This is a genomic window from Pseudomonas sp. PWP3-1b2, assembly GCF_049896045.1.
Classification (GTDB): Bacteria; Pseudomonadota; Gammaproteobacteria; order Pseudomonadales; family Pseudomonadaceae; genus Aquipseudomonas; species Aquipseudomonas antarctica_B.
The window spans coordinates 99,790-156,564 of record NZ_JAFCTN010000008.1 but is presented as its reverse complement, the minus strand read 5'-3'; the positions used below and the strand labels follow the sequence as shown (position 1 = coordinate 156,564).

The following is a 56,775-nucleotide window of genomic DNA, read 5'->3' as shown; positions in this document are numbered from 1 at the left end:
TTCGGCGATCAGTTCGGAATCGTAAGGTGTGCCGCTTTTGAACGGGACCATGCGTTGCAGCAGGTCTTCATCGAACGGCGTGTCGCCGGTGAAGCTGACGTTGCCCATGGTGTAGCGCGGGCCGCTGTCATAGATGAGTTCGATATCGGCCACACCGGCTTTCGGGTCGACCGACAGCTTTTGGCGGGTAAAGCGCCCGCTGAAAAAGCCATAGCGCGAGGCCTGGTTCTGGATCAGACGCTTGGCGTCTTCGTAATGGCCGTGGTTAAGCACGGCGCCGGACTTGAGGTCGTCGCCGGAGGGCACGCGAAAGGCTTTGAGGCTGGCGGCCTGGCCGTCGACCCGAATGGTCACGTCGCGCAAATGCACCGGTTCGCCGGGGTCGATGGTGAGGATCAGGCGCGGGTTCTTGCCGCCCTTCACATCGCTTTCGATCAGTGGCTGATAGAAACCCAAGGCCTGGGCCGCTTTACGCGCCTGCTCCTCGGCGCCACGGCTGAACCGCAGCAAGGCTTCTTCGTCACGATCGCCTACCCCGCCGATGTAGCCTTCGATGTTGGCTTTCAACGCGTCGTTTGAGGGTTTGATGCGCACGTCCAATTCGCTTTGCGCCAAGGCGCCACAGCTTGTGAACAGCAGCATCAAGCCGCTGGTAAATCTTCCTGGAAACTTCATAGGCGCGGATGCTACACGAGCAAGGGAGGCTCTTTGAACCCGGAAATGTCTGAATAATTCTGTCTCAAGCCGTTGCAGCGTGTAACGACTGGGGGTTGGGATGAAAAAACACGTGCTCCAGGATAGGTCCTACAGCAACTTCACCGATTTCCTCATAGCCCTGACGCTTATAGAACTCCAGGTAACGCGAGTTTCCGGTGTCGAGCACCACGCCGGACGAATGCGGGTCTTCGGCGCACCAGTTATGCACCGCCTCCAACAGTTGTTCGCCGTAGTGTTTGCCCTGAAATTGCGGGTGAATACCCAACAGTGGCAGCACATGCACCGACTCGGTCGGCAGGCACGCCAGCACGGCGTGATGGTAGTCCAGATAACGCCGCGTACCGCGCACGCCGGTGCTCAGAAACATGCGAATCTGCCAGGCCCAGCTCTCGGTGATTCCCAGGCGCCGCTGCGGCGGCGCGATCAGGGCGATGCCGATCAAGCGGTCGTTAACGAACAGGCCGATGGCGGGAAGCTTCTGAAAAAAGTGCTGCTTGACCAATTCGCGCACGGTGGCGCGCACCCGTTGCTCATAGCCGGGGCGCTCCGCTTCGAAGATGTAGGCGAACGTCGGCTCATGGCGGTAAGCCTGGTAGAGCAGCGAGCGGGCTTCGCGTGAATAGCCGCTGTTGAGCAGGCGGATTTCGGCAGGGGCAGTCGGCGTGTCAAGCATGCGGTGAATCTCCTTGGACGCCACTCAAAGAGGGCGTTCTTTATATACGAGCTTATAGCTACGAACCCACGCGGCCCCCGTCGTTCCCAGACATTAGCAGCGCATCTCGTCTACCGCCACGCTGGCCCCCGCCTGACATGTCGGCTAGCATCGCCCTTTTGCCAAACTGGACTGCCGACCATGAAAATCGTCTCCTTCAATATCAACGGGCTGCGCGCCCGCCCTCATCAGCTGGCGGCGCTGATCGAAAAACACCAGCCGGATGTGATCGGCCTGCAGGAAACCAAGGTCCACGACGACCAGTTCCCGCTGGCCGACGTAGAGGCCTTGGGCTACCACGTTTACTACCACGGCCAAAAAGGTCACTACGGTGTGGCCCTGCTCTCGCGCAAGCCGGCGCTGAGCCTGCACAAAGGTTTTGCCAGCGACGAAGAAGACGCCCAGCGCCGCTTTATCTGGGGCGCCTTCGCGGATGAAAACGGCAACCCCGTCACCATCATGAACGGCTACTTCCCTCAGGGTGAAAGCCGCGACCACCCGACCAAATTCCCGGCCAAGAAACGTTTTTACGAAGATTTGCAGCACCTGCTCGAAAGCCAGTTCAGCAACGATCAGGCGCTGGTGGTGATGGGCGACATCAACATTTCGCCGGAAGACATCGACATTGGCATTGGCGCCGACAATGCCAAGCGTTGGTTGAAGACCGGCAAGTGCAGCTTCCTGCCGGAGGAGCGCGAGTGGATGGCGCGGTTGAAGAACTGGGGGTTGGTGGACAGCTTCCGGCACTTGAACCCGGCAGTGGCCGACCGCTTCAGTTGGTTCGACTACCGCAGCCGCGGGTTTGAAGATGAGCCCAAGCGTGGGTTGCGCATTGATGTGATTCTGACGTCCAACGGGTTGGTGTCGCGGGTCAAGGATGCCGGTGTGGATTACGAATTGCGTGGGCTGGAAAAGCCTTCGGACCATGCGCCGATCTGGCTGGAGCTGAGCTGATCTCACAGCTGATGAGGAAAAAATGTGGGGCAGTCACACTACTGACATGCAACTGACTTAATCTCCCGGCACTCCCTTTGGCTTGAGAAGGTGCCGGCATGAGGCTGCGCGTTCTGTTCCTGCTGACCCTGATTCCCTTCTACGCTGTTTGCGCTCCCCTACCCATTCCCGAGCAAGGCCCGGCATTGCGCATCCAGGGCTCAAACACCATTGGCGCGGCGTTAGGGCCAGCCTTGGTCAAAGGCTTGATGGAGCACCAGGGCCTGCAAGGTGTGTACAGCGAACCGGCTCACGGCACGAACGAGCAACGGGTGGTTGGCAAAACCCGCCAGGGCAAGACCGTGACCATCGAAGTGGCGGCCCACGGTTCGAGCACAGGGTTTGCCGCGCTGAAAAAATCCACGGCTGACCTGGCGGCTTCATCACGGCTGATCAAGGACAGCGAACTGGTCGATCTTGAAGCGCTGGGCGACCTGAAAAGCCCCGAAGCCGAACAGGTGATCGCCATCGACGGCCTGGCGATCATTCTTAACCCACTCAACCCGCTGGACACGCTGAACACCGAGCAATTGGCGCAGATTTTCAACGGCGAAGTCAGCACCTGGGAGCAATTGGGCGGCGTCGGCGGCACCATTCATCTGTATGCGCGGGATGATCAGTCCGGCACCTACGACACCTTCAAGGAATTGGTGCTGCGCCTGCGGGGCAAGCCTCTCACTGCCTCCGCCAAGCGATTCGAATCCAGCGAGGCATTGTCCGATGCCGTCAGCCACGACCCCCAAGGCATCGGCTTTATCGGACTGCCCTATGTACGCCAGGCCAAGGCCGTGGCGATTGTCGACGGCGACTCGCAACCGATGTTGCCGTTGAACAGCCTGATTGCCACCGAGGACTACCCGCTGTCGCGCCGGCTGTTCTTTTACCTGCCACCGTCGAGCCGCGATCCATGGGCCAAGGCGCTGGTTGACTTTACCCAAAGCAGCAAGGGCCAGGCGATTGTGGCGGCGAACGGCTTCATTGCGCAGCAGGTGCAAGCGATAGGCGTGGAGCCGCGTGCGTCAATGCCGGAGGACTATCAAGCCATCGCTCGTGACGCGCAGCGCTTGACGGTGAATTTTCGTTTCGAAGAAGGCAGCGCCAGCCTGGACAACAAGGCACGCCTGGATTTACAGCGGGTGGTGGCGTACTTGAGAAGCCATGACAAGCTCGATAAGCAGGTGACGCTGGTGGGGTTTGGCGATGCCAAGAATGACCCGCAGCGGGCGGCGTTGCTCTCGAAGTTGCGGGCGATGGCGGTGCGTCGGGAGCTGGTCAAGAGCGGCGTGGTGCTGAGGGACATTCGCGGGTTCGGCGCGCAGATGCCGGTGGCGGCAAATACGGCAGATGAGGGGCGGATCAAGAATCGGCGGGTGGAGGTTTGGGTGTACTGAGTTCAAGGATGTGTGTTGTTCATACTGGCCTTATCGCGGGCAAGCCCGCTCCCACATTTGAGCGCATTTTCATGCTGGAACTCGGTCGAGTGTGGGAGCCGGGCTTGCCCGCGATGCGATTTTACTGCCCGCTGCGCAGCAGCTCTTTAGGCACATACTTGCCGATCTCAAACTTGCCGATCGCCGCGCGGTGCACTTCGTCCGGGCCGTCGGCCAGGCGCAGGGTGCGTTGCATGGCGTACATGTAGGCCAGCGGGAAATCGTTGGAAACCCCCGCGCCGCCGTGCATCTGGATTGCGCGGTCAATCACCTTCAATGCCACGTTTGGCGCCACGACCTTGATCTGGGCGATTTCGCTTTTTGCGACTTTGTTACCCACGGTGTCCATCATGTACGCCGCTTTCAGGGTCAGCAGGCGCGCCATGTCGATTTCCATCCGCGAGTCGGCGATCTTGTCGATATTGCCGCCCAAGCGGGCCAACGGTTTGCCGAACGCGGTACGGCTGACGGCGCGTTTGCACATCAGTTCCAATGCCCGTTCGGCCATGCCGACCGAGCGCATGCAGTGGTGAATCCGGCCTGGGCCGAGGCGCCCTTGAGCGATTTCAAAGCCACGGCCTTCGCCGAGCAGGACGTTTTCGTAGGGTACGCGTACGTTGTCGAACAGCACTTCGGCGTGGCCGTGAGGCGCGTCGTCGTAGCCGAACACCGGCAACGGGCGCACGATTTTTACGCCGAGGGTGTCCACCGGCACCAGAATCATCGAGTGTTGCTGGTGGCGCGGTGCGTCCGGGTTGCTCAGGCCCATGAAGATCAGGATCTTGCAGCGCGGGTCGCAGGCGCCGGAGGTCCACCACTTTTTACCGTTGATCACCCACTCGTCGCCCTGGCGCTCGGCGCGGGCGGCCATGTTGGTGGCGTCTGATGACGCCACGTCCGGCTCGGTCATGGCGAACGCCGAGCGGATCTCGCCGCGCAGCAGCGGTTCGAGCCAGCGTTGTTTCTGTTCTTCGTTGGCGTAGCGCACCAGCACTTCCATATTGCCGGTGTCGGGGGCGGAGCAGTTGAACGGTTCAGGGCCGAGCAAGGAGCGCCCCATGATTTCGGCCAGCGGCGCGTATTCGAGGTTGGTCAGGCCGGCGCCCAGCTCGGATTCCGGCAGGAACAGGTTCCACAGGCCCTCGGCTTTGGCGCGGGCTTTAAGCTCCTCCATGATAGCGGTGGGCTGCCAGCGATCACCTTCGTTGACCTGGCGTTCAAACACCGGCTCGGCCGGGTAAACGTAAGCGTCCATGAACGCGGTGACGCGTTCACGCAGTTGCTGAACCTTGGGCGAGTAGGCGAAATCCATGAGCAGCTCCCTTCTTTGAGAGGTTGTTTAGGTCATGCAATCGATGCTAGAACAGCGTTAACCATTTACCTAGCCTATTCTCGGCGTGTATTAACATTCATCACCGATATATGATCGGCGCATGGGCACCTAACAATAAGAGCGCAACGAAATGAATCTGAGCAAGGTCGACCTCAACCTCTTCATCGTCTTTGACGCGATCTATACCGAAGCCAACTTGACCCGCGCCGGGCAGATCGTCGGCATCACCCAGCCCGCCGTGTCGAATGCCCTGGCGCGCCTGCGCGAAACCTTCAACGACCCGCTGTTCGTGCGTACCGCCCAGGGCATGGTGCCCACGCCCATGGCGCAGAACATCATTGGCCCGGTGCGCAACGCCTTGTCGCTGCTGCGCGTGTCGGTGCAGGAAAGCCGGATTTTCAACCCGCAACAGGCCGCCAAGACCTACCGCATCAGCATGACCGACCTCACCGAGGCGGTGATTTTGCCGCTGCTGTTCCAGCGCCTGCGCCGCCTGGCGCCGACGGTGGTGATCGAGAGTTTCCTGTCCAAACGCCGTGAAACCACCAAGGAACTCGCCGCCGGGCGCCTGGATTTTGCCGTGGACGCGCCGCTCAACACCGACCCGCAGGTGCGCCACGTCAAGCTGATGGAAGACCGCTACGTGTGCGCCATGCGCAAGGGCCACCCGATGGCGGGCAAGGACAAGTTCACCCTGGATGACTACCTGTCGCTGACCCATATCCATATCTCCAGCCGCCGCAATGGCCTGGGCCATGTCGACCTGGCGCTGGGCAAGATGGGCATTCAGCGCAAGATCGCCCTGCGTTCCCAGCATTACCTGATGGCGTCGCAAGTGTTGCAACAGACCGACATGGTGATGACCGTGCCCGAGCGCTTCGCCCGCCGTCATGAACTGCACTGGTTCAACCTGCCGGTCAACGACGTGCCGCCGGTGGAAACCCATTTGTACTGGCACGAAAGCACCGATCAAGACCCCGCGAACCGCTGGATGCGTGAGCAGATGATTGAGTTATGCCAACAGGTAACGGCGCACGAGAAGAAGCTGGACGGCAAACAGGCCTGAGCTGTGGTGAGCGGGCCCTCTGTGGCGAGACGGATTTGCGTGGCGAGCGGGCTTGTTGTGGCGAGCGGGCTTGCCCCGCGTTGGGCTGCGTAGCGGCCCCAAAACCAGGCTCCGCGTTTTTGTCTGGAAAAATGGGTTGTGTTTATTGGGGCTGCTGCGCAGCCCAACGCGGGGCAAGCCCGCTCGCCACGACAAGCCTTCTCACACAACAAGCCTGCTCGCCAGCCGTCTTGCGACAACAAGCCATCTACCCTCAAATCCGGCCGTGAGCTTGACGTTCACGTCAACCTGCCATTAGCTTAGCGCCAAGACCTTCTTGAGCGCCCCCATGAGCACGACCTACAGCATTTCCGACCTCGCCCGCGAGCTCGATATCACCACCCGCGCCATACGCTTTTATGAAGAACAAGGCCTGCTGGCCCCGGAGCGTCGGGGCCAGGAGCGCATCTACTCGGCGCGGGACAAGGTCAGCCTCAAGCTGATATTGCGCGGCAAGCGCATCGGTTTTTCCCTGGCCGAGTGCCGCGAGCTGATCGAACTCTACGACCCCACCAGTGGCAACCACATCCAGCTCAACAGCATGCTGGCGAAAATCACCGAGCGCCGTGCGCAGCTTGAGCAGCAGTTGCTGGACATCGAACAGATGAAACTCGAACTGGACACCGCCGAAGAGCGATGCGCCCAGGCCCTCGCCCACACCATGAGCCAGGTTGGCGATTAATCAGAAGGTAACTGCCATGTCCCTCCCCTCACACGTACGCCTGGTGGAAGTCGGCCCGCGCGACGGTTTGCAAAACGAAGCCCAACCTATCAGCGTGGCTGACAAGGTGCAGTTGGTGGACGCCTTGAGCGCTGCGGGCTTGAGTTATATCGAAGTGGGCAGCTTTGTCTCGCCCAAATGGGTGCCGCAAATGGCCGGTTCCGCTGAGGTGTTTGCGCAGATTCAGCGCAAGCCCGGCGTGACCTACGGCGCACTGGCCCCCAACCTGCGCGGTTTTGAAGATGCGCTGGCGGCCGGGGTGAAGGAAGTGGCGGTGTTCGCGGCGGCGTCCGAGGCGTTTTCCCGGCGCAATATCAACTGCTCCATCAGCGAAAGCCTGGAGCGTTTTGCGCCGATCATGGCGGCGGCCAAGCAACACGGCATCAGCGTGCGCGGCTATGTGTCGTGTGTGTTGGGTTGCCCTTACGAAGGTGAGATTGCGCCGGAACAAGTCGCCGCCGTCGCGCGCGAACTGTATGGCATGGGCTGCTACGAGGTTTCCCTGGGCGACACCATTGGCACCGGCACGCCGGGCGCCACGCGACGGTTGTTTGAGGTGGTTGGGGCGCAGGTACCACGGGCAAAGTTGGCCGGTCATTTCCATGACACGTATGGGCAAGCGATCGCCAATATCTACGCCAGCCTGCTCGAAGGTATCAACGTGTTCGACAGCTCTATTGCGGGCCTCGGCGGCTGCCCTTACGCCAAGGGCGCCAGCGGTAACGTCGCCACCGAAGATGTGCTGTACCTGTTGAACGGCCTGGGGATCGACACGGGTATCGACCTGGACGCCTTGATTCGCGCGGGCCAGCAAATCAGCCAGGTGCTCGGCCGCCCGACCGGATCACGTGTTGCCAAAGCGCGTAACGCGGTGTGAGTAGCGCGGCTGTGACAATGTGTTACCGCACGCTTACGTTTCGAGTAACACGGGAACATATTTTGTCGAATTTGCTGAAGGCCGTGACGCGCTAAAAATACAAATCATTGATTTTAAAGGTATTTAAAAAGTTGGCACGGCTTCTGCTATCTCTATTGCATAACAAGAATAAAAAGCACCAAGCCTAATAAAAATAAGACGAAACGACTCTGACATAACAAAAACAACACGGCAGAGACGCAGCTAACAGATTTTTTTGAAGAAGATGTGCTTCGCAGGGTACGGCGTGCCGAAACCCGCAACCGGTTAGAGAAAAATAAAACTACCTCAGGTAGCTACCACGGGTTGGATCGTTAACGAAGTTGCAGATCAGCGTTCAAAAAAATACGTTTGCTCTTGACCCCGCATGGGGGTCGCCAAAAACAGCGGTAAAGGGTAACGGTTGCCAAAAACAACAATAGACCGCCCCTCAATAATAAAAAAAGAGCACGCAACGACACATTAAAGGGGACCCTCGGGTCCCCTTTGTGCTTTCTGCCTGACACTCAGCTGTTCAAACTTCGGGGGCCTGGTGTTGTCGGTCGGATTGGGTTCGCAGCTCTTCGATCGAAATCTCGCGCATGCGAAATTTCTGAATCTTGCCCGTCACCGTCATCGGAAACTCTTCCACAAATTTGAAATGCTTGGGCGTCTTGAAGTGCGCAATGCGGCCCTTGCACCAGGTTTGCAGGTCCAGCTCATTCGCCACATGCCCCGGGTGAAATTTGACCCAGGCGACGATCTCTTCGCCATAACGCGCGTCCGGAATGCCAATGATCTGCACATCCGCCACCGCCGGGTGAGTGAAGAAAAACTCCTCGAGTTCACGCGGGTACACGTTCTCGCCGCCACGAATAATCATGTCCTTGTTGCGCCCGGCAATGCACACGTAGCCGTGCGCATCCATGGTCGCCAAGTCGCCGGTGTGCATCCAGCCAGCGTCGTCGATGGCGTCGCGGGTGCCTTCGGGGTTGTTCCAGTAGCCGAGCATTACGCTGTAGCCACGTGTGCACAACTCGCCGATTTCACCTCGCGCCACGGTATTGCCGTCGGTATCGACGATCTTGTTTTCCAGCTGCGGCTGGGTGCGCCCGACGGTGGTGACGCGGCGGTCAAGGTCGTCATCCGCGCCGGTCTGCAGTGACACCGGGCTGGTTTCGGTCATGCCATAGGCGATCTGCACTTCGCCCATGTGCAACTCGCTGATGACCCGGCGCATCACTTCGATGGGGCACGTGGCACCGGCCATGATGCCGGTGCGCAGGGTGGCGAGGTCGAACTCGCCGCGACGCGGGTGATCAAGCATCGCGATAAACATGGTCGGTACGCCGTACAGGCCGGTGGCGCGCTCTTCGGCGACGGCGGTGAGGGTCAGCAGCGGGTCGAAACCGTCATTCGGATAAATCATGGTGGTGCCGTGGGTAATGCACCCCAGATTGCCCATCACCATGCCAAAACAGTGGTAGAGCGGCACTGGAATCACTAGCCGATCCTGCGCGGTGAGGCCCAGGCTTTCGCCGACCATGTAACCGTTGTTGAGGATGTTGTGGTGACTGAGAGTGGCGCCCTTGGGGAAGCCGGTGGTGCCGGAGGTGTACTGAATATTGACGGCTTGATCGAAATGCAGGCTGGTTTCGCGGCGGTGCAATTGCTCGGGCGGGACGCCTGCACCGAGAGCCGCGAGTTCCGACCAGGGCAAGAATCCGGCTGGCGGGCTGGGGTCGAGGCTGATGATGGCACGCAGGTCGGGCTTCAGCTCCTGCAACATGGCGTGGTAGTCCGAGGTCTTGAATGACCCGGCACACACCAGCCATTGGCAACCCGATTGCTTGAGCACGTATTCCAGCTCGCTGCTGCGATAGGCCGGGTTGATGTTGACCAGAATCACCCCGAGCTTGGCGCTGGCGATCTGGCTGATACACCATTCGGCGCAGTTGGGTGCCCAGATACCCAGGCGGTCACCGGTTTGCATCCCAAGGGCCATAAACGCACGGGCGTGCAGGTCAACGGCCTCGGCCAGTTGCCGCCAGGTGTAGCGAAGGTGCTGATGGCGCACCACCAGGGCCTCGCCATCCGGGACTTGCGCGACGGTTTTATCGAAGGCTTGGCCAATGGTCATGGCCAGCAAGGTCTTGTCCTGAGAGCCACGGCTGTAGCTCTGATTCGGTTGATCCATAACGACCCCTTTTGTCTTTTTTGTAAGGTGGACGGCGGTTGCTTGACGTAAACGTAAACTACGATTGACAGCTTCGCAACGCAAGCTTACGTTAACGTAAAGGTGAGCGCCCTCCTCCGGCGCCGTCCACACAAAAACAAAAGCTCACATTAAGGTGCCTGTCCATGAGTTACCCGTCCCTGAACTTCGCCCTCGGCGAAACCATCGACATGCTGCGCGACCAGGTGCAGCACTTCGTGGCCAAGGAAATTGCCCCGCGCGCGGCACAAATCGACATCGACAACCTGTTCCCCGCCGACCTGTGGCGCAAGTTCGGTGACATGGGCCTGCTCGGCATCACCGTGCCGGAAGAATACGGCGGCGCGGGTCTGGGCTATCTGGCCCATGTGGTGGCGATGGAAGAAATCAGCCGCGGTTCGGCGTCAGTGGCGTTGTCCTACGGCGCTCACTCCAACCTTTGTGTGAACCAGATCAACCGCAACGGCAGCCACGAACAGAAACTCAAGTACCTGCCGAAGCTGATCAGCGGTGAGCATGTCGGCGCCCTGGCCATGAGCGAACCGAATGCCGGTTCCGACGTGGTGTCGATGAAACTGCGCGCCGACAAGCGCGGCGATTGCTACGTGCTCAACGGCAGCAAAACCTGGATCACCAACGGTCCTGACGCCAGCACCTATGTGATTTACGCCAAGACTGACCTGGAAAAAGGCGCCCACGGCATCACCGCGTTTATCGTCGAGCGCGACTGGAAAGGCTTCAGCCGCAGCAACAAGTTCGACAAGCTGGGCATGCGCGGCTCCAACACCTGCGAGCTGTTTTTCGATGACGTTGAAGTGCCCGAAGAAAACATCCTCGGCCTGCTCAACGGCGGCGTGAAAGTGCTGATGAGCGGCCTCGATTACGAGCGCGTGGTGCTCTCCGGCGGCCCGACCGGCATCATGCAGGCCTGTATGGACCTCATCGTGCCCTACATCCACGACCGTAAACAGTTCGGCCAGAGCATCGGCGAATTTCAGCTGATCCAGGGCAAAGTCGCCGACATGTACACCCAACTCAATGCCAGCCGCGCCTACCTGTATGCGGTGGCCCAGGCCTGCGAGCGTGGCGAAACCACGCGCAAGGACGCGGCCGGGGTGATTCTTTACAGCGCCGAACGCGCCACACAAATGGCCCTCGACGCCATCCAGATTCTCGGCGGCAACGGCTACATCAACGAATTCCCCGCCGGGCGCCTGCTGCGTGATGCCAAGCTGTATGAAATTGGCGCCGGTACCAGTGAGATTCGCCGGATGCTGATCGGTCGCGAACTCTTCAACGAAACCCGCTGAAGGAGCGCGCCATGGCCACCTTGCACACCCAACTCAACCCGCGCTCGGCGGAGTTTGCCGCCAACAGCGCGGCCATGCGCCAGCAGGTCGACGCCCTGCACACGCTGCTCGCCCATGTGGCCCAAGGCGGCGGCACGAAAGCCCAGGAGCGCCACACCTCGCGCGGCAAACTGCTGCCCCGCGAGCGCATCAACCGCCTGCTCGACCCGGGCTCGGCGTTTCTTGAACTCAGCCAATTGGCGGCTTATCAGGTGTACGGCGAAGACGTGCCCGCTGCCGGTGTGATTGCCGGGATCGGCCGTGTGGAGGGCGTCGAATGCATGATCGTCGCCAACGACGCTACGGTGAAAGGCGGTTCCTATTACCCGCTCACGGTGAAAAAACACCTGCGCGCCCAGACCATCGCCGAGCAGAACCGCCTGCCGTGCATCTACCTGGTGGACTCCGGCGGCGCCAACCTGCCGCGTCAGGATGAGGTGTTCCCGGACCGCGAGCACTTTGGGCGGATCTTCTTCAACCAGGCCAACATGAGCGCCCAGGGCATTCCTCAGATTGCCGTGGTGATGGGCTCGTGCACCGCCGGTGGCGCCTATGTGCCGGCCATGGCGGACGAGGCGATCATGGTGCGCGAGCAAGCGACCATCTTTCTCGCCGGGCCGCCTCTGGTGAAAGCCGCGACCGGCGAAGTGGTCAGCGCCGAAGACCTCGGCGGTGCCGACGTGCACTGCAAGATCTCCGGCGTGGCCGACCACTATGCCGACAGCGACGAACACGCCCTGGCCCTGGCCCGGCGCAGTGTGGCCAACCTCAATTGGCGCAAACGCGGTGAGTTGCTGCAACGCACGCCCGTGGCGCCGCTGTACGGCAGTGAGGAGCTTTACGGGGTGATCCCGGCCGATGCCAAGCAGCCGTTTGATGTGCGCGAAGTGATCGCGCGACTGGTGGACGGTTCGGTGTTCGATGAGTTCAAGGCGCTGTTTGGCACCACGCTGGTGTGTGGGTTTGCGCACTTGCACGGCTACCCGATTGCGATCCTGGGCAACAACGGCATTTTGTTCGCCGAGGCCGCGCAGAAAGGCGCGCACTTTATCGAGCTGGCCTGCCAGCGCGGGATTCCCCTGCTGTTCCTGCAGAACATCACCGGCTTTATGGTCGGCCAGAAGTACGAAGCCGGCGGCATCGCCAAGCACGGCGCCAAACTGGTGACCGCAGTAGCCTGCGCCAAGGTGCCGAAATTCACCGTGATCATCGGCGGCAGCTTTGGTGCCGGTAATTACGGCATGTGCGGGCGCGCCTATGACCCGCGTTTTTTGTGGATGTGGCCGAACGCGCGCATCGGTGTGATGGGCGCCGAACAGGCCGCAGGCGTGCTGGTGCAGGTCAAGCGCGAGCAGGCTGAGCGCGCGGGCGTCGGCTTCAGCGACGAGGAAGAAACCGCGATCAAGCAACCGATCCTCGATCAGTACGAAACCCAGGGCCACCCCTACTATTCCAGCGCGCGCTTGTGGGACGACGGTGTGATTGACCCACAACAGACCCGCGACGTGCTGGCCCTGGCCTTGTCCGCTTCGCTGAATGCCCCCATCGAGCCGAGCCGCTTCGGCGTGTTCCGCATGTAAATGGAGCCCTACCCATGAGCGATTTCAACACCCTCGAACTGATCACCGACAGCCGTGGTTTTGCCACCCTGTGGCTCAGTCGTGAAGCCAAGAACAACGCGTTCAACGCCCAGATGATCCGTGAACTGATCATCGCCCTCGACCACGTACAGGGCGATGCCTCGCTGCGTTTTCTGGTACTGCGCGGGCGCGGCAAACACTTCAGCGCCGGGGCCGATCTGGCCTGGATGCAGCAGTCAGCCGAACTCGACTATCACACCAACCTGGACGACGCCCGCGAGCTGGCCGAGCTGATGTACAACCTGGCCAAACTGAAGATTCCGACCCTGGCCGTGGTGCAAGGCGCAGCCTACGGCGGCGCGTTGGGCTTGATCAGTTGCTGCGACATGGCGATTGGCGCCGATGACGCGCAGTTCTGCTTGTCGGAAGTGCGCATTGGCCTGGCGCCGGCGGTAATCAGCCCGTTTGTGGTCAAGGCCATCGGCGAACGTGCGGCTCGCCGTTATGCCCTGACCGCCGAACGTTTTGGCGGCCAGCGTGCGCGGGAAATCGGTTTGCTGGCAGAGAGTTATCCGGCTACCGAACTGGATCTACAGGTGGAACTGTGGGTCGCCAACCTGCTGCAAAACAGCCCGGCGGCGATGCGTTCAAGCAAAGACTTGCTGCGCGAAGTCGGCAACGGCGCCCTCACCCCGGCCCTGCGCCGCTATTGCGAAAATGCCATCGCCCGAATTCGCGTGAGCCCCGAGGGCCAGGAAGGTTTGCGCGCTTTCCTGCAAAAACGCCCGTCCAGCTGGCAAGCCCAGGAGCCACGTTCATGAGCACACATTTGACCACCGTGCTGGTGGCCAACCGCGGCGAAATCGCCTGTCGGGTGATGCGCACGGCCAAGGCCATGGGCCTGACCACTGTGGCCGTGCACAGCGCTACCGACCGCGATGCACGGCATAGCCGCGAGGCGGATATTCGGGTGGATTTGGGTGGCAGCAAAGCCACTGAGAGTTACCTGCAAATCGACAAAATCATCGCAGCCGCCCAGGCCAGCGGCGCCCAGGCGATCCACCCGGGGTATGGTTTCCTGTCGGAAAACGCAGGCTTTGCCCGTGCCATTGAAGCCGCAGGGTTGATCTTCCTCGGCCCGCCCGCCTCGGCGATCGACGCCATGGGCAGCAAATCGGCCGCCAAGTCGTTGATGGAAATCGCCGGCGTACCGCTGGTGCCGGGCTATCACGGCGAAGCTCAGGACCTGGAAACCTTCCGCGCCGCCTGCGAGCGTATTGGCTACCCGGTGTTACTGAAAGCCACGGCCGGTGGCGGCGGCAAGGGCATGAAGGTGGTCGAAGACGTCAGCCAACTGGCCGAAGCCCTGGCCTCGGCCCAGCGTGAGGCGCTGTCGTCGTTCGGCAATGGGCAGATGCTGGTGGAGAAATACCTGCTCAAGCCGCGCCATGTGGAGATCCAGGTATTTGCCGATCAGCATGGCCATTGCCTCTACCTGAATGAGCGCGATTGCTCGATTCAGCGGCGTCATCAGAAAGTCGTGGAAGAAGCACCCGCGCCCGGTTTGAGCGTTGAGCAGCGCAAGGCCATGGGCGAAGCTGCCGTGCGAGCGGCCCAGGCCATCGGGTATGTAGGCGCGGGGACGGTGGAGTTTTTGCTGGACGCGCGTGGCGAATTTTTCTTTATGGAAATGAACACACGGCTACAGGTGGAGCATCCGGTGACCGAGGCGATTACCGGCCTCGACCTGGTGGCCTGGCAGATTCGTGTCGCGCAAGGTGAGGCGCTGCCGATCACTCAGGAACAAGTGCCGCTGATTGGGCATGCGATTGAAGTGCGTCTGTATGCCGAAGACCCCGCGAATGATTTCCTGCCCGCCACCGGGCACTTGGCGCTGTACCGGCAATCGGCACCCGGCCCAGGCCGTCGCGTGGACAGTGGTGTGGAGCAAGGCGACGTGGTTTCGCCGTTCTATGACCCCATGCTCGGCAAGTTGATTGCGTGGGGCGAGGACCGTGAACAGGCGCGCCTGCGCTTGCTGAGCATGCTGGATGAATTTGCGGTGGGCGGGCTCAAGACCAACCTGGGCTTTTTGCGCAGGATCATCGGGCACCCGGCGTTTGCGGCGGCTGAATTGGATACCGGTTTTATTCCGCGCTATCAGGATGAGCTGTTGCCAGTCGCCGGGGAGTTGAGCGATGAATTCTGGCAGGCGGCGGGCTCGGCATTTATGCAGAGTTTGCCGGCCGGTGAAGGGCCATGGGCGGATACGCGAGGTTTTCGCGCGGGGTTGCCTGCCCAGGTTTCGCTGCACCTGAGCTGCGCCGGGCAGCACCGATTGGTGACGCTGGACGGCGGCGCTGCACACTGGCAGGGCGAACAGTTGGTGATCGAAACACACGGCGTACGGCGTGCCCATCTCGCCGTGCGCAGCGAAGGCGCGGTGTATCTGCGCTGGGACGGCGAAGTGCACGCCGTCAGCCTGTTTGACCCGATTGCGGCGGTCGAAGCCAACGGCTCCCATCAAGGCGGCCTCACGGCGCCCATGAACGGCAGCATCGTCAGGGTGTTGGTGGAGGTGGGTCAAGCGGTCGAAGCCGGCACGCAATTGGTGGTGCTGGAGGCGATGAAGATGGAGCACAGCATCCGCGCGCCGCACGCCGGGGTCGTTAAAGCGCTGTTTTGCCAGGAAGGCGAAATGGTTGCCGAAGGCAGTGCGCTGGTCGAGCTTGAAGCGGCGGACTAAAACTTCGCCGTGGCTTGCACCACGACGCCGAGGATTCGGCAGTCGTCGGTGAACAACAGTTTGGGAAACGTTGGATTGAGCGGCACCAGGTAGCGCTGGCCGCTCTCTTCCATCAATTGGCGAAAGGTCGCGTGAGGACTGTCGGCCCATTGAGCGATCACCAGTTTGCCGGGTTCGGCGTCGATGGCCGGGTCTACCAGAATCATCATGCCTGCGCCGATGCTAAGGCCGCTGGGCGCGGTCATGGCGTCCCCCGTCACGGGCAGCCAGAAGGCTTCGCCCCGGGCGTGGTAATCGGTTAACTCAAACCGCGCAGCACCGTAGGCGGGGCGTTCTTCGCGTATTTCGCACACGCCTTTCCAGTCGCTGACCGGGTAGCGGAAATACGGGTTGTAGTGTTGTTGCGGCGCAGGTGCCTCCTCAGCCCGCTCGCGGATCTGCAGGGTGACTTCCAGGTAACCCAGACCCAACTCAGCGAGTACCCGGTTCATGTCGGCCAGGCTCGGCACACGGCGCTTGTTCAGCCAATGGCCCACCCCGCCCTGGGACATGCCCAGGCGCTCGGCCAGTTTGTCTTGCGTGACCTTGCGGTCTTTCATGTTGGCTCTCACCAACGCTATCCAGTTATCCATGGGGCCTGACAATACGTTGCGTACTTTTCAGGGCAATAAACAGTTTGTAGTAATCCATAAAAGGACATAAATACGATACGTACTATCATCGGTTCTATGGTTTTCGACACCCCACCAGAGTACCGACCCTTATGACGATGAGCCCGTGTCTCCTTAACGAAACAGCTGATAACGATGAACTCCACGGCATGCGCAGCAGCGGTGCTGCCAGACGCGCGCTGGATTATTACTTGAAAGAAGATGTGTCAGCGCCAGTGCCGGACGACTGTTTTTTCGATATCAAGCCCGGCATCAGCCATGAAGACGCCTTGATCCACGCCTCGGACCTGTTGCGCAGTGCAGCCGCCACCGCGTACGAGTCGGCGAGCAACCATAAAGGCAATCAGCGTGACCTGGCGTTCTCAGTGGTGTATTTGATTGATATGGCGAAAGCGATGGTGGAGCGTTCGTTGCAGGCGCCAGCCACACATCAGGCAAACGCATAGCAGGCACAACGAAAAATATTTCTATCTCACAGATAAAAACATTTGACTTGCAAATGATAATGATTATTATTGGACTCAGCTGATCGCGAGATCAGTCGATAGACCAAGAGACCTTAGGTCGGACTCTTGGAATATCTCCTCATCAGGCTAATCACGGTTTTTGACCCGGCTCTTTGGCCGGGTCTTTTTTTTGCCAGTGTTCCTGGCTTGGCTTCAGGCTAATGAAGACTGTGTGTTGCTCGATGGCGCGCATGGTAGCAAATGACCATCTCCAAAAGAAAGCCGAACCAACGCTCTAGCCCGGATCTTTGCGAATTAGCGCTTGAGAATCAATCGCATAGATTCTAAGCTGCCGTCGCGTCAAGGACGACGCCCCCTTCCCCGTGCAACATTTTTGCATCAAGATTTTGCCTGACTCCTGTGTAAGATAACCGCCACAACACTCATATTCAGGCAACCAGACTATGACCGTGGCCTTGACCTCCATCAAGATCAGCACCGACTTCGACAGCGGCAACATCCAGGTCCTGGATGCCAGTGATGCCTACCAATTGCTGCTGGCAATCAAACCCGATACCCGCAGCCCACACTTCCAATGGTTTCACTTCAAGGCCGAAGGCATGCACGTGGGCCACACCCACAGCTTCCGCCTGAGCAACGCGAGCCAGTCGTCCTATAAAAACGCCTGGAGCGGCTATAACGCCGTGGCATCCTACGACCATATCAACTGGTTCCGCGTGCCCACGCGCTTTGATGGCGAGACACTGCACATCAGCCTGCAAACCCGCGAAAAACACGCCTGGTTCGCCTACTTCGAACCTTACAGCCGTGAGCGTCACGACTGGCTGATCGAGCAAGCCATTCACCGCGCCGGCGCCGAATTGCTCGCCATCGGCAAAAGCGCCGAGGGCCGTGATATCCAATTGCTGCGTCGCGGCAAAGGCGCCGAAGGCCAGCGCAAGGTGTGGATCATCGCCCAGCAACACCCCGGCGAGCACATGGCCGAATGGTTTATGGAGGGCATCATCGAGCGCCTGCAACAGGACGGTGACGCGCAGCTGAAAAAACTGTTGTCCGTTGCTGACCTCTACCTGATACCCAACATGAACCCCGACGGTGCTTTCCACGGCCACCTGCGCACCAACGCCATGGGCCAGGACCTTAACCGTGCCTGGCAGAGCGCCAGCGAGGAAATCAGCCCTGAAGTGCTGTTCGCTCAACAGCAGATGGACACGTATGGCGTCGACCTGTTTCTCGATATCCACGGTGACGAAGAAATCCCCTACGTGTTCACCGCAGGCCGTGAAGGCAACCCGGGCTACACCCCCCGTATCGAGGCGCTGGAAAAACACTTCCGCGGCCATTTGAGCGCCCTGACCCGCGACTTCCAGACCACCTACGGCTACCCCCGCGATTTGCCGGGTGAGGCAATCATGACCAAAGCCTGCAACGCCGTTGGAGAAAAGTATGACTGCCTGTCGTTGACACTGGAGATGCCTTTTAAAGACAACGACGACGCGCCCAACCCTCACACCGGATGGTCAGGCAAACGTTCGATGCAGTTGGGCAAGGACGTATTGAGCAGCGTGGCGGATATCGTCACATTCCTGCGCTGACTCCACCTCCAGCCAGGCGCAGCCCCTGTGGTGAGCGAGCTTGCTCGCTCACCACAAAACCGGGCTCAGTCCTTGGTGCCAGCCATGCTCTGCAGCACACCGTCCCGCCGAATCAGCCCATGGAACAACGCCGCCGCCAGGTGCATCAGCACTGTCAGGAACAGCAGATAGGCGAGATAACCATGGGCCTTGCGTAACACCGCAAACAACGGCGCATTCGCCCCCACCAGCGCCGGCAATTGCACCGTACTGCTGAGCATCACCGGATCACCGGCCGCTGAGATCATCGCCCAGCCCAGCAGTGGCAGCACCAGCATCAGCGCGTAGAGCAGCACATGCGAAGCCTTGGCCGCCAACGCTTGCCAAAGTGGCAAATCGGCGGGTAACGGCGGTTGCCGCGTGGAAAAGCGCACGATCAGCCGCACGATCACCAACGCCAGAATCGCGATGCCCAGTGGCTTGTGCAGGTGAATCAACCATTCATGCCGCTCCGAAACCGATGCCGCCATGCCCGCACCGATAAACAGCATGGCGATGATCATCAGCGCCATCAGCCAGTGCAGCAGCCGCGCCAAAGGAGCGAAAAACCGAGGTTGAGCATTCATGGCTTCGACTCCTGAGGGGCACTGTGCAGTGGGCTGACTTCACCCGCGCGACGCACGTACGAACTGGCATAGGCGGCCGAGCGCGCGGCCAGCAACGGGTCGTTTGAAGCTTCGATGCCACCCGGCAGAATCAACGGGTCAAAGTTGATATCGCGGCAATCGCCGTTCGCTTGCGGCTGGCCGCTTTGCAACACCAGGGTGCCCGCGTTCAGCACCTTGTGCTCACCGGTCCAGGGCTTGCTGGCGTCGTCCAGCGGGTCGCCGGGGTTGGCCAGGGTCATGTTCATCTGCCAACGCAGCGGGCCTGCGGTCAGGCGCTGCAGCAAATCTTTTTCGAGAAAGTCGTTGCCGGACGGCGCGGTGTCACCCGCTGCGTCCTGGCTCTGCGGGACCACGCCCCACCGCACGGCCTGGCGCTTGCCGTCAGCACCCACCAGGAAAAACGCGTTGATGCCGTTGTAGGTCTCCGTCGCATAGCTGGCCGACGGCTTGGCGGTTTTGACCCAGGCCAGGAACGGCGCCGCCTCCGGATGGGAGGCAAAAAACGCCGGCATGTTCGCCGGGTTCGGCTTGCCGGTGGCCGGGTCTGGCGCGCCGGCCTTGAGCAGTTGGTAGAACGCTTCGGGGGTGCCTACCGGGAATACCGGCATGCTGTTCATGCCCGTGCGCCACTGCTGGCCGTTGGCCTGGCTGAATTGCAGGGCCAGACTGCGGATCGGCACACTGCTGTCCGGCGCGTAAGGGTTGCCGCTGGGCAAGGCAAAGCGACCGATCACCGGGGTTTTCGCCTCGCTGAATACTTGGGCGCTGGAGTACGCACGCGCCTCGGGGCTACTCTCGAAGTAGCCGGCCACGCACACACCCTTGGCGTGGTTGCGGCGAAACCCAGGGTGTATGCCGTTACTGGTTTCCAGGGCATTGACCAGGGTTTTGGGGCGCAGGCGTTGTGGGTCGAGCGTGCCGTTGACGTAGGCAAATGCCCCGGCAACAACCGCAACCACGGCACCAATCCCGGCGAGGCGCGCGATCAGGCTCGCAGTGCTCAACGGAGAACGGGGCGGTGATGAGTGATCTACCATCAAGTGACTCCAGGGCCAGAGGCCTTAGGGGGTGAAACATAAGGTCGGAAGATTAAGACGAACGCCGATCAGCTCTATTCCAGGCCCTTGCGTTTATTTTTCAGGAAAAGGAATAACCTTCAACGCCAGACGTCTCTCTAGTCCCAGCGTAGTGAACAGTCAGCCGACCATGCATGAACTCGACGAACAGTTACGTGAACTCATCCCCAGGTTGCGGCGCTTTGCCGTGTCCCTGACCCGTAACGCCAGCAGCGCCGACGATTTGGTGCAGTCGACCCTGGAACGGGCGATCATCAGCTGGGCCGACAAACGCATCGAAGGCGACCTGCGCGCCTGGCTATTCTCGATCCTTTATCGGCAGTTTCTCGACGCCCACCGTCGCAGCCGGCGCTATGCACGCATGCTCGAATTTTTCACCGGCCGTGACGACGCACAACCCTCGGTCGAACGCACCGTGATGGCCCAATCGGCCCTGCAAGCCTTCGATCAACTCAATACCGAGCAGCGTGCGCTGCTGCTGTGGGTGTCGGTTGAAGGCTTGAGCTACAAAGAAGTCGCAGAAATCCTCGACGTGCCCATCGGCACCGTGATGTCGCGCCTCTCCCGTGCGCGCCAAGCCTTGCGTCAACTCAGCGATGGCGAAATTACCAGCCCTTCCCTGCGGATACTCAAATGATCAGCCTTCCCCCCAGCGAACGCGATTTGCATGCCTACGTCGACCACCAACTGCTGGAGAGTGATCGTCGCGTGCTTGAAACCTGGTTGGCCGCCCACCCCGATACCGCCGCCCAGGTGCAGGCATGGCAACAGGATGCGCACCTTTTGCGCGCGTCATTGAGCGGCGCCCTGCAACAACCGGCCAACCCCAACCTCGACCCGGCGCTGATTCGCCAGCGCATCAAGCATCAATCACGTCGCCACTTCGCCACGGCAGCCGTACTGCTGATCGCCGTCAGCCTCGGTGGTATCGGCGGCTGGCATGCCCGCGAGGTCACCCAGGCGCCGATGCTGCCGATGGCCGATGCCATGCAAGCGTTCCGTCTGTTTGCCCAGGACGGCATCATGCCTGCCGATTACAACGTGCAAAATGGCGGCACCATGCAAGCCTGGCTGGACCGCTATTTCAATCAGGCGCATCGCCTGCCAGACCTGAGCCAGTCGGGCTTCAAACCGGTGAGCGGGCGCCTGCTCACCACTGAGCAAGGCGCCGCTGCCATGGTCTTGTACGAAGACCCGCAAGGTCGGCGCATCAGTTTCTACATCCGCCCACCGGGCCCGGAAAACGGCTTCCTGCCCCGTGGTCGGCGCAGTGCCGACGGCTTGCAGGCCGAGTACTGGTCCGGCGCTGGCTACAACTATGCAGTGGTCAGCCCGGTGGGCCAGCCGACCACGCAGATGCTGAAGTTCTAAAACCCCACATCCAGCACCACGTTGTCCAGGTAGGTACCGCCTGGCGGCGTGGTCTGGTCGGTGTAGATTTTGGCGTTGTAGTTGAACACCTGGCTGCCGATGCCCAGGCCGTTGCCGGGGTTGACCTCGGCGGTGCTGCTGGCACGTCGCGCTGCGCCCACGCTGCCCCAGCGCGTGGTACCGGCACTTTTGAAAATGTCGTAGGCCAAATAATTAGTGCCCGAGATCATGCGCCTGCGCCCGCCCACGCTGACCGGGTTCTGGCCATCGCTCAACCCCACGCTGTAGGCGCTGCCCTTGGTGCAACTGATGTTGATGGTCTGGCCGGTGACAGGGGTAAAGCCGCTCACCACCGGCGCGCTGCCAAAGCTGATATTCGGCGCGGTGATCTGGCAATCGTTGGTAACGGTCATGCTGACCGTCAACGACGACGTGCCTGAGCCGATATCACGTCCTGCGCAGATGCCACCGATACCAATCCCGGAGCAGTAGTTCCAGTTCCAGGCAATGCTCAACGTTTCGGTGTACAGGCCCGCCGCCACGTTACTGCCGGTGATACTGCTCAAATACAGCGGCAGGGTTTTCGCTCCCGGCCCGGACACCAGCCCGATAATTTGAGCGATGCCGCTGGCTGAGCCGAAATCAAACTGCGTGTTGCGCGTGATCGGGTAACTGGTGGTGTTGTTTGCGTACAGCGTGTAACCGATCACATCCCCCGTCGGGCCGACCATTCCGCCTTGGGGCGAGCCGGTCACCGTGGCGTAAAAGTGGTCACTGGACACCAGCAGCGAAATCAATGTGGCGGTGCAGCGCAACCCTGCGTTGGTGGTCGAACTGGCCTGCGCAGCGGTGCGTACCGTCATCGAACTGATCGAGCCAAAACTGGCCGGCGACGTCGTGACCACCGAGCAAAGCGCCATGGCCTGGCCCGAAAACAGCAGCCCCACGAGATACAGCAATCCTTTGCCCTTCACCCGCCTACTCCTTTCTCAGCCTTTCACTGGCACACCAACGGCCCGATCAGGGGCACGTCCTGTTGCTGTTCATCAATATCGAATGTCGTCTGGCAGGTTCGCCCTTCACCCAGGGTGACCTGCAGCGTGTTGTGCGCGCTGAGGTTTTCCAGGTACACCAGGCCGTCCCAGCCGACCACCGCTTGGGTGTTGCTCTGTTCGTGGACCACCAGGCTGCCCAGGGGCAACTCCTGGTGCGCGCTGTCTACCAGCGTGATGCTCGCGGCCAGTACCCGGCGCAAAGGAAACTCCAGCAAATACCCGCTGCCCCGGCGTACCGACACGCGTTGCTCCACATTCGGGCTCTGCACATTCGGCGGCAGGTTCAGCGGGTCGATTTCATATTTGGCGCGGTAATAGGCACTGCTCCACGGCACCAGCAATTTGCCGTTGCGGTTGGTCTGGCCTACCAGCTGGTTTTCGTAGCGCACCGGAATGCCGGCAAACCCCTGGGTGCTCACCACCACAAACGCGTCGTTGATACGGTTGGCGGCAAATGTGTCGCCGCCCATCCACACCAGCGAGCCACTGGCATCTGCCCAGCGCGTTTGCGCGTCGCTGCTGCCGTACACGCCGGCCTGCAACTGCACCGATTGCAGGCGCCAGGTCAGGTCAGCCTGGCGGTAAGTCGGCCCGTCGCCCTGGGCATAGCCGAGGTTGTAACCCACCCCGCCGTCACTCGGCACCGCGCTGCTGTAGTTGACGCGCTGTCGACTCGCGCCGTCCTTGCTGCGCTCGCTGCTCAAGGCCAGGCTGCCATTGATGTCGAAGGGAATGACCAATTGCGCTTGCATGGCCCAGTTGCTGTCGCCGATCTCGCGGTTGGCCGACAGGTAAAAGCTGGTGTTGTGCCACAGCGGCTTGCTCCAGCTGAGGTTGAGCAGACGCGTGCGCGAATCGTCCGCCGCCTGCACGTCAAAATAGCCGAAGCCCAGGCTGCCGAAACGCTCCAGGTTAAGGCTCAGCGTGACCTGTTCACTGCGCTTGCTGAGGCTGGCGTAAGGCGTGTCGACCAGGGTCAGGTCGGCGTATTCGTCGCGCCGCTGAACCCGTTGATACGACAGGCTGTAGCGTGAGCTGTTGTACTGATACCCCAGGCTCAACTGCTGGCCGGTACGGCCGTCGAACTGGCTTTGACTGACGGCCGTGTTGAGCACGCCAAAGTTACCCAGCCGCAGGTTGGCGCCCAGCCCGCCCAGGGTCAGGTCGCTGGAGGCTTCGGCATGGCTTTCCAGGGTGAGTGAGTCGGAATAGCCGTAGCGAAACGTGCCACTGGCAACGCCCGGGCCGTAGCCGAAGTCGCGCACGGTGTAATCACGGCGCAACGTGCCGGCTGCCACCGAAAAATCACTCAGGCCGTGTTGCAGCAACGTGCTCGTCACGTAGAACGGCACCGTGGTGGATACCTGGCGCCCGAGCGCGTCCGTGGTCACCACCACCGCTTCACCGGCACCATTGATAAACGGGATATTGGTCAGGGTGTAAGGCCCCGGTTGCAGCAGCGCGCTTTCGGATTTGTAGCCGTTGATAAACAGGTCCACCGAGGACGGCACTGCCGCTTCGCCGGCAAATTGCGGTAACGGGTAAGTGACCAGGTCCGGGCGCACTGCAAAATCCCGGGACAATTGCACCCCGCCCAGGCGCACCGAGCTGCTCCAGGGCAATGACCCACTGATCACGTCGCCCGCCTCGTACGTCAGCAACCGCTCGTCATCGGAAAAACGCCAGGTGGTGTCGTAGCGCCGATAGCCGTTATTGAGCGTGCTGTCGCTGACCCCGCCAACCAGGGTTTGCCGGTACTGCCCGGTATTGGACAAGGTGCCCCAGTTGTCGAACAGGCGCACCTCGTTCCAGGCGGCGAGGTAGCTGCCACCTTCGTCCGTGTCGTTGAAATATACGTCATAGTTGAGCAAGGCGCCGAAGCTGCTCATCGCCTGGGTGCGCGGGTAGGTGTTGCGGTTGCCGATAAACTGTTCCTGCAGCCACGACGGCGGCACATCCACCAACAGGCGCTGACCGTTGCTGTCGTAGTCGCTGTGCAGGCCGGGGACCTTGTCCAAAGCGATGCTGCCGCTGAGGTCGCCGGGCAGTTTCATGCCCACGTCCTGCAGTGCGCTCGCCGGTACGTAAAGTTGCCCGGCGCGCTGGTCCACCGCAATCACCCGGCCAGTGTCCATACTGTTGACCACCAGCTCCAGAAACAGCTGTGCATCGGCGACTGCCTCCATACTGCTCGGGGGCGGCGGGAGGTCGCCAGCCACGACCGGAAGCGCGATCATTGCGCCCCACAGCCCGCTCACCACTGCCACCGCCGGCCACTTACAACGAGCCCGACCACGACTCCATGGCATTGCGTCCTTCAATGGACATCTCCATCCTGTCAAAACCGGGTTTCACCCCGCCCCACTCCAAACCCTGTTATCGCTTCGGCGCCAGGCTCTCCAACTGTGGTGCGCCGTTGATGCGGACCTGCAACGGTTGATCGGCGGATACCGCGTCCGGCACCGGCCAGCGCATGGTCGCGCCCGGCAGCACGTAACCGAGCAAACCGTCCACCAGAGGGCGGGGTTGCCCACCCTGCCTGAACGAGGCGTCAGTCAGGCGCGCGTGCACCGCGCCCTGATTGCGTACTTCAATGTAGGAGCGCCCGGCCACCGTGACTTTTTTCCAACTCAGGTCTGGCTTGCCGGCGCCTTTGGGGTCGCGTTGACGCGTCGCGTCGTCCTTGCTCCAAAGGCCCGCGCCGTAGGCAAACAGCGGCACCGAATAGCGCATCTGAAAGCGAATGGCCGCGGCGGTGTTCTTGCCTTCCGGCGGCGGCGGCACCTGAATCGCCGACGGTATTTCATCGATGATGATGCGATACGCCAGTTCCTGCCCCGGCGGCACTTCGCGGGTGCGCGTCAGCCGTACAAGCTGCTTTTGCCCCGGCTCGATCTTCGCCACTGGCGGGCTGCCGATCACATCCCGCTGGTTCTGGTACTGCTCGTCAAAACCGCTTTGGCTCCAGGCAAACACGCGAATCTGCAGGCTGGCGGTCTCGGTGCCACGGTTTTCCAGCCACAGTGCACTGGCCTGTTGGTCGGCCTCCAGCACCGGATCGATCGGCCAGATCAGCACCGAACTGGCCGCTTGCACAACCCCTGCGCTACACGCGGCACACAAGGCCATACCCGCGGCCCACAGCCGCCGGGAAGTTGAACGCATAAACCCACTCCTTATACCCATAGCCCTACCACGTCAGCTGCACCTGCAGCGTGTCGCTGTACGTTCCCCCAGGCTGGTTGCCCGGTAACTGCACCCGTCCGTAAATCGGCAGGCTGATGTTATTTGCATCGCTGTAGGCCACGTTGACGCTCTGACTGATCCCCAGGCTCTGACTGAACGCCGCATCGCGAAACAATTGATAAGCCACCCGCGCACTGCCGCTATTGAGCTGCAAATTACGCTCGGTGCTGTTATGCAGGCCGCCGTTGACGCTCATGCTCAAGGTCACGCCCGGCGTGCACTGCAAGGTCACCCCGCCGGTCAGCGCGGCTGTAACGGTGCCGGTTGCCAGTGCCGAATGACTGCCGTAGGCCAGCGCCCCGTAGTTGGAGGCGCCGCCCACAATCAGGCAGCCCGGCGTCACAGTCGCGCTCACTTGAAAGCTCTGGCTGGTCACCGCCGACAACGGCAGCGGCACGGCCAGGCCGCACACCAGCATTGCTCTTGCCACCAAACGGTTCATGGCTTCAGAACGTCAGTTCAACGGCCACGGTGTCGGTGTAGGTGCCCGCCGGCAGCCCCGCCTTGCCCACCGCCCGCCCATACAGGTTCACGCTCTGCGCCACGCCGGTACTGGCAGCCAGGGTGATCACGCCGTCGATGGCCAGGAGCGCCGAATGCCCGCTGTCGGTGTAAAAGTCATAGGGCACAAAGTTGCCCGCACCGTCGGCCAGAGCCCGCGTGCCGCCTGGGGAAGCATTGTCATGCGCCCCGGCGCGCACCTTGATGGTGGGCGTGGTGCCCGCCGAGCACAGCACCGACAGCGCGCCGCCGGTACCGGTGCCGCCGAGCAGTTGGGCATCGGCGTTGGTGAAAAGGCTGTTGGTGGTACCGAAGTTCAAGCTACCGAAGTTCAGCCCGGTGGCCGCCCCGGAGCCGTTGACCTGGCAGCTGGCAATCAACGTCATGGTCGAGCTGATCTGCCCGGTCACAGTGGTCGCCGCATTGAGGCTGGAGGCCATTGCCAGGCCCAGTGCGCAAACGCCGAGTCGAGATGCAAGTGTGTGCATGATGTAGGTCCTTTTAATTTACCAGTCCAGAGTCACTGTCAAGGTGTCGGTGTAGATCCCTGCAGGCAGGGCCGTCGTATTGGCCACCACGGCGCCCCACACCGGGATGGTCATTTGTTTGCCATCGCTGGCAAAAAAACTGTGTTGCTGGTCGATGCTGTACGGAATTCGCCCGAGCGGGTCGGCCATCAGTTGATAAGGGATCATCTGCCGCCCGTTGCTCAAACGCCGGGTGGTGCCCGCCGCGTTGGTGCCGCCGTCAATGGTCACGGTGAAGCTGGCAACTGTCGGGTTGCACGCCACCGAAAGTGGCGCGTTATCAGTGGCCGAGAGACCTGCTGCCAGGGTGTTGGTCCAGGTCGGTCCCTGGCTGCCAAAATAAAGCATGGCCGTGCCGCCAGTCGGGCCTACCGGCGCCGTTTCAATGTTCTTGGTCACCTCACAACTGGCGGTGATCACCATGCTCGCCTGGATGAACCCGCTGGCGACCGCCCCACGGGCGCTCGGCGAAAGCAGCAACGCGCTGCTCATGGCCAGCACGGCCAGCGCGCGGCTCACCATGTGATCGTGACCTTGAGCAGGTCGGAGTAACGGCCGACGGCGGGAATGTCTTTGAGGGGTTCGATGCGGCCATAGAGCGGCAAATCGACGGAGCCGGAATCCGGCACGCGGCCGCTGACGGGCACATTCACCGGCAACGGAATCAAGCGTGCGGCGTCGGCGTAGATGCGATAGGGAATGGGTTTGCTGGAAGGGGTGGCGGCGCTCAGGTAGCGCACCTCGCCCACGCCGCCGTGCAGGCCGCCGTCAACGCGCATTTGATAAGGGGTGTCGGGGTTACATTCCAGGCGCGGCTGGCGCTGGCTGATCAAGGCCGCACTCAGCGGCCCGGCCGGGTCATCCAGACGCGGGCCGCTGCCAAAATCCAATACGCCCAGCTGCTCGATGCCGGCGCTGCGGGTGGTGCCCACCAACTGGCAGCCCCGCTGCACGTCGATGCGCACCACCACCTGGAGCTGCGCAGCATCAACCGTACCGCAGAGCATCGCGCCCATGACTGCCAATACCGCTCGTCCCTTCACTGCCCCAATTCCTTATACAGGGGTGACTCCTGTTTATGAGATTAGCCATTAAGAAGGAAACTGCCAGTCGGTAAGGGACTACACCTGCACCATGCCTTTTCGAGATCGCTGGCCGCCCCCTTCTCTATTGGTCAAATCGGCGCGCGCGCCCTACAGTGAGCGACCACCGAAACACAGAGTGACCCGCCTTGGCCGTGCTTCCCCTGATCCAGCGCCTGCTCGGAAAAAAAACCGAGCGCCCCGTCGATTCGCCCATTCCTGGGTTCTTCCAGGACAAGGCCGAACAACAGGGCTACACCCTCAGCCCCGGCCAAACCCGGGCGATTGCCGCCCTGAGCACTGAAACCGCGCACCTGCTGGCCGGCCAGCCCACGCGCAGCCTGTACCTGCACGGCCCGGTGGGGCGCGGCAAAAGCTGGCTGCTCGACGGTTTTTTCCAGGCAGTGCCGATCGCCGAGAAACAGCGCGTGCACTTCCACGAATTCTTCATGCGCCTGCATCGCGGCATGTTTAAACACAGCCACCGGGACGATGCCTTGGGCGTCACTCTTGATGAGCTGCTGGCGGGCTGCCGGGTACTGTGTTTCGACGAGTTTCACGTCCACGACATCGGCGATGCGATGCTCATCAGCCGGCTGTTCCAGGCGCTGTTCAAACGTGGCGTGCTGGTGCTGGTGACCTCCAATTACCCGCCAGAAGGCCTGTTGCCTAACCCGCTGTATCACCAGCGATTCAAGCCGGTTATCGACTTGATCGCCGCGCGCATGGACGTGCTGGAAGTCAGTTCACCCCAGGATTTTCGCAGCTTGGCGCAGGCGCAGAGTGCGCAGCACTTTACCCGTGGCCGGTACATCTGGCCTGGCACGGCGCAACAGCGCGAGGCATTCGGGTTGCCCGCCCTCGATTGCCCGGCGCAAACCCTGACCGTCGGCAACCGGCAATTAGTGTGTCGCAACCATCAGGCGCGCACCATCGCCTTCACCTTCGCCGACCTGTGCGAACAACTCACGGCGGTGATGGATTACCTGCTGCTGTGCGAGGAGTACGAGCACTGGATCATCGACGGCCTGCCCTTGCTGGCGGACTGCCCCATCGCCGTGCAGCAGCGTTTTATCAACCTGGTGGACGTGCTCTACGACCGCGACAAGCAGTTGAGCCTGATCGGCACGCAACCGCTGGAAACCGCTTTGAGCGGCCAGGCCATCGACCTCGCCCGCACCGCCAGCCGGCTGAACCAATTGCAAACGGTCAACCCGCAACACGCGCCCGACCCGGTATCATGAGCGCCATTTACGCCCTCTAGCCGAGTGACCGCGCCGTTCATGAATACCCTCGCTCAACTCAAAGCCGGCCAATTGGCCGGTATTACGCGCCTGGACCTGTCTTGCGGGCTGACTGAATTCCCCCGGGAAATCTTCGAACTGGCCGACACCCTGGAAATCCTCAACCTCGGGGGCAATGCCCTGAGCCGCTTGCCCGATGACCTGCACCGCCTGACCCAGTTGCGCGTGCTGTTTTGCCCGGACAACGCCTTCACCGAGCTGCCGGAATGCCTGGGCCAGTGCGCGACGCTGAGCATGATCAGCTTCAAGGCCAACACAATCAGCCAAGTCTCCGGCGCCGCCCTGCCGCCACAATTGCGCTGGCTGATCCTGACCGACAACTGCATCAGCCAATTGCCCGATGAAGTGGGCGAGCGGCCGTTACTGCAAAAACTCATGCTGGCCGGCAACCGGCTTTCTCACTTGCCCGAAAGCCTGGCCCAGTGCAAAAACCTCGAGCTGCTGCGCATCGCCTCCAACCGCCTGACGCAGTTGCCGGAGTGGCTGCTGAAGATGCCGAGCCTGACCTGGCTGGCCTATGCCGGGAACCCGGTGGAAATGGCGGTGGCCGTCACGGCAGATGACACGACGCCGGATATTCACTGGTCCGAACTGGCGTTGGGCGAGGTGCTGGGCGAAGGCGCCTCGGGCGTTATCCGCAAGGCAATGTGGACGCCGCAGGCCAAGCCGGTGGCCGTCAAAGTGTACAAAGGCACGATCACCAGCGACGGCTCGCCGCTGCATGAAATGCAGGCCTGCATCGCGGCGGGGCTGCACCCGAACCTGATCAAGGTGCAAGGACGCGTTATCGGCCACCCTGACGACGGCGCCGCGCTGGTGATGGACTTGATCGACCCGAGTTACCGCAACCTCGCAGCCCTGCCAAGCCTGGCGTCGTGCACGCGTGACATCTATGAACCTGCTACACACTTCAGCGCTGAAGTGGCGCTGCGCATGGCGCGGGGTGTGGCGTCGGTGGCGGCGCATTTGCACCGGCACGGCATCACCCATGGCGACCTGTACGGCCACAATATTCTGTGGAATGCGGCGGGTGATTGCTTGCTGGGGGATTTTGGCGCGGCGTCGTTCCATGCCACGGCAGACACTTTGGAAACCCGGGCATTGCAGCGCATTGAAGTGCGCGCATTCGGCGTGCTGCTGGGGGAATTGCTGGAGCGCGTTGAGGGGATGAACGATGAAGCGCTGAATGCGCTGCAGGCGCGTTGCTGTCAGCCGGATGTGCTGGCGCGCCCAGGTTTTGAGGAAATCGAAGCGTTGCTCAAATCAGCCTGAAACCCACTCCAAATGTGGGAGCTGGCTTGCCTGCGATGGCGATGTTTCATTCACCTTTTCAGTGACTGATCCACCGCTATCGCAGGCAAGCCAGCTCCCACATTTTTTAGCGCATTTTACCCAGCCAGACCGACGAACATGTCCTGCACGTCATCATGGTTGTCCAGACCTTCCAGAAAGGCCTCAACTTCAGCCATCTGCTCATCGGTCAAACCACTCACCGGGTTTTTCGCGATATAACCCAGCTTGGCCGACAATACGGTGAAGCCCTGATCCGGCAGCGCTTTTTGCACGGCATCCAGGTCGGTGGTCTCGGTGATGAACAGGGTTGTGCCCTCTTCTTCGCCGTCTTCAAAATCCTGCGCACCGGCTTCGATAGCTGCCATTTCTGCATCAGCGTCCGGCGTCTGCGGCGAGGCTTCGATCAACCCCACATGATTGAAGTCCCAGGACACCGAGCCCGAGGCGCCCAGTTGACCCTTGCGGAACGCCACACGGATTTCCGCCACGGTGCGGTTGATGTTGTCGGTCACGCACTCAACGATCAACGGCACCTGGTGCGGGGCGAACCCTTCGTAGGTTACGCGGTGGTACTGCACGGTTTCACCCAGCAGGCCGGCGCCTTTCTTGATGGCGCGGTCCAGGGTTTCCTTGGGCATCGAGGCCTTTTTGGCCTGCTCCACCACCAGACGCAAGTGAGCGTTGGTCGCGACGTCGGCACCGTTGCGGGCAGCAATGGTGATTTCCTTTACCAGCTTGCCGAAGATTTTGCCCTTGGCATTGGATGCCGCTTCTTTATGTTTGACTTTCCACTGTGCGCCCATGACTCACTCTCTTTTCGTCCCTCGCGCCGAGACGTCTACTGGCCGGCGCTTTGGGGGCAGAGTTTATAGGGCAAAAAAAAATCGTTCCAGCAAAAAACCGTCAAGACGCCAACTCGAAAAACGCCTGAATCAGGCGCAATGAGCGGCGTCGCTCCATGCAGCCGAGCATGTGTCGGTTGACCAGCCCATCACCCTGCAAGGCAATGGCCTGCACACGCGGGTCGCGGCCAACCTCCATCGATGACACCACGCCCACCCCCAGTTGCGCCGCGACGGCTTCGGTCACCGCCTCGCGGCTGTCCAGTTCCAGCAACACCTTGGGCTGCACGCCCGCGCTGAGACAGGCGTCGTCAAAGGTGCGGCGGGTAATTGAACTGGGCTCGCGCAGCACCATGATCACCTCGTGCAACTGCTCAAGGCGGATGCCTTGCGGGTCAGCCAGCCAGGGATGGCCCGCCGGTACCAGCGCGCAAATCCGCGACTCAACCAAGGGTTGCAGGTGCAGGCCATTGCGCGGTTCGACCTCGGTCAACACCGCCACGTCCGCATGTTCGGACAACAATGCCGCCAGGGTTTCCTGGGCATTGCCCAAGCGCAGGTTCACGGTGATGCCCGGGTAGCGCGCGCGCAGGCTGGCGATCATCGGCATCACCAGGTGCGGCCCATCCGCGGCCACTTCAAGGCGCCCGGTGACCAACTGACGGTTGGCCTCCAGCAGGGTCTGCGCTTCGTCTACCAGGCCGAAAATTGCCCGGGTAATGGCAGCCAGGCGCGCGCCCTCCTCGGTCAACTCCACCCGTCGCGCGGTGCGGCGCAACAAGGGGATCTGGTAGTGCTCTTCCAGGGCCTTGATGTGCCCGGTCACCGCCGGCTGGCTGATAAACAGCCGAGCCGCCGCGCGGGTAAAACTGCTCTCACGGGCCACGGCATCGAATGCGCGCAGTTGGAACAAATTCATGGCTATTGGCCTCACTGATAGCTCGCATAACAACAAACAATTTGATTGATGACAAGCCAAACTGCAATTTAGGCGCCGTAGCCTCAACCCCAATGCCTTGCGAGAACTTCAAATGAACACTGCCGCGCCCATCCTGCTGACGCCTGGCCCCCTGACCACATCGAACCGCACCCGCCAGGCAATGATGGTCGACTGGGGTTCATGGGATGACCGTTTCAACCAGCTGACCGCCAGCGCCTGCGCGCAGTTGCTGGCGATTCTCGACGCCGCCCAAAGCCACCACTGTGTGCCATTGCAAGGCAGTGGCACCTTCGCCGTGGAAGCGGCCATCGGCACACTTGTGCCGCGTAACGGCAAGGTGCTGGTGCTGATCAACGGCGCCTACGGCAAGCGCCTGGCGAAGATTTGCGAAGTGCTGGGCCGCGAGTTCAGCACCTTTGAAACCGCCGAAGACCAACCAACCACCGCCGCTGATGTGGACCGCCTGCTGCACGCAGACAAGGCCATCACCCACGTCGCGCTGATTCACTGCGAAACCAGCACGGGCATTCTCAACCCGCTGCCGGAAATCGCCCAAGTCGTAAAGAACCACGGCAAACGCCTGATCATCGACGCCATGAGTTCCTTTGGCGCGTTGCCGATCGATGCCCGCGAGGTGCCGTTCGACGCGCTGATCGCCGCCTCGGGCAAATGCCTTGAAGGCGTGCCGGGCATGGGCTTTGTCTTCGCCGACAAACACGCGCTGGCCGCCGCCCAAGGCAACAGCCATTCCCTGGCGATGGACCTGTTCGACCAGCACAGTTACATGGCAAAGACCGGCCAGTGGCGCTTCACGCCGCCGACCCACGTGCTCGCGGCCCTGCACGAAGCGCTGCTGCAATACGCTGAAGAAGGTGGCCTGGCGGCGCGTCATCAGCGTTATGCGAGCAACTGCCAGGTGCTGCTGGACGGCATGGCCGAGCTGGGCCTGCGCAGCTTTCTGCCGGCAGCGATCCAGGCGCCGATCATCGTCACCTTCCACGCCCCCAAAGACCCGCGCTACCAGTTCAGGGAATTCTACGAACGGGTCAAGGCCAAGGGTTTCATTCTGTACCCGGGCAAATTGACCCACGTGGAGACCTTTCGCGTGGGCTGTATAGGCCACATAAACACGGCCGAGATGCAGGCGGCAGTGACGGCCATCGGGCAAGTGCTGCAAGAAATGGAAGTGTCGGACATCTGATTCCCCCTATTACCCACAGGATCCAAGCCATGAACTATCAAAACCCCAACACCCTCCAGGCCGTCATCCTCGACTGGGCCGGCACTGTGGTCGACTTCGGCTCCTTCGCCCCCACACAGATTTTTGTCGAAGCCTTTGCCGAGTTCGACGTGCAAGTGTCCATCGAAGAAGCCCGTGGCCCGATGGGCATGGGCAAGTGGGACCATATCCGCACCCTGTGCGACCAACCGCAAGTGGCCGAGCGCTACCGCAAGGCCTTCGGCCGCACGCCGACCGATGACGACGTGACCGCCATCTACCAGCGCTTCATGCCGCTGCAAATCGAGAAGATCGCCGAGCACTCGGCGCTGATCCCCGGCGCGCTGGACACCATCGCCCGTCTGCGCGTGCAAGGCATCAAGGTCGGTTCCTGCTCCGGCTACCCCAAGCAAGTCATGGACAAGGTCGTCGCGCTGGCGGCCACCAACGGCTACATCGCCGACCACGTGGTCGCCACCGACGAAGTGCCAAATGGCCGCCCGTGGCCGGCCCAGGCCCTGGCCAACGTGATTGCCCTGGGGGTCGATGATGTGGCGGCGTGCGTGAAAGTAGACGACACCGTGCCGGGCATTCTCGAAGGCCGTCGCGCCGGCATGTGGACGGTGGCGCTGACCTGTTCCGGCAACGCCCTGGGCCTGACCTACGAGCAGTTCCGCGCCCTCGACGCCGCCACACTGGCCAGCGAACGCAAACGCATCGAAGCCCTGTTCGAAGGCTCGCGCCCGCACTACCTGATCGACACGATCAACGACCTGCCTGCGGTCATCAGCGACATCAACAGTCGCCTGGCACGCGGTGAAATGCCGCAAAGCCACTGACTGAGGTCAAAACAAGCGCATTTGCGCCAGGCGAGCCACTCAAAACCGGCATACAGTTAACGCACTCCGTCAAAAGAATGGAGGTATGCCCTGATGAGTGAGGAACCCAGCGATGCCGTGGAAAAACTCCGATACACGCTACAGCACCGTGTCGATCGCGCTGCACTGGTTAATGGTGGTGTTGCTGGCGGTGGTTTACGCCTGCATTGAGCTACGCGGCCAATTCCCCAAAGGCAGTGGCGGGCGCACGTTGATCGTCGAAATGCACTTCATGCTTGGCCTTACCGTATTTGTGCTGGTGTGGTTGCGTTTGTTTGCGCGCAGCCTGGGGGTTGCGCCGAAGATTGTGCCGGCACCACCGCAATGGCAACGCCTGCTGGCCACGCTGATGCACTTCGCGCTGTATGCATTGATGATCGGCATGCCGATTGCGGGTTGGCTGATTGTGAGTGCCGAGGGGCATTCGGTGATGTTCTACGGCATGGAATTGCCGCCGTTGATCGCGGAGAACAAAGCCCTGGCCAAGCAGATTGAGGGCTGGCATGTATGGTTTGGGAAGGTCGGTTATTGGCTGATCGGGTTGCATGCATTGGCGGGGATTGCCCACCATTACGTCCTGCGGGATAACACCGCGTTGCGGATGATGCCGGGTAGGTTTGCTCGTGATAGTGGTGGGTCAGTCAGCAAATCTGCCAAATGACACAGCCCCTTCGCGAGCAAGCCCGCTCCCACAGGGGTGTGTGCTAGGCGGTGAAGCCTCGACGGCCTTGAAGGCCGCCGGTGTGGACGAAGATCAGGCGGGTGCCGGGAGCGAAGCGTCCGGCTTCGATGTGTTGTTTGAGCGCCAGCAGCGCTTTGCCGGTGTACAGCGGCTCCAGTGGCAAACCGCAGGCCTGTTGCGTGGTGTCGATAAAGTCGAGTAGCTGCGTATCGACCTTGGCAAAGCCGCCTCGGCTGGCGTCGAGCAATTCGTAACCGCCGCTCACGATGGCCTCGACGTTTTGCGCCACGCCGTGATCATCCGGCACCGCCATGGCGCCGTAGACGTGATGCGCGCCCGCCTCTGCCATCACCAAACCCGCCAGTGTGGTGCCGGTGCCCGCCGCCAACCACCACGCGTCGTAATCGTCCCAGCCCAGTGCGCTTAACTGTGCGCGAACCTGCTCGACCAACACCGCGCAGCCCGTCGCCCCAGCAATACCACCACCGCCCTCGGGCACGGGGTGCAGTTCGGGGTACAGCTCACGCCACGGCAGCCAGAAATCCGGCTCATGCCGCGCGCGATAGCCGCCGTAGCCCAGCCAATGCAGCTGCATGCCGAACGCTTTCAAGTCGAGAACGGTGGGAGTGTCTTGCGGATGGCCGCGCAGCAGGCCGACGGTGGGAAAACCAAAGCGTTTACCCGCCGCCGCCACTGCATGCAGATGGTTGGAGTAGGCGCCGCCCAGGCTGATGATGCCGCGGGCAGCTTGCGCACACGCCAGATGCCCGGTGAGCTTGAACCACTTGTTACCGCTGATCAGCGGGTCGATGCGGTCCAGGCGTAACACGGCCAGCTCGACGCCCTCTAGCCAATCCAGCGGCAAGGGTTCAAGGGGCGCATGGGGAAGCCAGTCGAAAGGACCCATCGGGAGCATCTGAATGAGAAAAGGGGCGGTAGTCTACCACCGCCCCTTTTAGGGTCTTACAGCTCGGCGGCGAGGCGTGAGCCCTGGTTGATCGCGCGTTTGGCGTCCAGTTCGGCCGCCACGTCGGCGCCGCCGATCAGGTGCACGTTCTGGCCGGCGGCGAGCAGGCCGTCCTGCAGTTCGCGCAACGGGTCCTGGCCGGCGCAAATGACGATGTTGTCCACCGCCAGCAGTTGCGGTTCGCCCTCGGCACCGATGCGAATGTGCAGGCCTTCGTCGTCAATTTTCAGGTATTCGACGCTGTTGAGCATCTGCACCTGCTTGTTCTTCAAGCCGGTACGGTGGATCCAGCCGGTGGTTTTGCCCAGGCCGTCGCCGACCTTGGAAGCCTTGCGTTGCAGCAGGAACACCTCACGCGCCGGGGCGTGGGGCTGCGGCTGGATACCGGCGACACCGCCACGCGCCTCCAATTGGGTATCGATGCCCCACTCCTTCCAGAACGCGTCACGGTCCAGGCTGGTGGACACGCCCTGATGCACAAGGAACTCCGACACGTCGAAGCCGATACCGCCAGCGCCGATCACGGCCACGCGCTTGCCCACCGGCTTGCGCTCCAGAATCACGTCCAGGTAGCTCAACACCTTGGCGTTCTCGACGCCCGGAATTGCCGGCGTACGCGGCGCGATCCCCGTGGCGAGGATGATCTCGTCATAACCGCCGGCCTTGAGTTGCTCCACATCCACCCGCGTGTTGAGGCACAGCTCGACGTGGGTGGTCTGCAATTTGCGTTTGAAGTAACGCAGGGTTTCAAAAAACTCTTCCTTGCCCGGCACGCGCTTGGCGATATTGAACTGGCCGCCGATCTCGCTGGCCGAATCGAACAATGTCACTTGGTGGCCACGCTCAGCCGCCACGGTGGCAGCCGCCAGGCCCGCAGGCCCGGCACCGACCACGGCGATTTTCTTGATCTGTTTGACCGGCAAGTAGTTGAGCTCGGTCTCGTAGCACGCTCGCGGGTTGACCAGGCAGGTGGTGAGCTTGCCGCCAAAGGTGTGGTCCAGGCAGGCCTGGTTGCAACCGATGCAGGTGTTGATTTCATCGGCACGCCCGGCGGCGGCCTTGTTGACGAAATCCGGGTCGGCGAGGAACGGCCGCGCCATCGAGACCATGTCGGCATCGCCTTCGGCGAGAATCTGCTCGGCAATTTCCGGGGTGTTGATACGGTTGGTGGTGATCAGCGGAATCTGCACCGCGCCACGCAGCTTGGCGGTGACTTTGCTGAACGCGGCACGCGGCACCTTGGTGGCGATGGTCGGGATACGCGCTTCGTGCCAGCCGATGCCGGTGTTAATGATCGTCGCACCGGCTTTTTCGATGGCTTTGGCCAACTGCACGATTTCTTCCCAGGTGCTGCCGCCTTCCACCAGGTCGAGCATCGACAGGCGGAAGATGATGATGAAGTTCGGGCCAACGGCGTCGCGCACACGGCTGACGATTTCCACGGCCAGGCGCATACGGTTTTCGTAGCTGCCGCCCCAACGGTCGGTGCGATGGTTGGTGTGGGCGGCGAGGAACTGGTTAATGAAATAGCCTTCCGAGCCCATGATTTCCACGCCGTCGTATTCGGCGACCTGGGCCAGCAGCGAGCAGGTGACGAAATCCTGGATCTGCTTCTCGATCCCCTCCTCGTCCAGCGCCTTGGGCTTGAACGGGTTGATCGGCGCCTGGATCGCGCTCGGTGCGACCTGCTTGGGGCTATAGGCATAACGCCCGGCGTGGAGGATTTGCATGCAGATCTTGCCGCCCGCCGCGTGCACGGCCTGGGTCACGATCTTGTGCTTTTGCGCTTCTTCTTCGGTGGTCAGCTTGGCCGCACCGGCGTACACCCCGCCCTCATCGTTCGGGCCAATGCCGCCGGTGACCATCAGGCCCACGCCGCCACGGGCGCGCTCGGCAAAATACGCCGCCATGCGCTCGAAACCGCCGGGTTTTTCTTCAAGGCCGGTGTGCATCGACCCCATCAGGGTGCGGTTACGCAGGGTGGTAAAACCCAGGTCCAACGGGGCCAGCAGGTGCGGGTAGGCAGCAGCGGTCATGGTACAGCTCCACAACGGATCATCACGGGACGTGGAAGGCTCGAATGGCCCGCCATCGGTTTATGTCCCACAGACTAAGAGCCGCTGGACGACCGCTCAATGACTGAAACTTACAAGTTATTAACTTAAATGCACAGCGCACCTGCCGATCCAGCATAACCGCCCGGATTTTATTTAGCGCGCAATTATTTAATGCGCCTATCGCAGCCATACATTTTGCTGACTTCATTAATATACGCAGCGCCATCATTCTGGCATCAACCGCCGCCCCCAGCGGAATCGGTGGCCGGCCAGCGGCAATTGTTAACTCACAAAAACAGCTACTCCGAGGTGCGCCGTCATGCAACAACTGAACAGCTTTGTTTGCTCTGTAGAGTCGCGGGTAAACGCCGTTCTGCGCGATGTGCAGTCAATCGTCAGCCGGCTGTGTGACGTGAATGCAGAGGTGGCGGGCTTCCAGGTACGCGTCGAAACCCAACAGGCACATACGGCTCACGCAGACCTGTTCATCTTTCCCATCAATGATCTGCACACCGTGATTGCCACGTTCAACACAGACCTGATTCAACGCTTGGCCATTGCCGGGGTTCAACTCGATAGCATCCGCGATGACGTTATCGCGGCAAAGGCCGAGTTTGAGCCTTCGCCTTCGTCCGAGTGTGTTTTTGTGGCGGTCGATAAGTTGATTGCCGGGCTGGATAACATCTGCCGGTCGATTGCCAACAGCCTCAAGTCGCTGTCCGTCACCTTGAGATCCTTACAACACACGGCCATCTATTAACCCCTCGTCGCGTGGACGGCTCACCCGCGGGCGTCACCTGGTCGATCATTGCAGGATTTTAAATGCCAACTTCCTTTTCAGCGTTCACCGAACTGATGCGCCAGGCCGAAGTGCAGCGGCTCACCGCGCATATCGCCTGCGACGCCGATGAGGTGTTGAACAGCGTGGTCGCCATGATATCCGCGCACTTCGGTGCCCCCATTGCGGTGGTCAGCGCGGTCAATGATGGCGTCTTGACGTTCAAGGCCAAGGTCGGCTTCGATGTTCAGAGCATGACGCTGACCGAGTCGTTCTGTGTCCATTGCCTGCTCACCGAAGGCTTGCTGGAGGTCCTCGACACCGCTACGGATGTTCGGTTTGTCGATAACCCCATGGTCACCGGCACACCGTTCATTCGGTATTACGCAGGTGTACCCCTGGTAACGGCACGCAACCGCGCGTTAGGCGCACTGTGCGTCATCGACCAAAAACAACGCGCGCCCATGAGCGAGCAAGACAAAACCTTCCTGCACAATGCTGCCGCTATCGTCGTTGCGCGCCTGGAATCCATTCATCAGAAGCACTTTTTCGACGCGTTGACGGGGTTGCCCAATCGCCTGTGTTTTGAGCAGGACGTCGCCAGAGGCGCGGCTCAATTGCCTCATCGATGGGCAATATTGATTGAACCGCTGACCGCTGCCGGCATGGACAGGTTGGTGAAAGCGCTGGGATTGGACTGCTTCGTTGAGTTCATGCTGGGCATGAAAAATTTGCTCACTGCCGTATTGCCAGAAGGTGCGCATCTGTATCGAGCCAGCACGATGAGCTTCGCCGTGTTGGTTGAGGATGGTCCCCGCATCCAGCTGCCGGTGCTGATCAAAGCGATCAGCAATGCCCTTGCTCAACCGGTGCACTTCAAGAGTATCCCGGTCTTCGCCGATGTCGGTATCGGCGTGCTGAAGTTAGGCCCGAACGCGCTGACGCCTGTCGATAACCTGAGGTTAATGGCCAGCGTGATCGACACCGCCCGCCGCTCCGAACACCGCTGGTTGTATTACGACCCCAGCGTCGACGCCCGCTCGCAACGCAGTGCGATGTTGCTTCACGCTATCGAGTCGGCGCTGCGCTCACCCGACCAGTTGCGGATGGAATACCAGCCCCGGGTCAATCTCGCCGACAGTCGGTGCTTCGCTGTGGAGGCGCTTCTACGGTGGAAGCACCCGACGCTGGGCGAAATAGGGCCAGCTGAATTTATCGGCCTGGCGGAGACCACTGCCGCGATCAGGCACATTACGAGCTGGGTCGTGCGAAACGTCTGTAAACAGATTGCCGCGTGGCGCGACCAGGGGCTTGAACTGACCGTCTCACTCAACATTTCGGCAATAGACCTCACCGATGGTCGACTTTATGATCAGGTGCAGCACGCCTTGAGTGAGTTTGACTTGGCGCCGCACTGCCTGGAGCTGGAGTTCACCGAGAGCGTTCTGGTGACTGACTTTGAGGCGGTGCAGCACCAATTGAAGCGCCTGCACCTGCTGGGCATTGCCATAGCGATTGACGACTTTGGAAGCGGCTACAGCAATTGGAAGTACCTGCGAGACATACCGGCAAAAATGGTCAAGCTTGACCGTTCGCTGTTAACCGACCTGCAACCTGACAACAGCAACTGGCATATCGTACGAGGCATCATCAGCCTGGCGCGCAGCCTGGATCTGACAGTGGTTGCGGAGGGCATAGAAACTCTGTCGCAGTTCGAACTGTTGCGTGCCTGGCAATGCCATCAAGGCCAGGGGTACTTCTTTTCAAAGGCGCTCTCGCCCAAGGACCTTCAGGCGTGGATTGAGAGAAACCATCCCGGCGAGGGCCCGTCGCGAACGCAACTGCGAGCGTCTTGATCAGCAGCAACACGCGGGCCGAAGGCGACAGGAACCAAGCCAGGGGATAGCGCTCCAAGAGCCGTGCGCCGCAAGCAGCGGGCGTCTCACTGAGGTGAAAAAGCTGCTGCGTTGGCCCAATAATTTCTGTAACCCACTGACTCTGTGTATCCTCGACCGCAGTTCAACCGAATTTACACACCCGCCCATTGGTCCCTTTTTTGCTCCCCATGCGTAAACTTTTTGCTTTAGCGTTCACCCTGGCCCTGGTTGCCGCCGTCGCCGCGTATCTGGTCTGGACCCAGGAGCGCCCTGTGGCGCATTACCTGTCGGACCTGCGTATTACCCTGGCCGTCAATGAAGGCGTACCTTCCGATCGGGGTAACTTGCTGGGCATCCAGCCGGAGCTGTTCCCGGCCGACTACCAGAGCCTGGAACGCCTGCACCTGAAGCTTGCGGCGTACCTGCAAAAAGCCCGCGACGAGGGTTTGATCAACAGCAAGACCGTCGTCGTGCTACCGGAACATATCGGCACCTGGCTGATGCTCAGCGGCGAGAAAAACGAGCTGTATCAGTCCATCCATCTCAAGGATGCAATGAACTGGCTGTCGGCCAGTAACCCGTTTTTGTTTGCGCGGGCCTGGCTGAGCGCCACCGGTGAAAACCGCATGGACGACGCCTACCTGCGCATGAAAGCCCAGGCAATGGCCCGCGACTATCAGGCGCTGTTCGGCGGCTTGGCCAGGGAATTTGGCGTGACCCTGGTGGCAGGCTCCATTGCCCTGCCCGACCCCAGCGTGAGCGAAGGGCAATTGCAGGTCGGGCGTGGCCCGCTGTACAACGCCAGCGTAGTGTTTGGCGCCGATGGGTTACCGGTGGGCCAGCCACAGCGTCAGTTTTACCCGATCTACGATGAGCGTGGCTTTATCGAGCCGGGCGATGAAAACCTCATCAGCGTGGTCGATACCCCTGCCGGGCGCCTGGGCATCCTGATCGGCAGTGACAGTTGGTACCCGGACAACTACCGCAAACTCAACGAGAGAGGCGCGCAACTGGTTGCGGTGCCCGCGTTTGTGACCGGTCGCGACACGTGGGAACGCCCATGGCGCGGCTTCAAAAGCGTGTCCACGCCCCCTGAAATCAGCCTCAAGCCCGAAGAACTCAGCGAGGGCGAAGCCTGGCGTCGCCTCACCCTGATCAGCCAACAGCCGATCAGCCAGGCGAGTGCCGGCATGAGCGTGTTCCTGCGCGGGCAATTCTGGGACCTGGGCACTGCCGGGCACAGCTTCCTCAGCAGCAACGGGCAGGTCACCGCTGGCAGCGATGACCATGGCGCGCGTCTGCTGAATATCTGGCTGTAGCGCTTTGAAACCGGTGCGCCTGGGGGATTTGTCGGTGGGCTTCGTGCAGGCCCTGGCCGATGCGATTCACAGTCATGGCCTGGACCCGCAGCCGCTGCTGCTGCAATACGGCCTGGACCCGGAGCGCCTCGCCGAAGCCGGTGCACGCTTGTCGATCCCGCGCTATATGCGCCTGGGCCACGCGGCGATCCAGCTGACCGGCGACCCAAGCCTGGGTTTGCGCATGGGCCAGCTCAGCCGCTTGAGCCAGGCGGGGCTGGCCGGCGTGACCGCCGCGCAGGCGCCGAATGTGCGCGAAGCTGCGCGCACACTGACGCGCTTTGAAGCCTTGTACGGCTCCAACTATCGCGGCCAGTCGAGCTTTCATGAGGACGCCGAAGGCGCGTGGCTGCGCTTCTATTCCATCAGCCCCTACAACGCCTACAACCGTTTTGTGGTGGATTCGATCATTGCCGGCTGGCTGCACCAGCTCTCGAGTCTCGCCCGGCAAACGGTGCAGGCGCAGCGCATCGAGATCGAGTTTGACGCGCCAGACTACAGCGAACACTACAGCGCGCTCGGCGACAGCCCGGTGCACTTCGGCGCTGACGCCAACCAACTGCGGCTGAACAAATCCACGCTGGCCCTGCGCAACCCGCAGCACTGCCCAAGTACCTGGAACCTGCTGTTGCAGCTGTGTGAAAGGGAATTGGAGCAATTGACCCGCACCCGCAGCCTGCGCGAGCGCATTACCCGGTTACTCGGGCCGATGCTCAATGGCGGCCGGGAACCCGACCTGGAAGAAGTGGCGGCACGCTTGAAGCTGCCAACCTGGACGCTGCGCCGCAAACTGGCCGACGAAGGCACGCAGTTTCGCGCGATTCTCAACGATACCCGCCGCGATTTGGCCATGACCTACATTCGCGACACGGAACTGGCGTTCGGCGAGATCGCCTACTTGCTCGGTTTTGCCTCAGCCCAAGCCTTTCAACGGGCGTTCAGGCGATGGAACAACCAGACCCCAGGGGAATTTCGCCGCAGTCAGCGGCATTCCGCCTGAAGTCGGTGTTACAGCTCGGTGGCGTCATCAACCGGATCCAGTGGATCCATTTCAAACGCGTGGTACTCCAGCAGTTCTTCCTGGTAATCGTCCATGGTGGACTCCTTATCGATTAAAAGCGGTTGCAAATAAATGACCTGCAAACCCAGCCTAAAGTGCCGTGATGACGAAAAAATGTCGGCGTCATGACGTTCCTGCACCTCACGATTAAACGTAGCAGCGCAGCGTTGATTTAGCCCAGGGATTTTTGAGGCGCTATTGCTATCATTGCAATTGCAATCAAATACCCACTTCCATTAGGGTATGGCTATTCGTCGCCAGGTGACCCGCGCCATGCCCCCTCCTACCGCACACGCCGCACAGCTCTGTATCGAGGCTTTGAACACTGCCGGGCAGTCGGACGGCTCGCCGCTGTACGCGGTGATGACCATGGCCAACACCCTGGAGTTCAGCCGACAAGCCTGGGTGATTCGCGGCCAGTCGCGCTCTCGGCGGGTCAGTAATTGGCCCAGTTGGTTCGCACGTAATACCGCCGAAAAACCCATGCTGTACCTGCACAGCGCAGCGTCTTCGGCACAATTGTGCGCACTCTCGGACGAAACGGCGCAACGCGGCATCCTGTGCAATGACATCGAAAACCACCCTTCAGCCTGGCCCAAAGGCACGCAACCGTGCGTGCCGCTCTGGCTGGCTGCCCATCCGCACTGCACGCCGTACGACCCGGCCTGCGCAGCGGAAGCCCGGGCGATTGTGCTCGCGGGGTTGCGCACGCTGTATGTCGACGGCCAACCCGGTTTTTATTACCTGGCGTTGCATGATCAGGACACCAGAAGGCATTTAAGTGCACAGGATCGGGAGGACGCGCTCAAGGGCATGTACCCGATCCAAAGAGGCCGCACCGGCGCGGTGCGATTGCTCGGCGCCGGTCGCGCGTTTGAGGAAGTCGTGCAAGCCGCGCAATTGCTGGAGCAGGACTGGCAGGTCACGGCGCAGCTGTGGAGTTGCCCCAGCTACACACGCCTGGCCCGTGAGGCTGCGGCCGCTGAGCGCTGGAACCGCCTGCATCCCCTGGCGCCGAAACGAAGCTGCCATTTACGTGACTGCCTGGCGGGCAATGCTGCGCCAGTGGTGGCGGTCACCGGGTATCCGCAGGCAATTGTCGATCAGGTCGCGGGGTATGTGGATGCGCAGTTTGTCGCCCTGGGAGCGGGGTCAGTGCAGGCGGCAGCGCCGAGCCGGTATTGGATTGTGGTGTCGGCACTCAGGGCGTTGGCGGATGAGGGGCGGGTTGATGCTGAGCACGTGAAATCCGCCATGAGCCGGTACCACCTTCATTGAACTGGAAGGCGAACAACGGTGGGAGCTGGCTTGCCTGCGATAGCGGTAGGCCAGGCACAGGTGCGCTGGATGACAGCCCCCCATCGCAGGCAAGCCAGCTCCCACATTGGGATCTTTATCGTTTCTCAGATTTTGCGCCGGCTTCGGGTTTGCACACCCGCCTCCATCGCCAACCCGGCAGCGCGCTCCAGGGTATCGGCGAACAGTTGACGCTGCTCCGGCTCGATCTGCGACACAAACAGCTCGTCCACGGTGCTTTCGTAAATCTTCCACATTTTTTTGCGCAGCGCGCGCCCGGCGTCGGTGATCGAGGCAAATGCCGCACGGCCATCGCCGTCGGAGCGCGAACGCACCACCAGGCCGTCCTTTTCCAGGCGGTCAACCAGGCGCGTCAGGTTGTAACGCTCGATCGCCAGCACGTCGGCCAGTTCGTGCATACGCCGTGTGCCGTCGGGGCCGCTTTCCAGGCCCCATAACGCGTCGTACCAGGCATAGGGCGGCAATTCCGCCTCGGCCAGACGGCGTTCGATTTCACGGATGACCGTCCTGTGCGCCCTGACAAAACGGAACCATACATCAGGCTCTTTCGACGACATGCAACACCATCCGGGGAATTTCAAGAAGGTTGCAATAGTAGCTCATCCCGCGCTAGATTCAGGCATGTCGTTGCAATTGCAACTAGATTGGCATTCCTCTCACCAAGAGGTCGCCGCTTGAAATCCGCCTACACCTGGAGCCTCACATGACCCCGAACAACGCAGTAAGACTGGACGACGATCCACAGGAAACCCGCGAGTGGCTGGAGTCCATCGAATCGGTGCTGTCCACCGAAGGCCGCCCGCGCGCCCACTACCTGATTGATCAGTTGCTGGATTTCGACGTGGCGCGGCATGGCGACTTTTACGGGCGGGTGACCACTCCCTACATCAACACTATTGCGGTAGAACGCCAACTGCCCTACCCCGGCAACCTGGCGATCGAGCGGCGCACCAATGCGTTCATTCGCTGGAATGCCATGGCGATGGTGCTGCGTGCAGGCAAACACTCAGGCGTCGGTGGGCATATTGCGACCTATGCGTCAGCCGCCGTGCTGTACGACGTAGGTTTTGACCATTTCTTCCGTGGGCGCACCGATACATTCGACGGCGACCTGGTGTATATCCAGGGCCACTCTTCCCCGGGCATCTACGGGCGCGCCTACCTTGAAGGTCGCATCAGCGAGGCTCAGCTGGATAACTTTCGTCGCGAGGCCGGTGGCGAGGGTTTATCGTCCTACCCGCACCCGCGGCTGATGCCGGATTTCTGGCAATTCCCCACCGTGTCCATGGGGCTGGGGCCAATCACCGCCGCGTATCAAGCGCGCTTCATGCGCTACCTGGAGTTTCGCGACCTGAAACCACACCAGGGCCGCAAAGTCTGGGCGTTTCTCGGTGATGGCGAAATGGACCAGCCGGAATCCCTGGCGGCCATCTCCCTGGCCGGTCGCGAAAAACTCGACAACCTGATCTTCGTGGTCAACTGCAACCTGCAACGCCTGGACGGCCCGGTGCGCGGTAACGCCAAGGTGATCCAGGAATTTGAAAGCCTGTACCGCGCCGCCGGCTGGAATGTAATCAAGGTGATCTGGGGCGGCGGCTGGGATGCGTTGCTGGAAAAGGACCAGAGCGGCTTGCTGCGCCAACGCATGATGGAGTGTGTGGACGGCGACTATCAGAACTACAAATCCCAGAACGGCGCCTATGTGCGCGAACATTTCTTCGGCAAATACCCCGAGTTGCTGGCATTGGTGGCGGACCTGTCCGACGACGACATCTGGAAACTCTCACGCGGTGGTCATGACCCCGACAAGGTCTACAATGCCTACGCCGCCGCCGTGCGCCACAAGGGTCAGCCGACAGTGATCCTGGCGAAAACCGTTAAAGGCTTTGGCATGGGCGAAGCCGGTGAAGGCCAGAACATCAATCATCAGCTCAAAAAGATGGGCGCAGACGCCGTCAAGGCCTTCCGCGACCGTTTCGGCCTGGATTTGGCCGACGACCAGCTCGACGAAATCCCCTACCTCAAGCCTGCCGCCGACAGCGAAGAGGCGCGCTATTTCGCGGCACGCCGCCAGGCCCTGGGCGGTTACGTACCGGCGCGGCACAGTGCTGTGGAACCGCTGCAGATTCCCGACCTGAACGCTTTTTCAACCCAGCTCAAAGACACCGGCGACCGCGCCATTTCCACCACCATGGCCTTTGTGCGCATCCTCGGCACGCTGCTCAAGGACCCGCACCTGGGCAAATTGATCGTGCCCATCGTGCCGGACGAGTCGCGCACCTTCGGCATGGAAAGCCTGTTCCGTCAGATCGGCATTCACTCCGCCGTCGGCCAGCTCTACACCCCGCAAGATGCCGGACAATTGAGCTACTACAAAGAGAGCAAAGACGGACAAATCATGCAGGAAGGTCTGAATGAGTCCGGTGCCATTTCCTCGTGGATTGCGGCGAGTACGTCCTACAGCAACCACGGCTTGATGACCGTGCCGTTCTATATTTTCTACTCGATGTTCGGCTTCCAGCGCGTCGGCGACCTGGCCTGGGCGGCAGGCGATGCGCGGGCGCGCGGCTTCCTGCTCGGCGCCACTGCCGGGCGCACGACGTTAATGGGTGAAGGTTTACAGCACGACGATGGACACAGTCATATCCTGTCATCGGTGATTCCATGTTGCGTGTCCTATGACCCGACGTTTGCCTACGAGCTGGCGGTAATTATTCGCGAGGGCATGCGACGCATGTATGTCGAACAGGAGGACATTTACTACTACATCACCCTGCTTAACGAAAACTACCCACACCCGGCAATGCCCGAAGGTGTGGAAGACGGCATTCTTAAAGGCCTGTATCCGCTGAGCAGCGCAGAGCATGCGCAGGTGCAACTGATGGGCAGCGGTTCGATCCTGCGAGAAGTGATCGCAGCGGCGCAATTGCTCCACAGCGACTTCAATGTGCAAAGCGATGTCTGGAGCGTCACCAGCCTTACCGAGCTACGCCGCGACGGGCATGCGGTTGAACGCTGGAACTTGCTGCACCCGGAAAGTGAGCCGCGCGTGAGCTATGTGCAAGCATGCCTTAAGGCGAAGACAGGGCCGGTAGTGGTCGCAACGGACTACATGAAACTGTTCGCCGACCAGATCCGCCCTTTCGTAGACAACCGCCGGTTTGTCGCGCTGGGCACCGATGGCTTCGGGCAATCGGATACCCGTGAAACCTTGCGGGCGTTCTTTGAGGTGGACCGCCACTTCATCGTGCTGGCGGCCTTGAAGGCGTTGGCGGACGATGGAGTGATTGGCCGCGAGAAAGTCAGTGAGGCGATCAGTCGCTACGGGATCAATGTCGACAAGGCGAACCCCGTAGCGGTCTGAATTACTGCGCAGGTGTCGGCAGAGGCTGAATCGCTTCTGTCGGCGCTGGCAACGCCGGGTTAGTCGCGGCAGGTGCAGATGCAGGCGCCGGTTCTTCCTGTGGCGCAATCGGCGCGGCCTCAGGTGGCGGGGCCAGCGGTTCCGAAACGGCAGGCGCAGCGGGCTCTTCCTTGGGCGTTTCAACCTTCTCAACCGGCGCTGCAACCTTGGGCTCGGGCACACCCAGATCGGCCTTGGGCTTCTCGGGAATATGCTCGGCCTTCTTCACTTCCTGCGGCAGGAATACATCCACCAGTGAGAAGTAACGGTCGTAGAATTTCGGCGCCGAAACGGTCTCGCTTGCGACTTTGACCATCGAATCGTCGGTAGAACCAATCGGCATCGACACCGAACCCAACACACCCACACCCAGGCTGGCGGAGTTGTTGACCTTCTTCAGCGCATAGCGATCCTGCAAGGCATTGGCGAACATCGTCGAATGATTGTTGCCTTTGCCGTCATCGGCACACACCACGTTGAAACTGATTTGCAGGTGAGTCTCGCCGGTCTGCTGGAAGCTCTTGTTGCCTACCACCAGCTTCGGATCGCTGCTGGTGATGATGTAACCCTGGCTCAGCAGCGCACGCCGTGCGGCTTCGCACGCGGCGACATCGCTGACAGGGTAGTCACGGGAAAACGTACCGGAGTCGTCGAAATTCTCATGTTCATAAATAGCGGTCTTGGGTGACGAGCAGCCCGCGGCGCCCGCCAGCACCAGCGCCAACCCGAGGCTACGCAAGTGAAATGATGTCGACATTGAAAGTCCTGAGGAAAACGGTCCGGGCGGTATTGTGCAACAGAACGAGGCCTTGGCGCGCGCATTCCTGTCGGTAAAACGTCACAGGCCTATGCGACGGGGGCTGCAGGGAAAAGCTCGGCACACATATGGTCGATAAACACGCGCAGTTTCGCCGAGGCATGGCGACTCGATGGCCATAACAGCCAGAAACTGCCTCGGTGCTCGAGGTGATCATCCAGCACCCGCAGCAAGCGCCCTTGCTGCACCGCCCGGTTCACCATGAAGTCCGGCAGGCAGGCGATGCCCAATCCCTCCAGCACCACATGGTTGAGGGACTCGATGGTGGTACTGACCAAGGGCGTACGCAACACCGGCTCGGGCGCGCCCGCTAAATGACGCAGCGGCCAGGGCTCCAGCTTGCCGGTGGCGCAGAATTTATGCCGCAGGCAGGCGTGGCCGCTCAAGTCCTGTGGCCGTTGCGGCGTGCCGAATTCAGCGAAGTATTCTGGAGTAGCCACCAGCACCAACTGGTAATGCCCCAAATGACGTGCCATCAGGCGCGAATCTTCTGGCTTGCCCGTGCGAATGACCGCATCGAAACCTTCCTCGATTACGTCCACCATGCGGTCGGAAAAATCCACGTCCAGCTCGATGTCCGGGTAGGCGCGCATGAAGTCGCTGAGCACCGGCATCAACAAGCCACGCACTTGCGGCAGGCTCACGCGCAGCTTGCCCTTGGGCGTCACGCTGGCTTGGGTCAACTCCTGCTCGGCCGCCTCGACCTCGGCCAGAATGCGCCGCGAACGCTCCAGAAACAGCGCGCCCTCACCTGTCAGAGTGATGCTGCGCGTGCTGCGATGAAACAGGCGAACGCCCAGGCGTTCCTCGGTGCGCGCAATGCTTTTACCCACAGCCGAAGAGGAAACGCCCAGCACTCGGCCGGCGGCGGTGAAGCTGCGGGTTTCCGCGACCTGCACGAACACTGCAAGACTGCCCAGACTGTCCATGACCCAACCTGTGTCGATTACGGACGTATAGGTCCGATAAGTTCGGAACCTTAGCCTGTTTTTCCGCCCTGCACATCCTCCTACTCTGCCTCCCTACCCTTTTGTATGGACACAGAGCATGAGCGACTGCCCTTCAATGACCGACGCCGCACCCGTCAGCAAACCTGACGCGCTGCCGCTGGCAGGTTTGCTGGCCCTGGCGTGCGCCGGTTTTATCACCATCCTCACTGAGGCTATGCCTGCCGGATTGTTGCCACAGATGAGCGAGGGGCTCGAGGTGTCGCCCGCGCTGATTGGGCAGCTGGTTACCCTCTATGCCCTTGGCTCACTATTGGCGGCCATCCCGCTGACGCTGTGGACGCGAGGTTGGCGGCGACGACCGTTGCTGCTGGTTGCCATTGGCGGCTTTGCCTTGGTCAACAGCGTGACCGCACTGTCGAGCCATTACGGGTTGACCCTGGTGGCACGCTTCTTCGCAGGGGTATTTGCCGGCCTGCTCTGGGCGCTGCTGGCGGGCTACGCCAGCCGCATGGTTGCGCCACACTTACAGGGACGGGCCATTGCGGTAGCAATGCTTGGCGCGCCCCTGGCATTGTCTTTGGGCGTGCCGGCCGGCACCTTCCTCGGGGCTGCGGTTGGCTGGCGAATGAGCTTTGCGATCATGACCGGGCTCACGCTGGTGCTGCTGGTGTGGGCGCGCTGGCAGCTCCCGGATTTCGCGGGCGAACCACAGGGCAAACGCTTGGCGCTGCGCAACGTTTTGACCCTGCCGGGTATTCGCCCGGTGCTGTGGGTGACCTTTACCTGTGTGCTGGCCCACAACATTCTTTACACCTACATCGCCCCGTTGCTGGTGCCCGCCGGGATGGCCTCGGACATCGATCAAGTGTTGCTGGTGTTCGGCCTGGCCGCCGTGTTGAGCATCTGGCTGGCAGGCGTGTGGATCGATCAATGGCTGCGCACGCTGCTGTTGATCAGTTGTGCACTGTTTGCCATGGCGGCCCTGGCAATGGCGCTGTGGATGACCTCGCCAGCCGTGATTTACGTCGCCGTCGCTGCGTGGGGCCTGGCATTTGGTGGCTTGCCCGCTCTCTTGCAAACGGCGCTGGCCAAATCCGCCGGCCAGTCCGCCGATGCGGCGCAATCAATGCTGGTCACCGTCTGGAACCTGGGCATTGCCGGTGGCGGGCTGGCGGGTGGCCTGCTTTTGCAAGGGTTGGGCGTGGGTTCATTTTCATGGGCGGTCATCGGTTTGCTGCTGCTCGCGCTCGCCATCACCGCACGGGCTCGGCACCTGCACTGAGCGATTCCTTGTAACGGCATGCCATGACTGCCTGCGCGGACACAGCTGACCACCGGACAACGCCCATAAAAAAGCCCCCGGTCTTTTCAGGCCGGGGGCTTTTTATTCAGGCGTACATCAGAACTTCTTGATGTCAGCCTTGGCTTCCAACTGCTTGCGGAACGCAGCAAAGTCTTGCTGGCCAATACGGGAAGCGAGGAAGCGGCGGTATTGCGCCTTTTCTTCATCCGTAGGGGCAGCCGCTTCATTGACACCGTTCAAGCGCACCAACACCAGGCTACCGTCAGCCAGGGTCACGGTGGTGAAGGTCGGCTTGTCCTTGGCCGCAGGCTTGGGCATGCGGAACAGGGCTTGCAGCACAGCCGGGTCAATCCCTTCCTGGCTACGGGTAGCCGCTTCGGTGACTTTCCAGGCCTGGCCATCAATTGGCTGGGTCAGCGGGGTCTTGCCATCACGCAGGCTGGCGATCAGCTCGTCAGCGTGAGTCTTGGCCGCCGCACTGGCGCGCTCTTTGGTCATCTGGGCACGAATCGCTGTTGAAACGCTTTCCAGCGGCAACTGCGAAGGCTTCAAATGCTCCTTGGCACGCAACACGATGATGGTTTCCGGGTCGAGTTCGATGGCACTGCTGTTGGCGCCCTCATCCAAGACTTCCGGGCTGAACGCCGCAGTCACCACGGCACGGTTGGCCGCAACGCCTTCGCCGCCTTCACGGCCAAACGGCGCGGAGGTGTGCACGGTCAACTTCAGGTCCGACGCCGGCTGAGCCAGGTCTGAGGCTTCGAATGCCGCATCTTCCAATTGCTTGGTCGCTTCGACAAAACGCTGCTCAACCTGTTGAGCCTTGAGCTCGCGGGTCAGCTTGTCTTTCAGGCTGGCAAACGTTGGCACTTGCGGTGCTTCCACGCCCAACAGCTTGATCAAGTGCCAACCGAAGGTGCTGCGCACCGGGGCCGAAACCTGGTCTTTGTTCAACGCGTACAAGGCCGTTTCGAAGTCCGGATCGTAGACGCCAGGGCCTGCAAAACCGAGGTCGCCGCCATTGTTGGCCGAACCCGGGTCCTGAGAGAACTCCTTGGCCAGGGCTTCGAACTTCTCGCCTTTGGCCAGGCGCGCCTGGATTTCTTCGATCTTGGCCTTGGCTTGCGCGTCGGTGACCTTGTCGTTGACTTCAATCAGAATATGCGCGGCACGACGCTGTTCAGCGAGGTTGGCGGTTTCTTTCTGATAGGCAGCCTGCAGTTCTTCGTCCTTGACGGTGACCTGGTCGAAGAAAGATGACTTCTTCAATTCCAGGTAGTCAATGACCACCTGGTCCGGGGTCATGAACTCTTTGGCGTGCTGGTCGTAGTAAGCCTTGACCTCGTCGTCGGTGAGTTTCACCGCCGCAGGATCCGCCTTGATGTTGACGGTGGCGAAATCGCGGGTCTGTTTTTCCAGACGGGCGAATGCCAGCACTTCGGCGTCAGTCACGAAACCGCTGCCGGCGATACCAGCGCGGATCTGGCCGATGAGCATTTCCTGGGTCATCATCTGACGGAATTGCAGGCGGCTATAGCCCAGTTGACGGATCACTTGGTCAAAACGATCGGCGCTGAACTTGCCATCCACCTGGAATTCCGGCGTCTGCAGGATCACTTGGTCCAGCGCAGCTTCAGAGAAGCCGAACTTGGAATCCGCAGCACCTTGCAGCAACAGCTTGCGATCGATCAGACCCTTGAGGGCCGCATCGCGCAGCAGTTTTTCGTCCAGCAGCGAAGCGTCGAAATCCTTGCCCAGCTGTTGCATCAACTGACGGCGTTGCATATCGACGGCTTGGCTCAGTTCGGTTTGGGTGATTTCTTCACCGTTGACCTTGGCCACGTCCTGCTTGTTGTTGGTCGAAGCCTGAAAAATGGCCTCGATACCGGTGAACGCCATCAATGCGACGATGATCCCGATAATGGTCTTGGCAATCCAGCCTTGTGAATTGTCCCTGATATTTTGCAGCATGCTTCCCCCAGAAACGGTTGAACGTCAAAAATTAGGCAACCGTGGAGCGTGGGTAGAGTCCGGATAGAAGAAAGGCGCATCCGAGGATGCGCCTTCTCGTAACTGGCGGAGCGGACGGGGGTTTGAACCCAACACCCCCGGCGTGGCGACCCGATGGACATAAGGGTCAGCTGCCGCTCCGCTGCCAGGTCAGACCTGCGTCTGACCCGGGTAGGTAAGGCTTGAGCGAGGCTTAGTTAACGGCTTCTTTCAGGGCTTTACCGGCTTTGAAACCTGGTTTCTTGGCAGCAGCGATTTGCAGTGCTTTGCCAGTCTGTGGGTTACGGCCAGTGCGAGCTGGGCGGTCAGTCACAGAGAAAGTACCGAAGCCTACCAGTACCACGGAGTCGCCGGCCTTCAGAGCGCCAGTGACGGATTCGATTACTGCGTCCAGCGCACGGCCAGCAGCAGCTTTCGGGATATCAGCGGATGCGGCGATAGCATCAATCAGTTCCGACTTGTTCACTCTAAGTCCCCTTATATTTCTATTGAGTATGATTCTAAGTTTTTTGGTGAAAGCAAAAACCAGTGCCAAATGGCCTAGAGACACTTAAGAGCCGCTTTATAACAAGGGCTCTAAAAAGCTGTCAAGGAAGCCACCCGGCTTAATCGCATTAATGCGTGCTAATTCTTTCCTTGGAATCAGACTCGCGTTTTTCATCCTTCGCGACGATCTCCGGAGCCACATCCGGCAAGGGCTCCGGCGCGTATTGCAGCGCAATTTGCAGGACTTCGTCAATCCATTTAACCGGTTTAATCTGAAGATCCCTCTTGATGTTCTCCGGAATTTCCTTCAAGTCGCGAACATTCTCTTCAGGAATGATCACGGTCTTGATACCGCCCCGGTGAGCCGCGAGCAATTTCTCTTTCAAACCACCGATGGCCAATACCTGACCACGCAGAGTAATTTCACCGGTCATGGCCACATCAGCGCGCACAGGAATGCCGGTCAATGCCGACACCAGGGCCGTGCACATGCCTACACCGGCGCTGGGGCCGTCTTTCGGGGTCGCCCCTTCCGGCATGTGGATGTGGGTGTCGTGCTTCTCGTGGAAGTCCAGGGGGATCCCCAGGCTCTTGGCGCGGCTGCGCACCACGGTCTGCGCGGCAGTGATGGACTCAACCATCACATCACCCAGGGAACCGGTCTTGATCAACTGGCCTTTGCCAGGGATCACCGCGGCCTCGATGGTCAGCAATTCACCGCCCACTTGAGTCCACGCCAGGCCCGTCACCTGCCCTACCTGATCCTGCTGCTCGGCCAGGCCGTAGCTGAATTTGCGCACGCCCAGGAAGTGCTCCAGGGAGTCGGCCGTGACCTTCACCGAGAAGCGTTTTTCCAGCGCATGTTCCTTCACGGCCTTGCGGCAGATCTTCGCAATCTGACGCTCAAGGCCACGCACACCGGCCTCGCGGGTGTAATAACGCACGATGTCGCGGATCGTCTCGACTTCAAATTCGATCTCGCCCTTCTTCAAGCCATTGGCCGAAATCTGCTTGGGCGCGAGGTATTTGACGGCAATGTTGATCTTCTCGTCTTCGGTGTAACCCGGCAGACGAATCACTTCCATCCGGTCCAGCAACGCTGGCGGGATGTTCATGGAGTTGGAGGTGCAGAGGAACATTACGTCGGACAGGTCGTAGTCGACTTCCAGGTAATGGTCATTGAAATTGTGGTTCTGCTCGGGGTCGAGTACTTCGAGCAACGCCGAGGCAGGGTCGCCGCGCATGTCGCTGCCCATTTTGTCGATTTCATCGAGCAGGAACAGCGGGTTGCGAACCCCCACTTTCGTCATCTTTTGAATCAATCTGCCCGGCATCGAACCGATGTAGGTACGGCGATGACCACGAATTTCCGCTTCATCGCGCACACCGCCCAGAGCCATGCGCACAAATTTGCGATTGGTGGCATTGGCGATGGACTCGGCCAGAGAGGTTTTACCCACACCCGGCGGCCCGACCAGGCACAACACCGGCCCCCGAATTTTCTTCACGCGTTTTTGCACGGCGAGGTATTCGAGGATGCGTTCTTTGACTTCTTCCAAACCGTAGTGGTCAGCGTCGAGAATGTCTTCTGCGCGCGCCAGGTCCAGACGCACTTTGGTCTGTGCCTTCCACGGCACCTGCACCAGCCAGTCGATATAGGAACGAACCACGGTGGCTTCAGCCGACATCGGCGACATTTGCTTGAGCTTGTTCAGTTCGGCATTGGCTTTGGTGAGGGCATCTTTGGGCAGGCCAGCGGCATCGATGCGCTTTTTCAGCTCTTCGATTTCGTTGTGGCCTTCGTCGCCGTCACCGAGTTCTTTCTGAATGGCCTTCATCTGCTCATTCAGGTAGTACTCGCGCTGACTGCGCTCCATTTGTTTCTTCACACGGCCACGAATGCGCTTCTCGACCTGCAGCAGGTCGATTTCGCCATCGAGCAGGGCCAGCACGTGTTCAACACGGGCCGACAGGTCGATGATCTCGAGGATGTCTTGCTTCTGGTCGATCTTCAGCGCCATGTGCGCAGCCATGGTGTCGACCAGGCGGCTTGGCTCATCAATGCTGTTGAGGGACGACAGGACTTCAGCCGGGACTTTCTTGCCCAGCTGCACATACTGCTCGAACTGCGAGAGCAGGCTGCGCACAAATACTTCGGACTCGCGCTCAGGGGCCTCGACTTCGTCGATCAGCGCCACTTCAGCGCGCAGGTGGCCATCCACCTCCATGAAACGCTCTACCGCGCCGCGTTGCTCGCCTTCCACCAACACCTTGACGGTGCCGTCGGGCAGCTTGAGCAATTGCAGAACAGTGGCAACGGTGCCGACGCGATACAGGGCGTCTTCGCCTGGATCATCATCAGCAGGATTCTTTTGGGCCAACAGCAGGATCTGCTTGTCGCCCGTCATCGCGGCCTCGAGGGCTTCGATAGACTTCTCGCGCCCCACGAACAGCGGGATAACCATGTGCGGATAGACGACGACATCACGCAACGGCAGGAGAGGCAATTCAATGGTTGTCTTCATGATTTCGCCTCTATGACAGTTGAAAAAATAGCTTGAAACCAAGATGGGGGCTGCATGCAAAAAAAACAAGCTCAATGCCAGCAGTTAAACGTATGAATAAACGCAAATTTAAAAGCTGCCCCCAACAATTGGCTCAAAAAATAAGGGGCCCCGAAAGGCCCCTTGCTTGTAGTGCAACTGCAAAACGCTTACGCGTCGGGTGCAGCCTTGGCAGCCGGCTCACTGTTTTCGTAGATATACAGTGGCTTGGACTTGCCTTCGATAACGCTTTCGTCGATCACCACTTTACTCACCTCGGACTGCGAGGGGATTTCGTACATGGTGTCGAGCAACACGCCTTCGAGAATCGAACGCAGGCCCCGTGCACCGGTTTTGCGCTCCAGTGCCCGCTTGGCCACTGATTTGAGAGCATCGGTACGGAACTCCAGGTCTACACCTTCCATTTCGAACAGCTTGGCGTATTGCTTGGTCAGAGCGTTTTTCGGCTCGGTGAGGATCTGAATCAGGGCAGCCTCATCCAGCTCGTCCAACGTTGCCAGGACCGGCAGACGGCCAACGAATTCCGGGATCAGACCGAACTTGACCAGATCGTCAGGCTCGACTTCACGCAGGGACTCGCCTACTTTCTTGCCTTCTTCCTTGCTGCGCACTTCCGCACCGAAACCGATGCCGCCG

50 protein-coding genes (2 of these 50 cut by a window edge) are annotated in these 56,775 nt (G+C 60.8%); 25 read left to right on the top strand and 25 right to left on the bottom strand.

All coding sequences use genetic code 11. From position 1 onward, the window contains the following. Together ACP7A2_RS08265 and ACP7A2_RS08260 are read right to left on the bottom strand one after the other, a co-directional pair. A protein-coding gene (locus tag ACP7A2_RS08265; RefSeq protein WP_426133822.1) for an autotransporter assembly complex protein TamA crosses the window boundary here: on the bottom strand, positions 1–675 show its start. Its footprint begins 1,053 nt before the window's first position; the window shows 675 of its 1,728 coding nt (coding positions 1–675); its start codon is at positions 673–675; the stop codon falls past the left edge of the window. Between the two features lie 64 nt (positions 676–739). Further along, the gene (locus tag ACP7A2_RS08260) at positions 740–1,390 is read right to left on the bottom strand and encodes a GNAT family N-acetyltransferase (protein ID WP_348061980.1); all 651 of its coding nucleotides are present in this window, start codon (positions 1,388–1,390) and stop codon (positions 740–742) included. 180 nt (positions 1,391–1,570) lie between these two features. Here ACP7A2_RS08260 and xthA point away from each other — a divergent pair, with 180 nt between their 5' ends. Together xthA and ACP7A2_RS08250 are read left to right on the top strand one after the other, a co-directional pair. Further along, the gene (gene xthA / locus ACP7A2_RS08255; protein WP_426133821.1) at positions 1,571–2,383 is read left to right on the top strand and encodes an exodeoxyribonuclease III; all 813 of its coding nucleotides are present in this window, start codon (positions 1,571–1,573) and stop codon (positions 2,381–2,383) included. Between the two features lie 98 nt (positions 2,384–2,481). Next, positions 2,482–3,813, top strand: a complete 1,332-nt coding sequence (locus ACP7A2_RS08250) for a substrate-binding domain-containing protein (protein ID WP_426133820.1) — start codon at positions 2,482–2,484, stop codon at positions 3,811–3,813. A 121-nt stretch (positions 3,814–3,934) separates the two neighbouring features. Here the strand turns inward: ACP7A2_RS08250 and ACP7A2_RS08245 are convergent, their stop codons facing one another. Beyond that, positions 3,935–5,164 (bottom strand): acyl-CoA dehydrogenase, encoded by a 1,230-nt coding sequence (locus ACP7A2_RS08245; protein WP_426133819.1) that lies wholly within the window; start codon positions 5,162–5,164, stop codon positions 3,935–3,937. A 151-nt stretch (positions 5,165–5,315) separates the two neighbouring features. Between ACP7A2_RS08245 and ACP7A2_RS08240 the strand changes: the two genes are divergently transcribed. The 3 genes from ACP7A2_RS08240 to ACP7A2_RS08230 all read left to right on the top strand — a co-directional run bounded on the left by ACP7A2_RS08240 (position 5,316) and on the right by ACP7A2_RS08230 (position 7,888). Continuing rightward, positions 5,316–6,251 carry a LysR family transcriptional regulator gene (locus ACP7A2_RS08240; RefSeq protein ID WP_017136514.1) on the top strand — a complete coding sequence of 312 codons (936 nt, stop codon included), beginning with the start codon at positions 5,316–5,318 and terminating at the stop codon, positions 6,249–6,251. 328 nt (positions 6,252–6,579) lie between these two features. Then, a complete protein-coding gene (locus tag ACP7A2_RS08235; RefSeq protein WP_426133818.1) occupies positions 6,580–6,972 on the top strand; it encodes a MerR family transcriptional regulator in 393 nt (130 codons plus the stop codon). Between the two features lie 16 nt (positions 6,973–6,988). Beyond that, on the top strand, positions 6,989–7,888 hold the full coding sequence (locus ACP7A2_RS08230) for a hydroxymethylglutaryl-CoA lyase (protein WP_426133817.1): 900 nt from the start codon (positions 6,989–6,991) through the stop codon (positions 7,886–7,888). Between the two features lie 553 nt (positions 7,889–8,441). On the opposite strand, the gene ACP7A2_RS08225 is transcribed toward ACP7A2_RS08230, so the two are convergent. Then, positions 8,442–10,103 (bottom strand): AMP-binding protein, encoded by a 1,662-nt coding sequence (locus tag ACP7A2_RS08225; RefSeq protein ID WP_426133816.1) that lies wholly within the window; start codon positions 10,101–10,103, stop codon positions 8,442–8,444. Between the two features lie 164 nt (positions 10,104–10,267). On the opposite strand from ACP7A2_RS08225, the gene ACP7A2_RS08220 reads away from it, so the two are divergent. Genes ACP7A2_RS08220 through ACP7A2_RS08205 form a run of 4 tightly spaced genes read left to right on the top strand, consistent with a single transcriptional unit; the run spans position 10,268 to position 15,796 of the window. After that, positions 10,268–11,431, top strand: coding sequence for an isovaleryl-CoA dehydrogenase (locus ACP7A2_RS08220; protein ID WP_348057087.1), 1,164 nt, complete (start codon positions 10,268–10,270; stop codon positions 11,429–11,431). 11 nt (positions 11,432–11,442) lie between these two features. After that, the gene (locus ACP7A2_RS08215) at positions 11,443–13,050 is read left to right on the top strand and encodes a carboxyl transferase domain-containing protein (protein WP_426133815.1); all 1,608 of its coding nucleotides are present in this window, start codon (positions 11,443–11,445) and stop codon (positions 13,048–13,050) included. Positions 13,051–13,064: 14 nt separating this feature from the next. Further along, a complete protein-coding gene (locus ACP7A2_RS08210) occupies positions 13,065–13,871 on the top strand; it encodes a gamma-carboxygeranoyl-CoA hydratase (RefSeq protein ID WP_375066664.1) in 807 nt (268 codons plus the stop codon). After that, on the top strand, positions 13,868–15,796 hold the full coding sequence (locus tag ACP7A2_RS08205; protein ID WP_426133814.1) for an acetyl/propionyl/methylcrotonyl-CoA carboxylase subunit alpha: 1,929 nt from the start codon (positions 13,868–13,870) through the stop codon (positions 15,794–15,796). The genes ACP7A2_RS08210 and ACP7A2_RS08205 overlap by 4 nt, the downstream gene beginning before the upstream one ends. Here the strand turns inward: ACP7A2_RS08205 and ACP7A2_RS08200 are convergent. Next, entirely contained in the window at positions 15,793–16,428 is a 636-nt protein-coding gene (locus ACP7A2_RS08200) for a LexA family protein (RefSeq protein WP_426133813.1), read from the bottom strand. The genes ACP7A2_RS08205 and ACP7A2_RS08200 overlap by 4 nt on opposite strands. Before the next feature lie 131 nt (positions 16,429–16,559). On the opposite strand from ACP7A2_RS08200, the gene ACP7A2_RS08195 reads away from it, so the two are divergent. Beyond that, positions 16,560–16,913, top strand: coding sequence for a DUF6124 family protein (locus ACP7A2_RS08195; protein ID WP_426133812.1), 354 nt, complete (start codon positions 16,560–16,562; stop codon positions 16,911–16,913). A 464-nt stretch (positions 16,914–17,377) separates the two neighbouring features. Continuing rightward, positions 17,378–18,529: a M14 family metallopeptidase gene (locus ACP7A2_RS08190; RefSeq protein ID WP_426133811.1), complete on the top strand. Its 1,152-nt coding sequence runs from the start codon at positions 17,378–17,380 to the stop codon at positions 18,527–18,529. Positions 18,530–18,594: 65 nt separating this feature from the next. Here the strand turns inward: ACP7A2_RS08190 and ACP7A2_RS08185 are convergent, their stop codons facing one another. Then, the gene (locus ACP7A2_RS08185) at positions 18,595–19,134 is read right to left on the bottom strand and encodes a cytochrome b (RefSeq protein ID WP_426133810.1); all 540 of its coding nucleotides are present in this window, start codon (positions 19,132–19,134) and stop codon (positions 18,595–18,597) included. Next, positions 19,131–20,213 carry a catalase family peroxidase gene (locus ACP7A2_RS08180; protein WP_426133809.1) on the bottom strand — a complete coding sequence of 361 codons (1,083 nt, stop codon included), beginning with the start codon at positions 20,211–20,213 and terminating at the stop codon, positions 19,131–19,133. The genes ACP7A2_RS08185 and ACP7A2_RS08180 overlap by 4 nt, the downstream gene beginning before the upstream one ends. A gap of 169 nt (positions 20,214–20,382) precedes the next feature. On the opposite strand from ACP7A2_RS08180, the gene ACP7A2_RS08175 reads away from it, so the two are divergent. Continuing rightward, positions 20,383–20,889, top strand: coding sequence for a sigma-70 family RNA polymerase sigma factor (locus ACP7A2_RS08175; protein ID WP_348057101.1), 507 nt, complete (start codon positions 20,383–20,385; stop codon positions 20,887–20,889). Next, the gene (locus ACP7A2_RS08170) at positions 20,886–21,623 is read left to right on the top strand and encodes an anti-sigma factor family protein (protein WP_426133808.1); all 738 of its coding nucleotides are present in this window, start codon (positions 20,886–20,888) and stop codon (positions 21,621–21,623) included. The genes ACP7A2_RS08175 and ACP7A2_RS08170 overlap by 4 nt, the downstream gene beginning before the upstream one ends. Here ACP7A2_RS08170 and ACP7A2_RS08165 read toward each other — a convergent pair. From ACP7A2_RS08165 to ACP7A2_RS08135, 7 genes are all read right to left on the bottom strand, one after another. Beyond that, the gene (locus tag ACP7A2_RS08165) at positions 21,620–22,543 is read right to left on the bottom strand and encodes a Csu type fimbrial protein (protein WP_426133826.1); all 924 of its coding nucleotides are present in this window, start codon (positions 22,541–22,543) and stop codon (positions 21,620–21,622) included. The two genes, ACP7A2_RS08170 and ACP7A2_RS08165, sit on opposite strands and share 4 nt — an antisense overlap. A gap of 77 nt (positions 22,544–22,620) precedes the next feature. Further along, positions 22,621–24,987 (bottom strand): fimbria/pilus outer membrane usher protein, encoded by a 2,367-nt coding sequence (locus tag ACP7A2_RS08160; protein ID WP_426133807.1) that lies wholly within the window; start codon positions 24,985–24,987, stop codon positions 22,621–22,623. Positions 24,988–25,054: 67 nt separating this feature from the next. Beyond that, positions 25,055–25,843 (bottom strand): fimbrial biogenesis chaperone, encoded by a 789-nt coding sequence (locus ACP7A2_RS08155; protein WP_426133806.1) that lies wholly within the window; start codon positions 25,841–25,843, stop codon positions 25,055–25,057. A gap of 25 nt (positions 25,844–25,868) precedes the next feature. Beyond that, entirely contained in the window at positions 25,869–26,366 is a 498-nt protein-coding gene (locus ACP7A2_RS08150; RefSeq protein ID WP_426133805.1) for a Csu type fimbrial protein, read from the bottom strand. Positions 26,367–26,370: 4 nt separating this feature from the next. Further along, the gene (locus ACP7A2_RS08145) at positions 26,371–26,913 is read right to left on the bottom strand and encodes a Csu type fimbrial protein (protein ID WP_426133804.1); all 543 of its coding nucleotides are present in this window, start codon (positions 26,911–26,913) and stop codon (positions 26,371–26,373) included. Positions 26,914–26,931: 18 nt separating this feature from the next. Continuing rightward, positions 26,932–27,474, bottom strand: coding sequence for a Csu type fimbrial protein (locus tag ACP7A2_RS08140; RefSeq protein WP_426133803.1), 543 nt, complete (start codon positions 27,472–27,474; stop codon positions 26,932–26,934). Next, entirely contained in the window at positions 27,468–27,968 is a 501-nt protein-coding gene (locus ACP7A2_RS08135; protein WP_426133825.1) for a Csu type fimbrial protein, read from the bottom strand. The genes ACP7A2_RS08140 and ACP7A2_RS08135 overlap by 7 nt, the downstream gene beginning before the upstream one ends. Before the next feature lie 215 nt (positions 27,969–28,183). Here ACP7A2_RS08135 and zapE point away from each other — a divergent pair, with 215 nt between their 5' ends. Then, the gene (gene zapE / locus ACP7A2_RS08130) at positions 28,184–29,278 is read left to right on the top strand and encodes a cell division protein ZapE (protein WP_426133802.1); all 1,095 of its coding nucleotides are present in this window, start codon (positions 28,184–28,186) and stop codon (positions 29,276–29,278) included. Positions 29,279–29,317: 39 nt separating this feature from the next. Beyond that, the gene (locus ACP7A2_RS08125; RefSeq protein WP_426133801.1) at positions 29,318–30,610 is read left to right on the top strand and encodes a protein kinase; all 1,293 of its coding nucleotides are present in this window, start codon (positions 29,318–29,320) and stop codon (positions 30,608–30,610) included. Between the two features lie 116 nt (positions 30,611–30,726). On the opposite strand, the gene ACP7A2_RS08120 is transcribed toward ACP7A2_RS08125, so the two are convergent. Then, a complete protein-coding gene (locus ACP7A2_RS08120; RefSeq protein WP_426133800.1) occupies positions 30,727–31,434 on the bottom strand; it encodes a YebC/PmpR family DNA-binding transcriptional regulator in 708 nt (235 codons plus the stop codon). A gap of 100 nt (positions 31,435–31,534) precedes the next feature. Next, positions 31,535–32,392, bottom strand: coding sequence for a LysR substrate-binding domain-containing protein (locus ACP7A2_RS08115; protein WP_426133799.1), 858 nt, complete (start codon positions 32,390–32,392; stop codon positions 31,535–31,537). Between the two features lie 112 nt (positions 32,393–32,504). Here ACP7A2_RS08115 and ACP7A2_RS08110 point away from each other — a divergent pair, with 112 nt between their 5' ends. The 3 genes from ACP7A2_RS08110 (at position 32,505) to ACP7A2_RS08100 (ending at position 35,171) form a co-directional block, all read left to right on the top strand. Next, positions 32,505–33,614 carry a 2-aminoethylphosphonate--pyruvate transaminase gene (locus tag ACP7A2_RS08110; protein ID WP_426133798.1) on the top strand — a complete coding sequence of 370 codons (1,110 nt, stop codon included), beginning with the start codon at positions 32,505–32,507 and terminating at the stop codon, positions 33,612–33,614. 29 nt (positions 33,615–33,643) lie between these two features. Beyond that, on the top strand, positions 33,644–34,471 hold the full coding sequence (gene phnX / locus ACP7A2_RS08105) for a phosphonoacetaldehyde hydrolase (protein ID WP_426133797.1): 828 nt from the start codon (positions 33,644–33,646) through the stop codon (positions 34,469–34,471). A gap of 112 nt (positions 34,472–34,583) precedes the next feature. After that, on the top strand, positions 34,584–35,171 hold the full coding sequence (locus ACP7A2_RS08100; RefSeq protein ID WP_426133796.1) for a cytochrome b: 588 nt from the start codon (positions 34,584–34,586) through the stop codon (positions 35,169–35,171). A gap of 43 nt (positions 35,172–35,214) precedes the next feature. On the opposite strand, the gene ACP7A2_RS08095 is transcribed toward ACP7A2_RS08100, so the two are convergent. Next, positions 35,215–36,099: a 1-aminocyclopropane-1-carboxylate deaminase/D-cysteine desulfhydrase gene (locus tag ACP7A2_RS08095; protein ID WP_426133795.1), complete on the bottom strand. Its 885-nt coding sequence runs from the start codon at positions 36,097–36,099 to the stop codon at positions 35,215–35,217. 56 nt (positions 36,100–36,155) lie between these two features. Further along, positions 36,156–38,195, bottom strand: coding sequence for an FAD-dependent oxidoreductase (locus ACP7A2_RS08090; protein ID WP_426133794.1), 2,040 nt, complete (start codon positions 38,193–38,195; stop codon positions 36,156–36,158). A 340-nt stretch (positions 38,196–38,535) separates the two neighbouring features. Here ACP7A2_RS08090 and ACP7A2_RS08085 point away from each other — a divergent pair, with 340 nt between their 5' ends. The 5 genes from ACP7A2_RS08085 (at position 38,536) to ACP7A2_RS08065 (ending at position 44,567) form a co-directional block, all read left to right on the top strand. Next, positions 38,536–38,976: a hypothetical protein gene (locus ACP7A2_RS08085; RefSeq protein WP_426133793.1), complete on the top strand. Its 441-nt coding sequence runs from the start codon at positions 38,536–38,538 to the stop codon at positions 38,974–38,976. A 95-nt stretch (positions 38,977–39,071) separates the two neighbouring features. Continuing rightward, positions 39,072–40,850 (top strand): sensor domain-containing phosphodiesterase, encoded by a 1,779-nt coding sequence (locus tag ACP7A2_RS08080; RefSeq protein WP_426133792.1) that lies wholly within the window; start codon positions 39,072–39,074, stop codon positions 40,848–40,850. A gap of 209 nt (positions 40,851–41,059) precedes the next feature. Beyond that, positions 41,060–42,190 (top strand): carbon-nitrogen hydrolase family protein, encoded by a 1,131-nt coding sequence (locus tag ACP7A2_RS08075; protein ID WP_426133791.1) that lies wholly within the window; start codon positions 41,060–41,062, stop codon positions 42,188–42,190. Positions 42,191–42,194: 4 nt separating this feature from the next. Next, positions 42,195–43,229: an AraC family transcriptional regulator gene (locus ACP7A2_RS08070; protein ID WP_426133790.1), complete on the top strand. Its 1,035-nt coding sequence runs from the start codon at positions 42,195–42,197 to the stop codon at positions 43,227–43,229. A 333-nt stretch (positions 43,230–43,562) separates the two neighbouring features. After that, positions 43,563–44,567, top strand: coding sequence for a transketolase-like TK C-terminal-containing protein (locus tag ACP7A2_RS08065; protein WP_426133789.1), 1,005 nt, complete (start codon positions 43,563–43,565; stop codon positions 44,565–44,567). Between the two features lie 125 nt (positions 44,568–44,692). Here ACP7A2_RS08065 and ACP7A2_RS08060 read toward each other — a convergent pair whose 3' ends face one another. Further along, complete coding sequence (locus tag ACP7A2_RS08060) at positions 44,693–45,163, bottom strand: MarR family winged helix-turn-helix transcriptional regulator (RefSeq protein WP_426133788.1); 471 nt, start codon at positions 45,161–45,163, stop codon at positions 44,693–44,695. Positions 45,164–45,309: 146 nt separating this feature from the next. Between ACP7A2_RS08060 and aceE the strand changes: the two genes are divergently transcribed. Next, positions 45,310–47,970 (top strand): pyruvate dehydrogenase (acetyl-transferring), homodimeric type, encoded by a 2,661-nt coding sequence (aceE, locus tag ACP7A2_RS08055; RefSeq protein ID WP_426133787.1) that lies wholly within the window; start codon positions 45,310–45,312, stop codon positions 47,968–47,970. Between the two features lies 1 nt (position 47,971). On the opposite strand, the gene ACP7A2_RS08050 is transcribed toward aceE, so the two are convergent. Continuing rightward, complete coding sequence (locus ACP7A2_RS08050; protein WP_426133786.1) at positions 47,972–48,766, bottom strand: DUF2242 domain-containing protein; 795 nt, start codon at positions 48,764–48,766, stop codon at positions 47,972–47,974. 89 nt (positions 48,767–48,855) lie between these two features. Beyond that, positions 48,856–49,755 (bottom strand): LysR family transcriptional regulator, encoded by a 900-nt coding sequence (locus ACP7A2_RS08045; RefSeq protein WP_426133785.1) that lies wholly within the window; start codon positions 49,753–49,755, stop codon positions 48,856–48,858. 118 nt (positions 49,756–49,873) lie between these two features. Between ACP7A2_RS08045 and ACP7A2_RS08040 the strand changes: the two genes are divergently transcribed. Then, complete coding sequence (locus ACP7A2_RS08040) at positions 49,874–51,058, top strand: MFS transporter (RefSeq protein ID WP_426133784.1); 1,185 nt, start codon at positions 49,874–49,876, stop codon at positions 51,056–51,058. Positions 51,059–51,175: 117 nt separating this feature from the next. On the opposite strand, the gene ACP7A2_RS08035 is transcribed toward ACP7A2_RS08040, so the two are convergent. From ACP7A2_RS08035 to clpX, 4 genes are all read right to left on the bottom strand, one after another. Then, positions 51,176–53,050 (bottom strand): SurA N-terminal domain-containing protein, encoded by a 1,875-nt coding sequence (locus ACP7A2_RS08035; protein ID WP_426133783.1) that lies wholly within the window; start codon positions 53,048–53,050, stop codon positions 51,176–51,178. Positions 53,051–53,282: 232 nt separating this feature from the next. After that, on the bottom strand, positions 53,283–53,555 hold the full coding sequence (locus ACP7A2_RS08030) for an HU family DNA-binding protein (RefSeq protein WP_003174819.1): 273 nt from the start codon (positions 53,553–53,555) through the stop codon (positions 53,283–53,285). Positions 53,556–53,703: 148 nt separating this feature from the next. After that, positions 53,704–56,100 (bottom strand): endopeptidase La, encoded by a 2,397-nt coding sequence (gene lon / locus ACP7A2_RS08025; protein WP_426133782.1) that lies wholly within the window; start codon positions 56,098–56,100, stop codon positions 53,704–53,706. A gap of 188 nt (positions 56,101–56,288) precedes the next feature. Continuing rightward, positions 56,289–56,775, bottom strand: partial view of an ATP-dependent Clp protease ATP-binding subunit ClpX gene (gene clpX / locus ACP7A2_RS08020; RefSeq protein ID WP_017136464.1) — the 3' end only. The gene runs 797 nt beyond the window's last position; only the last 487 of its 1,284 coding nucleotides appear in the window; its start codon lies beyond the right edge, outside the window; the stop codon is at positions 56,289–56,291.

Bases quoted from the DNA above. Each gene is read 5' to 3' on its own strand.
- ACP7A2_RS08110 (WP_426133798.1), top strand. From the start codon at position 32,505: ATGAACACTGCCGCGCCCATCCTGCTGACGCCTGGCCCCCTGACCACA.
- ACP7A2_RS08170 (WP_426133808.1), top strand. From the start codon at position 20,886: ATGATCAGCCTTCCCCCCAGCGAACGCGATTTGCATGCCTACGTCGAC.
- ACP7A2_RS08065 (WP_426133789.1), top strand. From the start codon at position 43,563: ATGCCCCCTCCTACCGCACACGCCGCACAGCTCTGTATCGAGGCTTTG.
- xthA (WP_426133821.1), top strand. From the start codon at position 1,571: ATGAAAATCGTCTCCTTCAATATCAACGGGCTGCGCGCCCGCCCTCAT.
- ACP7A2_RS08225 (WP_426133816.1), bottom strand. From the start codon at position 10,103: ATGGATCAACCGAATCAGAGCTACAGCCGTGGCTCTCAGGACAAGACC.
- ACP7A2_RS08085 (WP_426133793.1), top strand. From the start codon at position 38,536: ATGCAACAACTGAACAGCTTTGTTTGCTCTGTAGAGTCGCGGGTAAAC.
- ACP7A2_RS08080 (WP_426133792.1), top strand. From the start codon at position 39,072: ATGCGCCAGGCCGAAGTGCAGCGGCTCACCGCGCATATCGCCTGCGAC.
- ACP7A2_RS08215 (WP_426133815.1), top strand. From the start codon at position 11,443: ATGGCCACCTTGCACACCCAACTCAACCCGCGCTCGGCGGAGTTTGCC.
- lon (WP_426133782.1), bottom strand. From the start codon at position 56,100: ATGAAGACAACCATTGAATTGCCTCTCCTGCCGTTGCGTGATGTCGTC.
- ACP7A2_RS08220 (WP_348057087.1), top strand. From the start codon at position 10,268: ATGAGTTACCCGTCCCTGAACTTCGCCCTCGGCGAAACCATCGACATG.
- ACP7A2_RS08140 (WP_426133803.1), bottom strand. From the start codon at position 27,474: ATGGTGAGCCGCGCGCTGGCCGTGCTGGCCATGAGCAGCGCGTTGCTG.
- ACP7A2_RS08060 (WP_426133788.1), bottom strand. From the start codon at position 45,163: ATGTCGTCGAAAGAGCCTGATGTATGGTTCCGTTTTGTCAGGGCGCAC.
- ACP7A2_RS08040 (WP_426133784.1), top strand. From the start codon at position 49,874: ATGAGCGACTGCCCTTCAATGACCGACGCCGCACCCGTCAGCAAACCT.
- ACP7A2_RS08035 (WP_426133783.1), bottom strand. From the start codon at position 53,050: ATGCTGCAAAATATCAGGGACAATTCACAAGGCTGGATTGCCAAGACC.
- ACP7A2_RS08195 (WP_426133812.1), top strand. From the start codon at position 16,560: ATGACGATGAGCCCGTGTCTCCTTAACGAAACAGCTGATAACGATGAA.
- ACP7A2_RS08190 (WP_426133811.1), top strand. From the start codon at position 17,378: ATGACCGTGGCCTTGACCTCCATCAAGATCAGCACCGACTTCGACAGC.
- ACP7A2_RS08125 (WP_426133801.1), top strand. From the start codon at position 29,318: ATGAATACCCTCGCTCAACTCAAAGCCGGCCAATTGGCCGGTATTACG.
- ACP7A2_RS08250 (WP_426133820.1), top strand. From the start codon at position 2,482: ATGAGGCTGCGCGTTCTGTTCCTGCTGACCCTGATTCCCTTCTACGCT.
- ACP7A2_RS08165 (WP_426133826.1), bottom strand. From the start codon at position 22,543: ATGGCGCTTTGCTCGGTGGTCACGACGTCGCCGGCCAGTTTTGGCTCG.
- ACP7A2_RS08135 (WP_426133825.1), bottom strand. From the start codon at position 27,968: ATGGGCGCGATGCTCTGCGGTACGGTTGATGCTGCGCAGCTCCAGGTG.
- phnX (WP_426133797.1), top strand. From the start codon at position 33,644: ATGAACTATCAAAACCCCAACACCCTCCAGGCCGTCATCCTCGACTGG.
- ACP7A2_RS08175 (WP_348057101.1), top strand. From the start codon at position 20,383: ATGCATGAACTCGACGAACAGTTACGTGAACTCATCCCCAGGTTGCGG.
- ACP7A2_RS08230 (WP_426133817.1), top strand. From the start codon at position 6,989: ATGTCCCTCCCCTCACACGTACGCCTGGTGGAAGTCGGCCCGCGCGAC.
- ACP7A2_RS08120 (WP_426133800.1), bottom strand. From the start codon at position 31,434: ATGGGCGCACAGTGGAAAGTCAAACATAAAGAAGCGGCATCCAATGCC.
- ACP7A2_RS08160 (WP_426133807.1), bottom strand. From the start codon at position 24,987: ATGCCATGGAGTCGTGGTCGGGCTCGTTGTAAGTGGCCGGCGGTGGCA.
- ACP7A2_RS08090 (WP_426133794.1), bottom strand. From the start codon at position 38,195: ATGACCGCTGCTGCCTACCCGCACCTGCTGGCCCCGTTGGACCTGGGT.
- ACP7A2_RS08145 (WP_426133804.1), bottom strand. From the start codon at position 26,913: ATGCACACACTTGCATCTCGACTCGGCGTTTGCGCACTGGGCCTGGCA.
- ACP7A2_RS08115 (WP_426133799.1), bottom strand. From the start codon at position 32,392: ATGAATTTGTTCCAACTGCGCGCATTCGATGCCGTGGCCCGTGAGAGC.
- aceE (WP_426133787.1), top strand. From the start codon at position 45,310: ATGACCCCGAACAACGCAGTAAGACTGGACGACGATCCACAGGAAACC.
- ACP7A2_RS08100 (WP_426133796.1), top strand. From the start codon at position 34,584: ATGCCGTGGAAAAACTCCGATACACGCTACAGCACCGTGTCGATCGCG.
- ACP7A2_RS08050 (WP_426133786.1), bottom strand. From the start codon at position 48,766: ATGTCGACATCATTTCACTTGCGTAGCCTCGGGTTGGCGCTGGTGCTG.
- ACP7A2_RS08260 (WP_348061980.1), bottom strand. From the start codon at position 1,390: ATGCTTGACACGCCGACTGCCCCTGCCGAAATCCGCCTGCTCAACAGC.
- ACP7A2_RS08095 (WP_426133795.1), bottom strand. From the start codon at position 36,099: ATGGGTCCTTTCGACTGGCTTCCCCATGCGCCCCTTGAACCCTTGCCG.
- ACP7A2_RS08180 (WP_426133809.1), bottom strand. From the start codon at position 20,213: ATGGTAGATCACTCATCACCGCCCCGTTCTCCGTTGAGCACTGCGAGC.
- ACP7A2_RS08205 (WP_426133814.1), top strand. From the start codon at position 13,868: ATGAGCACACATTTGACCACCGTGCTGGTGGCCAACCGCGGCGAAATC.
- ACP7A2_RS08240 (WP_017136514.1), top strand. From the start codon at position 5,316: ATGAATCTGAGCAAGGTCGACCTCAACCTCTTCATCGTCTTTGACGCG.
- ACP7A2_RS08150 (WP_426133805.1), bottom strand. From the start codon at position 26,366: ATGAACCGTTTGGTGGCAAGAGCAATGCTGGTGTGCGGCCTGGCCGTG.
- ACP7A2_RS08235 (WP_426133818.1), top strand. From the start codon at position 6,580: ATGAGCACGACCTACAGCATTTCCGACCTCGCCCGCGAGCTCGATATC.
- ACP7A2_RS08200 (WP_426133813.1), bottom strand. From the start codon at position 16,428: ATGGATAACTGGATAGCGTTGGTGAGAGCCAACATGAAAGACCGCAAG.
- ACP7A2_RS08210 (WP_375066664.1), top strand. From the start codon at position 13,065: ATGAGCGATTTCAACACCCTCGAACTGATCACCGACAGCCGTGGTTTT.
- ACP7A2_RS08185 (WP_426133810.1), bottom strand. From the start codon at position 19,134: ATGAATGCTCAACCTCGGTTTTTCGCTCCTTTGGCGCGGCTGCTGCAC.
- ACP7A2_RS08245 (WP_426133819.1), bottom strand. From the start codon at position 5,164: ATGGATTTCGCCTACTCGCCCAAGGTTCAGCAACTGCGTGAACGCGTC.
- ACP7A2_RS08045 (WP_426133785.1), bottom strand. From the start codon at position 49,755: ATGGACAGTCTGGGCAGTCTTGCAGTGTTCGTGCAGGTCGCGGAAACC.
- ACP7A2_RS08155 (WP_426133806.1), bottom strand. From the start codon at position 25,843: ATGCGTTCAACTTCCCGGCGGCTGTGGGCCGCGGGTATGGCCTTGTGT.
- ACP7A2_RS08075 (WP_426133791.1), top strand. From the start codon at position 41,060: ATGCGTAAACTTTTTGCTTTAGCGTTCACCCTGGCCCTGGTTGCCGCC.